The sequence below is a fragment of the Bradyrhizobium sp. 132 genome, assembly GCF_023074185.1.
Classification (GTDB): Bacteria; Pseudomonadota; Alphaproteobacteria; order Rhizobiales; family Xanthobacteraceae; genus Bradyrhizobium.
This window is the reverse complement of the sequence record NZ_JADPKY010000089.1, coordinates 1-57,671: the sequence shown is the minus strand read 5'-3', so window position 1 is coordinate 57,671 and position 57,671 is coordinate 1. Positions and strand designations below refer to the sequence as shown.

The following is a 57,671-nucleotide window of genomic DNA, read 5'->3' as shown; positions in this document are numbered from 1 at the left end:
TCCGACCGATCCTGACATACGTATTTCCGCGCATGCTAGGCCTTGACGGCGAGCCAGCACTGCGTGGGCCGCTTCATGGTATGCCATCATCATTCGTCTTCGCCTTCGCTCGCCCATGGTTGACCTTTTTCGTAAAGATGGCCCGGAGGACGGCGGCGGAAGCCGCCGCCCCATTCGACGATGTTATGCCGCAATTCCGGCGACGCGAAGGACCGCACTTGCTAACTCGCGGCCCAGAAGCAGACCTCGCCCCTGTTCGCCGCCGCAATAGTTGCTCTTCTGCACTTCCTCGTACAGCATCATGCCGCGCGCCAAGATCAACATTCCTGAGACGGTAAGCGGCGCGTGCTGGCGAATTCTATACAGCAAATAATGGATTTTCTTTGCTTCTATGTGTGCTGCGTCCTTCGCGGCTTCGACACCGGAGACTTCGATAGCTCTGGCGCACTGGGCTCCGTATCGTTCCGCTGCAACAATTCGCGCTGTCAGGTCCCCTTCCAGTTGTTGCCTAGCCCGCTTGCCTCCCCAACGTTCGGTATCTGCCCCGGTTGCTATGACCAATTCGCCTAGCTGGCGGACCTTGCGGGTTTTCAGTCCGCGCGCCTTGTCTTCGAGTGCCTTCAGGTCTGCATCAAAGTCCTTCGGTTTACGCATCGTGTCTCCATATGTGTAGCTGGAGAAATGATAATCGAGCACACCGCACAATGCTGTAAGGTCGTCAGGACGGCCTGAGACGCGGTAATCCCTCCCGAGAATTTTTCGAGGGAGGGCGCGCTTATACGTCGTTCCGACGTACGCTGTGCCGTGTAGATGATCTGGTCGCGATGGCGATCTATCATCTTCACGTCAAGGTCATTGGCCGCAAGGCCGGAAGCAGCGCGGTGGCGCCGGCAGCCTCCCGCTCGGGCTCGCGGTTGCGCGACGAACGGCTCGGCCGTGATCAGGATTTTTCTGGAAAGCGCGGCGTCGTCCATTCCGATTTGATGCTGCCGGACAACGCGCCGGAGGCATGGCGGGATCGCGAGCAGCTTTGGAACGATGTCGAAGCGTTCGAAATCCGGAAAGATGCCCAGCTCGCCCGAGAGGTGGAGTTTGCCCTTCCGCGGGAGATGAGCGAAGCACATGGCATCGAGTTGGCCCGGGCCTTCGTTCAAGGTGAGTTCGTCGGTGTCGGCATGATCGCCGACCTCAATGTGCATTGGGACAGGGCCGAGGACGGACTACCGAAACCTCATGCCCATGTCATGCTGACCATGCGCTCGGTCGACGAGAACGGCTTTGGCAAAAAGGTACGAGACTGGAACCGCACGGAGATGGTCGAGCGATGGCGCGAACGCTGGGCTGAGCTTGCCAATGAGCGGCTGGCCGAGCTCGACATCGACGCGTGGATTGATCATCGCAGCCTGGACGCCCAAGGCATCGCCCTGGAGCCGCAGAGCCAGATCGGTGCGCCGGCCAAACGGATCGAGGTTCGGGGCATCGTTGGCGAAGGCGGCGAAGCCGACCGGGCCGAGATGCACCGTGAGATCGCGCGCGGCAATGGCGCGCGGATCATCGCCGGCCCCTCCCTTGGACTGGAAGCCGTTACCCAGCAACAATCGACCTTCACACGCCGCGACATAGCGAAGTTCGCGCACCGGCACAGTGACGGGCTCGACCAGTTCAACGAGGTGGTGGCCGCAATGCGGGAAGCGCCCGATCTGGTCGAACTCGGCCAAGACGCTCGCGGCGAGGATCGGTTCACGACCCGCGCAATAATCGACGCGGAGCAGCGCCTTCACCGTGCAGCTGAACGGATGGCGGAAGGGGCACGCCATCAGGTACGCGACACGGAGCGCCAAGCCGCGTTGGCACGTGCGGAAGCGCGCGGCATGGTCTTGTCTAACGAACAGGCCGACGCGCTGGCGCATGTCATGGATGGACGCGATCTCGGCGTCGTGGTCGGCCATGCCGGAACGGGAAAGAGCGCGATGCTGCGCGTGGCGCGAGAGGCGTGGGAAGCGGCAGGCTTCGAGGTCCAGGGCGTGGCGCTGTCCGGCATTGCCGCGGAAAACCTCGAAAGCGGATCGAGCATTCTGTCGCGCACGATCGCCAGCCTGGAGCATGGCTGGGAACAGGGCCGCGATCTGCTCAAATCGAGCGATGTGCTTGTCATTGACGAGGCAGGTATGGTCGGCACGCGCCAGCTCGAGCGCGTGCTGTCCCATGCAGCCGACGCAGGGGCAAAGGTGGTGCTGGTCGGCGATCCGCAACAGCTGCAGGCGATCGAGGCGGGGGCGGCATTCCGCTCGATCCATGAGCGTCACGGCGGCGCAGAAATCGGTGAAGTGCGCCGTCAGCGTGAGGAGTGGCAGCGCGACGCCACGCGCGATCTGGCGACCGGCAAAGTGGGCCATGCGCTGGGAGCTTACCGCGCCCAAGGCATGGTGCATGAGGCCCAGACCCGCGAACAGGCACGCGGCGATCTGATCGAGCGCTGGGACCGTGATCGGCAGGCATCGCCGGATCAGAGCCGGATCATCCTCACCCACACCAACGACGAGGTCCGGGCGCTGAACGAGGCAGCGCGCGGGCGGATGAGGGCTGCGGGCAATCTGGGGGACGAGGTGCATGTGACGGTCGAGCGCGGCGCAAGAGCCTTCGCGAGCGGAGATCGCGTCATGTTCCTGCAGAACGAGCGCGGTCTTGGCGTGAAGAACGGCACGCTCGGGACCATTGAACAGGTCAGCGCGCAATCCATGACCGTGCAGACCGACGATGGCCGATCCTTGCGCTTCGACTTCAGGGATTTCAACCGGATCGACCATGGCTATGCCGCGACGATCCACAAGGCGCAGGGCATGACGGTGGATCGCGCCCATGTATTGGCGAGGTTCTTGTCGTGGGAGTAGAAAATGTCCTCAAACGAACTGAGTAATCGGCCGCTCGTGGGTGGCTCAAAATTCCAGGTGAGCCAAATCAGGCGAATGGACGCGCTCTCATAGAAATCTTCGCGTTGCACGATGATGGGGATTTGCGTGGTTGCAAGTTGAACCTCCACGACGAGTGGCATGCGATCATAGATCGGGCGTACGTCCGGGCCGCCGCCGTCCATTCTCTAGGATGAGATACTCATCGACAACGACGCTTCCTGCGGTCGTGCGCGGATCGTTGGTCAATAACTCACCGACGATAATGTTTGATTTTAGCATGCAGCGGGCTTTCCTGCGCTCCGTCAAATTGCTGCGCGCTAACGATATCGACGCTGGCCGGCGTCCCCGTCCACCAGGGACAAAGCTGTGGGGCACCCGGGTGGTGTTTCCAGTAAGGCTGGCCGGTCCGGCCTTCGCACGGAGCATAGACGGCATGTCCGCATTTCGCGCAGACGAAACGCGCTTTCCTGTCGAGCCGCGCGCGCGTCGCCGCGCGACGGAGAACCTGATAATCGTCCTTGCTCATCGCTATGAGCGCATCACTCGTGATGCTGTGCATCGATGCAAGGTCAACCACTCTTTTGAGTGTCCTTCGGAGAATCGCCTCGACCATCTACCGAATCTCCCTTCGTCCGGCGTGATCATTGAGCATTTGCGGGATCGCGTGCTATGGAAAATCGCCTGTGTCTCAAGGAAGTCCCGCCGACGGCATGACCGGCGGCGGGGCGAAGACGCAATTCGCGGCTTCACCGATTGTCAGCCCGGCATACCGGCCGTCAGGTGTCCGCACCGGGAAGAATGGGTTCTTCGCCGAAGGGGCGGTTAATGATCGACAGCGCGTCGGGCGCGGCGAAGACGCGGTTGCGCGCATAGCCGGTACGCTCGTTCAAGATTTTATTCTCGACCAGTTGCTCTACCGCTTGCGAGGCTGCAGGCACCGTAATGCTGAGAAGCGAGGCTAAACGCTTGACGGTCAGCACCGGATAGTGCGGCAGAACATCGAGTGCTCGCAGGCTCGCTGAGCCCTGGCGAAATTTGCGCCGCTTTCGCCATAGATCGCCAAGTGCAGACAAAGCGTCGCGCGTCTTCAGCAGCTCATCCGTGGTGCCGACAATTGCGTCCGCCATGAATCCGACCGCTTCATGCCAATCGAGGCGCTGCTGAGCCGCTTTGAGCGATTCATAATAAGCCGCCTTGTGGGCTTCAATGTACGGTGACAGGTAAATCGGCATCATGCCTTCCGCCGCCATCATCAACGGCAGGAGGAGACGGCCGACGCGGCCATTGCCATCACGAAACGGGTGGACTGCCTCAAAATGTGCATGCGCAACCGCCATTCGCACAATGAAGCTCTGGTACATCGCCTGCATGCCCTCGCAGCGCATGTACTTCATCGTGTCCTCAAGACACGCGGCAATGTCAGACGGCGGCGTCGGATTGTAGGTCGAGTAAGCAATATCGCCCCTGCCGCCGATCCAGACCACAACCTGGCGAAGATCGCCGGGCTTGTCCTTGTATTCTGCGTCGCCGCGCATGACGGCGTGATGCAGATCCTGCACCAAACCGCTTGTGAAGATTTCCAGTTTCTCTTGTCTGGCCCGCGGCAGGAAGTCATCGAGCGCGAGCGCGTAGTCACGCACCTGAACTACCGCCTCGCCCTGCTGGGAATCTTCGCTTTCTTCACCGGACAGCAATTCGTCAAGCGTGCTGTTGGTGCCTTCGATCGCCGAGCTGCTGACAGCTTCCCGCCGTGGCAAGATGCGGCTGATCAGATACGGGTCCTTTAGTTCGGCCGCGAGCGTCTCGATGCGCACCAAGGCTGCATCCGCCGCCCTGAGCCGGGCAAGGACCGACCCCACGGCAACGCCGTCCTCAGGCGGGGGCAGCGGAACCACGCCGTAATGCGCCGCATAGGGCGCCGGAAGCCGCTGCAATCGTTCCCGAACGGCGTGAGTGAGATTATCGCGGTTCAAGAGAAACCTTTCGCAGAAGAGCCAAGTCCGACACCATAATAAAGGTTGTTTATCTATACTTCAATAAGGCGACTGATGGTGGGCCCTATATAACGTTCTTAGGTTCCATCAAGGAACCTCTTGCCCGTACTGTCGTTACGGTATATATCGCGTAACGACAGTACGGAGACATTTCGTGGCCGATCCTACGGTAGTCAGGCGAGTAAGACGCCAGCGCGACGTTCGCCTGGCTGAAGGCTGGCAGGAAGTCCGTGTGTGGGTGCCCACCGAACAAGACGCAAACGACATCAGAAACCTCGCCGCCGATCGCAGGGCAAAAGCAAAAGCGCTCGCCGGCCTTGATGAAGGAATTAAGAGCATGCCCCCAGAAACACTGCACCGCATTGCCGAGGCGATCGCATCCCAGGGCTCGGCAGCCTACACGACCCCTTCCGGTCCTGTACTGGACCTCCTCACCAAAGTCGCGGAAGAGGACGATCTCGCGAGCTTCTCGCGGGCTTTCATTCTTCTGGCGCGCGCCGCACCGGCTAGAGCCGCGTTTGTCGCGGGCGCGGTGCCGGCAAAGATCTCCAACTTCCTGATCAAGCATCGCGGCGTCAAGGCGACCGCGCTGATCAAGTGGACCGAGTCGAATCCGGATTGGACTGAGGAGCTCAAGAACGCACTGCGTGATCCCGATCTATTTGTTCGTGTTGTCGAAGACTTCGCCTCTGCGATCAAGCAAGGTGCCGCCGCTCACTAGACCTTTGACAAAGAAACCGGCGCCGTTTCAGAAAAGCGGCGCCGGTTTCCTTGTGACTCGGATGAGCCTTTACATTGAATGCGCCTTAGGGCGATTAGCCTTGCCGTGTTAGACTGGACGATGCCCTTTCCAGTCACCCCCGCAGCCGGAGACGATCCCCGCCAGTTTCAGATTCAAGGCCCGACGGGGGTTCGCCATCCGATTATCTCCTTACTGGCAATCGACAACCACACAGACCGCGTCTCTGGTCTCGGCACGGCGTTCCGGATCGACCCCTTCGGAGGATATCTGACCGCGCAGCACGTGCTTGAAGCATGGCTCGGGCCTTCGCGCCCGCGGTCGACGGTTGTAGGTCTGCTCAACCCGGGGCTTATTTATGGGCGCGCCCCGATTGGGGTCGACGGGACGGTCGTGATTGCGTCAGCGACCGCCTTTCGCACCCCGCCAGAAGATATTGCCCTTGATTGGCTGCTCAACCGTGACTCGAGCCGCATGTCACTCGACTGCATGACGCTGTCGTTCAAAGCGGACAACACGCGCCTGCACGAAGTACGCGATTTTCTGCCCCTTCGGCTGACCGGAAAATGGCCCGAGATCGGCGATGAAGTCATGGCGGTGGGATTTCCCGAACTGCGTTCGATACAGGACCGCGAGATCGACACGGATGTTCTGACCGAGCGCATGTATGGGTCTATTGGCCGCGTAACGGCAGTGCTGCCGAGTGGCCGCGAACATCGGCCTTGGCCGACATTTGCGGTCGACAGCCATTGGCCAGGCGGTATGAGCGGAGGACCCGTGTTCAACCAGGACGGAGAGGTGATCGGCCTCGTCAGCTCAAGCGACGAGCCGGGAAGCGACGGTGCGCAATCCTACGCCTTCTGGTTTGCGCCGATCCCAGGTCTTCAACGCAACCTCCCTCACGTCGACCCATCGAACCCGGGATGGGTGCGCGGTTGGGCGGTGGTGCGCAACGCTCCTTGGCATGTTGCGGCAATGACCAACGACCGCGCACGGGCAGAGGAAATCTGCGCGACGCTGGCGTCGGACTATTCGGTTCGCTTGGGCTCCCTGCGGGCTGGCTCAGATGATTTTATGGGTTCGGCCGATTAGGCGTGTCAGCTAACTTGGAAGCCGACCAGGTTGCCGATTTCACCAAGTCGTAGGCCCGACCTTTCCCACGCGTAACCAAGGCAGCGACGCCAAAATGAGCAAACCATTTGATCTTCTCAATCTCTATGCCCGCTTCAGCCGCGAGCGAAAGATTTCCGTCACGGCGCCCCAGACAGCCCAGGAATTTTTGGCGGCGATCGGCGCGCAGCTTGACAAGGCATTGACCGATGACATTCTGATTCGCGGGCCAACGAACCGCGGCAATGTTCGAAGCCATGGTGGTGGCGCTTGGTCATTACAAGCTGATGAAGGTCGAAGATACCGGGCGCGTCTATCCTGTCGGCAGATATCGGGCGCCAGATTTCAGAATCGTACTGGAAGACGACAAGCAATGGCTGGTCGAAGTCAAGAACGTCTACGAGGCAGATCCGGTCCGGCAAGAACGTCAGATCATGACACCGTCTTATCTGTCCTCGCTCGACAGCTACGCGCGGGCAACACGGGCCGCGCTCAAGGTGGCCGTCTATTGGGCCAGATGGGGCATCTGGACGCTCGTATCCCCGCACGATCTGCTGGATGAAAATGGCTACCTCAAGCTCGACATGAAACATGCCGTCCGCTTCAATGAGCTGGGCAGGCTCGGCGATATGACAATCGGCACAACCCCGCCGCTCACACTTCGGCTAACCGCCGACACGCCCAACGCCATCGGCCCCGACGGAATGGCGCCTTTTACGGTTCGAGAGGTCACGATGCTCAGTGAGGATCGTGTCCTCACGCGTGCGGACGAGCAGGAGATCGCGTGGATATTCATGAATCTCGGGGAATGGGCCGAGCAGGAGACCAAGGCCATTGTCACTGACGGAAGATTGTCGGCGATCGAGTTTTCTTGGCTGCCCGAGGAACGGCTCAACGAGGACACTGAGAGATTTGAAATAATCGGCACGCTGAGCCGGATGTTTTCCCGCCACTATTCGCAACAGGCCAATGGAGAACCGGATTCAGTGCAAATTGAACTTGAACATCGGCCCAACTGGTTCGCGCCACTGGTATCATCCGACCACAAAAGTGATGCGTTGCCGCTATGGCGCTTCATCCAGCAGCCGCTCGCGGTGAAGACCGCGAACAAGAGTTGAGGTATAGAAACGCCGCGCGGAGTTTGACGGCTCGGTTTGCTGTCCTCCTGCCGATGAATCTCGGTTTCGTCGGATCACGCAGCGACTCTGCCTCGTGAGCCGGCAACAGCGCCGAGAACCAAGAATGCAGCATAAGGCAAGCACCAGCCGATGATCGCAAATACAATGCCCGTGAGGGTCGTCGGAAGCGCGGGTGCATAGGCGCTCCAGGCTTGCGCCATGATCGGCTTGTCGTAGTCAACCGCTACCGCCAGGATGGCCGCAGGCGTGACGCCATTCGCCAAAGCCGATTGCTGCTCGTTCAGCCGGTCCAGCCTTCGAACATATTCCGTCATTCGCTGCGCCTGGTCGCGCACCAGTTGTTCTGGGTTCTTCGCCATCACACCGAGTGCGCCCGATCGGTCATAACCCGAGCGGCGGGAGTCCTCGTCGAAGTTGCGCACAATGACTGTCAGCTCGTCGGCTGCGCCACCGAGCCGCTGCCTATACTGTTGCAGGAGCTCAGGAATCTGCGCAAACAGCAAAGCACCCAGAAGCGACAAGACCGCAAAGAGCCGTTGCATTGCACTACTCCTTCTCAAGTCGAGACCATCGCTTTGAGGTTTTTCAATAGCCTCGATTCGGTCATTCGGGTCCAATCACAAGAAGTGGTTGTCAGCCGGCGTCCCGCCCCGGTCGGCCGAGGGCGTTCAGCCCGTTTGGGGAAACCTGTAGCGGGCTCTATGCACCGATCAGCTGTCGCTCGGGAGCAATCGAAATGTTGGACGATATGCTACGATATGCGGCGGGAATGCCCTCACGTGCCCGCCTCTGAAGCGCTAAACACGGAAGCTATGCCACCAGTCGAGAAATCACGATGAATCCAAAGCGCAAGGTCGCGCAAATTGACCGTCTGGCTGGTGCAATTGGCTACATCGCCACCGATTTCGAGAGGTTCGCCGGACTATTTCTGGACGCCCTGCTCGAGGTGCCTCTGAACCATCAAGGGACCAATCTGGTCGGCTATGCCGTTGGCGGCGTGGTCGACACAGTCAGCGACGACGGCCGGATAGTCGCCGAGTATTCTGATGCGGGCGGTTATTTTGAGCGCCCGATGGCCAAGGCGGACGGCGATCTGAGAAAGGCGCTCAATCGCAAACCGTCCGCACGGGACATCTTCCTGCTGTCGGGCCAGCGAAAGCGGCCCCAAGTCGCCCAGGAGTTCGAAAGCGCCGTCAGAACCTGGCCGGAAATGGAGGGCAAGACTCTGTACCTGTGGGGCGCGGAGGAGATCGCGACCCAGCTGATCGAAAAGTTGATCTTCAGCGACACCGTTGTTCGAAGGCTCGCTCCATACCTGCCTGAGCTACAGAGGATTCGCGATGAAGAGGCCGTGAGCCGCTTGGTCCCCGCCCCGGATCGAAGCCGCATTATTCGCGTCGACGTCGACGCCGACATCTCGCGGCGCCTCTCGGAAAGTCCAGTGGTGACCATCAGCGGTATCGCCGGGCTCGGCAAGTCAGCGGCAGCTGCCGCTTACGCCACGGACCACGAAGACCAGTACGACCTCGCGATCTGGCTAGACGCGGGGGAAGTCCGTCGGCCAGAGGAACTCCAGGCGCTCCCTTTGGTGCGAGGCGGCGAAACCCGGAACGTCACGGCGCTGCTGCGCACCGGGGCCTGTCTGTTAGTAATCGATGACGCCGAACCCGGTCTTTCGACAGCGCGCCTTAGTGAACTTTGCGGGCCTCGCTCACGGATCATCCTCACGCAGCGGTCGGCACAACCAGGCTCATACGAACTACCAATGTTCGTTCGTGGAGAGGCACAGAGCCTGCTCGACCACGATGGCGCGATGTGCCCAGCTGATGTGTTTGACATCATCTGGTCCACGGTGGGCGGCCATCCGCTGACCCTGGGTCTGATCAGCGCTGCCGTGCGGCAGGGCGCCACGTGGGACGAGATCGTTCGTGACTGTCGGGCTGTCGGCGAACTGGAACATCATGGCCAGCGCCTCGCCGATCGGCTCCTGGGGCGCCTGCGACCTGCCCTCGAGCGCGAGCTGTCTGTCTTCGCCTGGGCCGAGCAAGCAACTTGCGGGCAGGACTTTCTCGAGCATGTCGTCCAGCCGCTCGGCATCCGCAAGCTCCGCAGCCACGGGCTTACAGCTGCTGACCGAAGCGGGATTATTCGGCTCCACGATGTCGTGTACGCGGCGCTGAGCGGCGGCGGCTGGTGTCCCCCGGAGCGGCGCGTCGAGCTGGATGCCGCGCTGGAGGGCTATCTGCGCGCCGCGGCAAGTGAGCCTGGTCTGCGTCTTTGGACGATCGGGCGCATCCTCCTCCCTAAGCTCAAGAAGCTGATTGCTGCAGGAGCTCGCTCTGCCGCGTTCCGTTACGCGCTGCTCACGGTATCGGATCATACCGAACTGCCTCCCGAACTCGTGGGCGACCCATTGGCCGACGCCAATGCGCTGGCAGGACGCCCACCGGCGCCTTTGGCGTTGATGGCAATTATCGAAGCGATCGAGCAGCTGTTCCTCTACGACAAGCTGGAAAGCGATGAGATCGCCAAGGCCCGGCTGCGGGAACGCCTGTCAGCCTTCGACACACTTACCGGACTTCCCGGGCTCACCGACAGGCAGACTGCCGAAGTGCAGCATCATAAGGGTAAGGCGCTCAAGAGACTTGGTGACTCGGCCGCCGCGGCCGAACTCTTTGAGCAGGTGCTGAGCGGACCCTCGCCCATGCACGAAACCCGCCTGCAGTTGATCGATATCTACCGGGTCAATCCCGCCAAAGTGGCTCGGGCGATCGAGCTGGTGGATGAAATCCTCGCTCGCGCTCCCGGCGAAGATAACGTGACTTGCTCGGTTCTCCTGGGTGTGATCGAGCGCTTGCCATGGGGCTCAGGCAACTGGCGAGCAGGGCTCATCCGACGCCATGCCGACGCAATCGAGCGAACGATCGCCGAGGCAGCGAATGTCGGCGTGCTGCAAGCGATTCGTGCGTTCGCTGCGCTCGGGCGCTACCTCTCAACCGAAGAGCCGGCCATGTTTGGCCGCATCTTCGAGCAGCTCTCCGAATGCACGCTAGATGGCTTGCAGACCGACAGCGATCGTTTTGCGTGGGCTGAGGTCTATTTCGAGGCAGCCCGCCTGCGGGGTGCCGACGCTTCCGGCTTCCATGCCAAGGCGCTCGCCCTCCATGAATCGCTGGTTCGACCACAGCTTTTCCACCTCCAACGGCGCGCCGAACTCCTGATCGAAATGGGCCGCCCGGCAGAAGGCGAGGCCCTTCTGCGGGAACGGAAGGAGCTTGAAACGAGCGAATGGCTCCAGCGGCTCATGGCGCGCGCGCGGCGCGCACAGGGAGACCCAGCCCAAGCGCTTGTCTGGATCAACAAAGCGCTAGACCGACTCCGGGCGGACCATTTTCGCACCGAGTTCCTAGAACTGCGTTATGATATACGCACCGATCTCGGGGACGCTCAGGCCAACGAAGACTTGGTCAAAGCCCGTGCAGCAAGTCAAAAGCACGTTGAAGCGGCGCGGCTTGATATTCGGCTCCATGAGGCACGCATTGGCCGACACGGGGACTCAGGACTACCTTCTTGACGGGCACGCTTCAATCGGCATTGCGCTTCGCGCCTGGCACGCCTCCGATCACACCGCGATAACATTCTTGCCGGCCGTACCCTCTTCAAGCTGCAACACTCTCTGAAAGGCGGCCGCGCCCTAGATTTCTGAGCGGCCTACACTGAGACCGAACTTTAGACCACCGATAGGCCGGAGTTCTGCGCCTCTCCCCGCCGACCAACGCTCTAAGCCGTCCGCGCTAGCGTCACATCAAGGGGGCCCAAGTCTAAGCTACATGTAGCCGCGGGCTTCCCGTACGGAGCAAGCGATCGCTTCAACGACATGCCGCCGCCCCCCTCACTAAGCTCAGGTGAAGCGGCTACGACTTGGCCCAACGAGACGCCTAGACTCTGATCGGCCCATGTCACAATGGCATTGCTGGTGAGCTAGCTGCCGTTGTCGCTCACCACCATCCTCGGCTTGCCGCGATCGGCGACCAGCCGGTCCGTGTGTAGGACCGACGCAAAGCCAGCCCGTGAAGCTTCGCCAGCCGCACCAACTTATCGCATGCCCGGTTCAGAAGCTTCGCATCGGTTGGAAACATTAAGTTCTTGGGCTGCACCGTATCGACGATCACCCGTGACAGTGCGGACGGCTTGATCGCCCCGGTCTTGGTGGCGACCGCCAAGCCTTCCTGGGCAGCGCTGTCAAGCGCTCGTTCCCATGCGGTTGCGCCAGCGTGTCATCGACGAGCGTCCGAACACCAGCCGGTCCTGGAAAAACTCCTCGCCGCAGAAGTATTGGTAATAGGAGTTCTCGAAGCAACGTTCGCGCGGCACCTCGTCGGATGGGTCGTAGAGGATATGCTTCGTCCGGCAATCGAATTTCTTTGGCAGCCGAGCGCGCAATTGCCAGACGAGCGGGTCTGCGCTCGGTGCAGCGACTCATAACGAAAAATTGAAGAACTCGGACCAACGCTCGAAAGCGGTGGGCTCAGAGTCGAACCAAAATAAACGGAAAATTCCGTTGGTGTTACTGCTGGTATCCTTCAAAACCGCTCATCGCAAACCATCGCCAAATCAGATTGTTAGATACTTTCTTTGATGCCGGCCAGGCTGGTTATTCTTGTCTGAAATTGCTGCTGAATTTTAGTTACCAACATGCATGATGGTGTCGTTGGAGTCGAATCGATGCGTACGGCAGATTCGAAGTTGCGGACGCGAGGCGGGTTCGCAACGGGCGCGCAGCACTACCTGCAGCCTTCGCAGGAAGTGGCGCTATCTAGCCAATACTGTTCACTAGTGTCGACGCCTTTCGCCGTGAATACGAGGGGCGCGCAGCCTAGTTCAGCCAGTGGTGAAGGCTACGGGAACCACTCATCGGGCAGCGTCTCGATCATAGCACGCGCATAAGCCGCAGCTACCATGGAGGCATAGGGCTGCCAGTCGTCGTTTTTGTAGGCATCGCAATAGTCGCAAATTCCACGCACGACCATCACATCCTTTCCAAGCATCCAGGCGCATTTTGAAATCCGCTGCCCTCCATCTCAATCGCCCGCACGTCCCACTTGTCGCGCAATAAATCGCGCTTAGCCGGATTCTTCTGAAGCGTATCGGCACTTGCGATAGAGCCTCGATGTACACGCGGCTGATCTTTGCGCCTTAGGGGATCGGCAGGATGCGAGATAACCATCGCGCCGTCGTGCAGCACGTCACTCGCATCTGACGGCCGCGCGGCCCTAGGATAGTTGCTAAGGCCGTGAGCGATCCAGGCTTCCCAAGGAAGCCTGCCGAGTTCCGCCTCGGTGTCGAGACTGCCTGCTGCCTGCAGCATGCGCGCAGCTGGTTTTTGTGGTTGGCTGCGATATTGCACGTCCGTCGCGGTCTCCTTGACGTTGTCGTATTGCACGATCCCCCGATGGTCGGCGACGACGATGTCGCCGAGGCGCACATGCTCGGCTGGCTTGCCGGGATTAGGACACCCACCTGCGATGCCGACAAGTAGGATATGCTCGAGGCCAGGGAAGCTGTTAAGCGCCTGTACGGTAACGGCGCCGGCCGCTTGATTCCCCATACCGCTGGTAACCATGAGGACGTTGCGCGGAGTCTTCTCGGGGCCCGTAAGGAAGGTGCCAAATCGGTAGATGCTAGGATCGTTTGCCGGCCCGACCGGTTCCCCATAGTAATCGCTCACGGCCCAAACCGCCGCCGCTTCGCAGAATTTGGTAGCGACGATCAGCACGATAGGCGCTCCGGCACCTTTGAATCGGAAATTGTAGCGACTGACGTCGGCACCCAACTCTATTCCCTGGGTCTTGAACCGTGGGACCTTGGCAACTATTCGCGTCTTGTGCCCCAGCGGAAATTTGATGGTACGGGGCCTAGCGTCCTTCTTTTCGATCGTCTGCTGTCGCTCGCCGTCAACATAGAGCTCCAGCTCAACCCCAGAGCCTCCGAAAGGTTTGTTCCGACCGTCAACGGTCTGGACGACAACGCTCTGCAAATTTGCGCCTTCGGTCGCACTCATTGAGACCTCCTAGCAGCACGTTTTGGTGACGATGTTATCGTTGCGGCAAACGACGCAGCATTCCTCAATGACCGGATCGCCGTGTTCGCAATGTACCGGGCAATCGTGTTCTCCGGTCCCCAAATCGCTATGGATTATGTTGCCGACGTAGAGCACGCCCGGCCGCGAGACGGCCGGGGCGTCAAGACGCGACGCAAAGATATTGATCGAGTCGTTCTCGCCTACGCCACCGACGATAACGCCGACCCGCTTCTCATCAAGGTAGTAGTAGATTTTCATAGTGAATGTGAACGGCAGAGGTGGAGACGGAGGTGGAGATGGTGGCGGAAACGGCTGAGAGGTAGTCGACAGCCCCGGCGGTGGCATTGGCAGCGACACGGGGATGCCCAACCCCTCAAGTTCTACCCGCAATATACCGGGCATCGGATTGCTTTCCTGGGCAGTCGCAAGTCTAACAACTAGCATCGCCGCATCCTCCCACTGTAACCTTGCCAAGGCTATACCATGGATTGCGACTAGTCTTTTCCAATGCGTGCCGCTGCTGCGTATAAGTGCGCTTAGTCGTCGGCCTCGATCCGGTCGAGTTTTGCGCTAACGCCGCCAACGTTTGTCGAACAAAATTGGATGACTGAAAGGCCGTTACTCTGAAGGCCAGCATGGCGCGCAAGCGCGCCTTGGATTCCATACATCCTACAAGATGGCGCAACGCTTTGGGACGTAGCGAAAACAAGGACCATAGTTTCCAGCGCCATCTGCCCGTGGGATGGCGACAAGTTGAGAAGCAATGGGAGCCATCTGTCTCATTTCGCCAACTGCTGCAGACAAAGACGCCGAGTTGCCGTTCAGCCAGGCAGCCTCAAGCAAACGAAGCATGCTTGAATAGCGTCGATCGAACGTCGAAATCAAATCCCATGTCGCCATATCTGGCACGTCGGCTTGCAGATAGCCCCCCTCGGGGATGACAGCCATGTTCCAAGTCTCCGGTAGTGGCAGGGGAGCGGCTGGATCGTAGTCCCATTTGCCAGTCGCTGGGTTTTGGACATAACGCTTCTCGTTGTAGATCTGCCCGAACCGGTAGTAGTGGGCCAAATCGCCGGGACCTTCCTCCGGAGTCACACTCGACCCTTCGCCCTGCAGGTTAATCAGGCGAATGGCCTCTTCGACTTTGGCCATCGTACCGATTTTGTACAGGCGAAATCCCTGAAGTTGTCGATCCAGGTTCAGCGCTGGATTTTCTCTTTGGAAGGTTGCGAGGATCGCCCCATAAAATTCCCCGATCGAGTCGTAGGTTGTGCCGGCGCCCGCAACCGCGGACGGAAGCGGTCCATCCTGCGGGTATTCGATTTCCATGAATATCTTGGCTTGGGCCTTGTCCAATTTTCGCAGCGGCACGATCAGTCCCGGGCGGACGCCACCGGGCAAAGGTCCTGGATAGGCGGGGACCACTGTGGCGTCGGTCAGCAGGGGAGCGCCGCCGATCGCCACCAGCAGATTGCACGCAAGCCCGAAATGCGCCATCTCCTCGCGCCAAATCTCGTGGATTGATGTCCTGGCTTCGTGATCCTCATCCTTGATGGTCCAATAGGCAGTCAGGTAGGGCGGAAGGGTTGCAAGCTCGAGCTGTATCGCGATCTGCAAGGCCTCCTGCAGCCATTGCAGATCGCGCTGAAGCGGTGCCACGTCAGCCATCAATGCGGCGATCGTGGTGCGACCGGCGCGAGGCGCCACCAATGACAGACGTCGCACCGCGTCGCGACGCCCTCCGGCACGCGCCGCTGGCTGCGCCTTCCCGAGCGTAACGATGCTGCTTGCTGTGACGTCGTCCGCTGTCAGGCGGATGATGTAATCGCCCGTCGGCACGGCGGCGTTTTGAGCGTCCATTCCATCCCAATTTAAGACTCGCTGGCCATCGCGCGGCCTGATCTCGTCGAGCAGCCGCCCAACTTCGACGCCGAACCGGTCCCAAACATCCAGTGTAAGACGCTTCGTGCCGACAGGAACACGCATGCCGATCGGAACCGGTGATAGCGAGGCGATGATGCGCCTGTCTGGCAATAGGGCGACCGCCGCATCCTGCGCTAAGGCCAGCATGGCCGCTGCCGCCGGAAGCGGGTCGGATGAATACTTGTAGATCGTATCGCCCGACGCATATCCGACCGTCACAGGATTTCCGAAGAAGCGAAACCGGTTGATGAACAGGCCAATCTGGTTCGCCGCGGCCCAGGTTGCTCCGCCATCGACCGTTGCGCTCGAATAGCCCTTTGATAAGTCACGCGACCCCCAGCCGCCCACCCAACCTCGCCGGTCATCGACAAAACCGACGCCCTCGAGGTTGGCGTTGCCTTGACCGTCCTTGACCGCCATGCGCATCCAAGTGCGTCCCCCGTCGGTGGTCTTGGCGACCGCCGCCGCGTCGAAATTCTCCAGCGACACGAAGCCGACCCGGCTGTTGACGAAGAATATCTTCCAGCCCCACTCTCCGAAGGGGAATTCGGCCTCCTGCCCGGCCAGCCGATTAGTCCAGGTGATGCCGCCGTCTGTCGTCTCAAGAATGACGGGCTTCACTTTGTCTCGTGTGGTCGGTGTGCCCTCATCGGCCTTGCCACCCACTACCCAACCATGCAGCGCGTCCGTGAAATAGGTGTCTATCAGAATCGATGCGTGCGCTGACATGTCCCACGCCGTCCATGTCGTGCCGCCATCCAGGGTCTTCATCATGGCGGGAACGTCGTTCGGGCGATTGGTGCCTGAGGCGTAGACGACCAATTCGCTGACGACCGACAGTCCACACACGGCCGCAGGCGCGTTTGGCGGCAGCGGCGTCACCACCGACCAGTTCGCGCCGCCATTGGTCGTTCGAAGCAACCGACGGCTCCGGGTCAGCGTCCCGACCCACCCGACATTGGCATTGGCGAAGGCAACCGAGCGCAGATACACGCCGGGGGCGGAATGTTGCGGCACCCAATTCTCGCCGCCGTCTTCCGTCTTGATGATGTTGCCGTCACTGTTGACGGCCCACCCCACACGCGGATCGATGAACCAAATATCATCAGTGCACGAGCTGGCTATCGGCGCGTTTGTCCTGCGCCATGTCGGGGCGACAGCTGACGGGACATCGTCTTCCAGGCAGCCTTCGTTGATCCATGTTTCGATGAAAGCGATCTCGGACGGTGGCACCGGCTCCAGGCCCGCCGGCATGCGGCTGAAAGTCGCATCAGGTGGCGGCTCGGCGAGGTCGGCGCCAAATGGCGATTCCCCCTTCAGCGCCTTGACGAGATTGGAACTTGCGCCGTCGCCGACTGCAACGAGCTGCAACCCAAAAATCTTTCGGGCGACGAAATCGTTGCGTGAGATGTTTCGCCAGACGGCGCCATGGAAGCCGACGGCGGCATTGGGACCTCCGACAGCTCGGTCGAGTATTTCAATGACGCGCTGAAATCTATTCATGGTGCAGCCCAGACCAGGTAACCGTACCGCTTGCGCATGCCCCGACTGTCAAATCATCCACATGCGCTCGCCCGCGCCATGGTGCATCAGCGCGGCCAAGTCACAAGCGACATGGCCGCGAGGGAAATGGCCTTCTCTTTCAAAGCAATCACGCCTGTTCTTTCAGAGCAATCACACTATGCGCGAGCAGATCTCGCCGAGAGAGCAATGTTCACGTCGAACTCGTCTCACCGTCCGCAGTGCCAATCATGCGTGCCGACCTCGAACTGTCCCTCCGGTCGGATTGCCGAACGATTGCCCACAGCCGGACGGCCAGCCCACGCTGACTACTTTTCTCAAGACAAGATTGTGACGGAATTTTTTGTCGTAGGCAGCTCCCCTTCAAATCCGAAAGCATCCTAAGATTGCAGATCATCACCGCTACCGCGCATCCAGTCAAGGGGTTGGATCGCCCAGGGGTTGGATCGCCCAACAGAATGCAAGCAGGCTCCATCGGGTGAAATTTTGAACATGGTGGCGCTCACACACGGGATTCCGGTCCGTCCGGCAGAAGCAGTGCCCATCGACTCGTGACCATTCCTATTGATCGCTCCGACAATTCTCCTATGGAGTGTATCGACTACAGGGTGTATTGTTGCCCGACCGCTATTCCTTGCCACGAGCATATTTGGCCGGCGTTTGTCGGCAACGTTTTTCAGGGGGCTGACGATTTCGACCGGAGCAGCGCCATGGCAATTGCAGACATCAAGGAAATCCGCCTTCTGCCGTCACTGGCGATCGCCCGCTTCGGCTCGTCACCCGAACCGATGGACAATTACGATGTCGTTCTGCCGCCGCACGACCCGGGCAATGGCCAAAACGGCGCCGGCTTCCGCAGCCTTGTGCCAGCGCCCACGCTCATCGTGGTGGACGGACGCATCACCCAGGAGTCCACGCCTGACCGCGTCCGCTTCCGCGATGCCCAGGGGCGGGTAAAGCCGATCACGCCGTTTCTGGAAATCTGGGCGCGGTTCGCGGATAACGGCAATCTCGAGCCGCTCACCCTGCAGCATCTGGCGGATCTCAATCTAACGCCTTCCGACATCAGCTGGCGTGTCGAGGTCGTGAACCAGAAAGCCTTTCGCCGCACCGGCGACGCAAACGATCGCGTCACGGCTACGGTCGGCGATATCCGCGACCACGAGAGGAAATCCCTTGCGGGAAGCGCCGGCAATTTCAAGCCCGGCAAATCGATCCCCTTCGGGCACGTGCAGTACATCCAACCGACGGCGGATTTTCCCGAGATCCGCCTGCGCTTTACGCCGGCAAGCGGCCGCGTTTTCGGGCCACGGCCGGACGATCCCAACCTTGCCGACGACGTCTACGACGCAAACACGGGAAACTGGGACAATTATCGTGACGATCTGCCGAACATACCGATCGGCACCAGTCCAGGCGGCATCTATGCGCGAGGCCAGGACGGCTTCAGTCTCGGCTATTTCGACGACTCCTGCGACGGCATCATCGATGTAACGCTGCGGGTCAATGGTGTCGATCGCACGGCTTACGCGCATGTTGCGTCCGGGCCGCCGGATTTTGCCCCCGACAGCTATCACGTACGCACCGTCAGCGACGAATTCGAGCAGATCGTGCACGGGCATCAAATACCCGGCAACGTCGCACGCGATGAAACGGCCGACATCATTCGCCGCGCCCTGGAAACGGTGCGGCTGATGAACACCGAAGCCATGAATGGCAGCCCACCCTTTGAAACGGCTTCTAATATGTCCAGGCATGACTTTGGTCGGCCCGAAAATCCGGACCGCGCGTTGGAGCCGATCTTCTCTCCCGCGCTGGTGGACGAGGCGCAGGTGCGTTCTTTTCACGAGGAAGCCCTGGCGGCGCTGCTTGACGGCGAGCAGCCGTGGTTCGCCAACATTCTCCGCCGCCCGGAGAATGCGGGCGACCTGACAAACGTCGGTCGCCGCCGGATGCCGGCGATGATGCGGGGCGGCGATGCGGAGCACCTGACGCTAACACGCCGGCAGATCGCAAAGATCGAGGCGGCCGCCGCCGGCCGGATATCCGACGGGCTCGTCGTCGCGGGCGCGATGCCGCCAGTCGCGGCCGGGGCCGCCGAGGCCGATATGCGCGCCCTGATCGCCCATTTCCGAAATCGTGCGCCCTTGCACCGTTCGATCGATGTCGACGGTGGCGGAACGCTCACCGATCTGTTCGCCGACGACATGCGACTGTTGAATTATCTGAAGACCGCCGCCGCCAAGGGAGACGAGGCAGGTCCAGTCGAAGGCCAGCCGCTGGTGGTGGCCGGCGACCCCGACGCTTCCGCCTTTGTGCGGCTGCTGGGGCGGCCGGACCATCCGATGTCCGGCCCGTACTCGCGCGTGGTTCCCAATACCGGGGGACGCACAGGACTTGAAATCGTCGAACGCTGGGTACGTTCACTGCCGGTGGCCTAGCCTGCCGACGCATCACACACCACGCGGGGTACCGACCTGCCCGCCATTGAACCAAAAAACGTCACCGCGCAAATCCTCCATCGAGCCCGCGGCAACCCGCCGTCGACGACCGGATACACGGCCATATCGAACTGCTTTCCCGGACTCGAGTTCGACATCCGCAGTCTGCTGCGGCACATCTTCGTGGGCGTCGTGCTTCACGAGTCGATCCCCTTCGTCATCGGGGTCGAACCAGGTGGCCCGCAGCAGCTCGCCGGCAGCCAGGACTGGCTTCTGGTCGAGGTTGAAGGCAACCGGCTTATCGGCACGATCATGGGCCCTCGCCAGGTGAACGGCCCAAGCGAGCAGCTTGGCGCTTTTGGCCTGGAGCGCTTCAATGCCCTGGCGCCAATCTTCCGAAATGCCGGTCAGCGTGCGCCGCGTGTTTGTCAATAACGCAAGCAACCAGCAGCTCGAGATTGACCTCGAAGTTCGCTCGATCTTCGAGCGGCGGACCAACAGTGCGGGTCAGCAGGAGACTGGGCCCGCTTTGTCACGTGACATCGCAGCGCCCGGCGATCTAACGCAGGGCTTGTGCTCGCCCTGGTCGGCTGACTTCCTTGAGTGCGGCTGTTACTACTGGGCCGCCAGCAGGCCGGACCTGGTCAACGCACAGGTCGGAGCCGACGGGAAGATGAACGGGCACAACTGGCAGCACCGCGGCCGAACGCCAGCAACCCCGCCTCAATACTCAATCCGGCGCAACGACCTCGTGACCTATGAGGAATTGTATCGAGATTGGGAAGGCTCGTTGAAGTTTATCGTCGGCGGGAAGGACGAGTCGTGAGCCCCCTGCCCCTAGCTTCGTATCCGGTGGATCGTCGGGCCCACCTCTTCGATGTTGATGGCGCGGCGCATCTGTTCCTCACAAACGGCTCGCGCGTATATGGCTTGCTCGACGACGACGCGTCACGTGTCCAGGCCGCCCTCGGGGTTTCCGACGCAACTCGCCTTGACCGCCTCCTGGTCGAATTCGGTCTCGATGCGCCTCCGTACATCGAAGCCACACCGCCTGCGTCATTTCCGACGCGTGCGCTGTCGCTCGCGGTGGCGCAAAAATGCAATCTTGGCTGCACCTACTGCTACGCCCAAGGCGGCGAATTCGGTAGTCCGGCGCGCAGCATGGATCTGGATACCGCACTTGCCTCGGTCGAGAGGCTATTCGAGAGCGTCCGGGCCGGCGAGCGCGTCAACCTCGCTTTCCTCGGCGGCGAGCCGCTGGCCAATCGCGAGGTCATTGTCGCAGCCACGCAACACGCGCTACGGCGGTCGCAGGCCACAGGAGCCGATGTTGGCTTCTCCATCACGACCAATGGAACACTGCTGACTCCCGAGGACGGTGCCTTCTTCGAGCAGCACGGCTTCGCCGTAACAATCAGCCTGGATGGCCTCGGCAAGGTACATGATCAGCAACGCCCGACCAAAGCTGGCAGAGGTACCTTCGAGCGCATCGTCGCTCGCGTCGCGCCGCTGCTCGCAATGCAGCGGCGCATGCAGGTCACGGCGCGCGTCACGGTCACGCCCGCTAACCTGCGCCTGAGGGAGACGCTCGACGGTCTGATCGGCATGGGTTTCCACAGCGTCGGCTTCTCACCGATGCTTGCTTCGCCGTCCGGCCGTGGCGAGATGGTCCGGGACGACATGATGGAGATGCTCCGACAGATGATCGATTGCGGTCGGGCATTTGAGGAAGCCATCGCCAGCGGCCGGCTCTATCCCTTCGCCAACATGGCAACGGCGCTGGCCGAAATCCATCGGGGCACCCATCGTCCCTATCCCTGCGGCGCCGGCGGGCCCTATCTTGGCGTCTCCGCGGAGGGTGGATTGTTCGCCTGCCATCGTTTCGTTAACGACGAAATCGGCCGGCTGGGCGCGATCGAGAGCGGAATCGAGAGTGACCGTCAGCGCGGCTGGCTGGCCGAACGCCATGTCGATGCACAAAGCCCGTGCCGCAATTGCTGGGCGCGCTACCTCTGCGGCGGCGGCTGCCACCACGAGGTCATCGCCCGCGGCCGTCCGGCTTGTGACTATATCCGTGGTTGGCTGCACTACTGCCTGCAGGCCTATGTTCGGCTATGGAGCAAACATTCGGACTTGTTCGTCACGGGACCACGACCGTCGGAGGTCGCTGTGGGATAGCCGACGATACGATCCGCTGCGATGTTTGCGTCGTCGGGGCCGGGCCCGCAGGCCTCGCCGCGGCACTGCGGCTCGTCGATCTTGGCCGCGACGTGTGCCTCGTGGCGCCCTCGCCACTACACGGGAATCGCCGCTGGGAATCGCTTACTCCAGGCGCGTGGAAAATACTCGACGCACTGGGGCTCGGTACCGCGCTGGCGCATGCCCACTGCTTGCCCTCGCATGCCGCCACCGTCAGCTGGGGCGGCCGCGAAGTGAATCGCGCTGGCCACGCAGAGATCACTTTCCTGATCGACCGCGCGCGCTTCGATGCCTGCCTGATGGATGCTGCGCGCCGACGGGGCGTGCGGCTACTGACGCCTGCTGTCGCAAGTCAGCCGCAGAAAATCGGTGGTACGTGGCTGCTCCCCGTCACCACGAGCCAGACGACGGTTTCGCTTTGTGCCGCGCATGTTATCGATGCAAGTGGGCGCAAGGCCCTGACCGGCAGTCGACGGCGCAGGCTCTCGCCCGCGACCCTGGCGCTGTGCGCGCGTTGGCGAGGCCAGCCTGCCCCGCCCGGCATGACAACAATCGAAGCAACCGCCGAAAGCTGGCTCTGGTCGGCCAGCTTCGCCGACGGCGCCCACTACGCCGCCGTGTTCGTCGATCCGCGGAGCCTGCGGGCTGCGGGCGTCGAGCCGACCGCCGCATTTCTCGAGGCAGTCGGTGGCAGTTCGTCGCGTTGGGAAGGTGCGCTGGCGTCGTCCGTTACGGCCTGCGACGCCTCCGCGATCCGTATCGCGCGGGCGCCCGGCTTTGAGGATATTATTGCCGCCGGCGAAGCCGCGCTCTCGCTGGACCCCCTGTCATCGCAAGGCATTCAGCGCGCACTTGTGGACGGTCAGCAATCGGCGATCGTCGTCAACACACTCATAGTCCATCCTGAGCGCCGTGACATCGCAGTGGCGTTTCATGCGGAGCGCCAGGGCGAATCCTCTCGTCGAGACGGCGCGATGTGTCACGGTCTGTATCGCGAACAAGCAATCACCTATCGATCGCCGTTCTGGTCGCGCTATTGCGAACAGGGCGCACCTCCAGAGCACAAGCTGCCATCGCCAATCCCCATCGACAGCTTGCTGCCTGAGACCGGGCTGCGATTGAGCCCTCGAGCGCGGCTTGAAGACGTCGCTGTCATCGACAGCGATGTAATCGCACTCGCGCCGGCCCTTGTACATCCTGACCTAGATCGGCCGGTAGCGTTCCTTGCCGGACGGAGTATTGGCAGCCTCCTGGCGCGCGCCATCTCCGGCGTTACAGCTGCGTCGCTCTTCGACGGCTGGCAAGCGGATTCACTGCCTGAGGGGACGGCTCTGGAGCTGCTACAGTGGTTCTGGCAACGCGGGCTGCTCGTCGACAATAGTGCGACGGACGCGTCATGATAGAGAACGTCGCGAGAGCGAGGTTCTCTATTGTCCGAACTGCCGGATGGCAAGCGGTTCTCTGCGACATCCGGTGCGGCAGCAATCAGCAAAAACTTGTTGCGCAACCCGAGGGGTTAGGAGATAGTCACTACTATATTAGATTGAGCAATAATGCTGCATATTAAGATCGATTGATTGGTTGTCCACGTATTTGAGGCGTCGGAAGGGAGGCTCTCCATGGGTCTCGGCCAAGATCCTTTTAATCCGACACGCACCCACCCTCTGTCGCCGACGGCGGCCGGGCTGGATTTTCCTTCCAGCGGGGCGGAGGCAAATTTATCAAGCCTTCGTGCGAGAGTGGTCGGGATAGATCCCGATGGTGGCCGCCCAATGACAGATCAGGATCGCGCGTCCCTAGGCGATCCTTTCTTCGACCTCGTACTGGCTCGGGAGCGATTCCCAAGGACCGCTACCGAACTTATCGCCGTCCTGAACGAGTCGAATGGCGCGCCCGAAGGCGTTCCTGAGCAGATGGTCTTCGTCGTCGCGGAAGCCGGCCAAATTCCATTCAACAATTCCAGCGCGATGCTCCCGAGGGGTGTCCGCTACGTCGTCACGCGAGGCCGTCCCGCCAATGGACCAACGGTGCTGATTAGCACGCGACCGCCTGCGGACGATCCAACCGCTTTTCTGCAGGTTGCTGGCTGGGATGGCCGCAACAAGGTGTTTCATTTCTACGAGCGTGCCGGATCTGCATGGTTGTGGGAAGGCTCATCATTGCACGCGTTCGATCCAGCGGCGCGGGGCAAAGGACCATTCGATAGCCACGTAAATGGCACGCTGGTCATGAAGGAGCTGCGCCTGCCCTGGCTGCACTGGAACAGCACGGCGCAGGAAATCCCGATCGAGTCCTTTCCGCCCAATCACCCGCTGAGAACCGATCCGCTTTTCGCCGCACGCGAGAGCGCGGATATCCTAGAGCGGCGGGTGGTACGCCCGGCCATTCAACGCTGGACCCGCGCGCGCCTCGATCGCCAGCTCGGCGATCCGGACGGCGTCGCGGCGCCCCGGGAGCTGTTGCGTCATCTGCTTGCGACCACATCCATCAACATTGTCACCAGCGAAGAACGAAGCCGTGGGAGCAAGCCCACGTTCGGATTGCCAGCAACTTTCTTTTTCGACGTCGAGAGCATCGTCAACCAACTCGGGCTCGAGATATCCGGCCTAGGTCAATCGTTTCAGGTGGGCCGACCGGACTACGAAAGCGCTGTCGCAGCGCTTGGGCTCGCTCTGAAGCACTTGGCGAGCGGCTTCAAGCAGGACGGCGACGCCTCCTTCGCGTGGCTAGTTCCGGAACGCGCGCTAGAGGACTGCGTGGTGGTGGGCGAACTCACGCGGCGCGGCATCCTTTCCTTCGGCTTTGCTCTCGCGCTGCTCATGGTGGATGCATGGAATCCGATCGACTCGGCCGCCCGTGCCAGTCTTCTGAACTACGTCCCCGCTGGAAGAACGCAAGCTGCTCGGATCGAAGCCGAAACGCGCAAGAACATCAACAACGCCGCGGCCCATCTGCCCCCGGAGGCACCGGAAAGTATTGCCGCCACCTACTTGGCGCTCGACGAGAGCGCTTTGCGCGCGCGAGCTGGCGCGGAACTGGACGCTTTCGTCGCCAAAGTGCGCGCACGTCTCATGACATCGCAGGGCGTTCTCGACTTCATGCGTCTCGCCGATTGGCGCAGACGCGCTTTCCGCAAACGCCGGATCGCCGAGTTCGACCTGTCGTTGCCCTTCAGCAACATCAACGAAAACGCGCCGCCCTTGGCACTAACCAAGGATGGTGAAGTGGTGGAGCGATGAGGCTGCGAGCCTTATCGCGTAGCGAGTCAGGGAGGTGAACATGGCACTGCAACGTTTTGACCCACCTGGTTTTGTCGACGATTTCGGTGCGGCACAGCGCGATGCCTGGCATCAGTTCATATCCGACGCGATGGACTTCGCCCATGACGGCACTGTGGGCGATCCATTCGACTCGCCTCGGGCACAATTCTTCAATGCCGCCAAGGTCGAGTCGGCATCTGACACGGGATTCGAGGACGTGAAATGGACGGCATTTCCCCGTATCGTACAGATCAGCAGCGGCTCCGACGTGGAACGCTGGCGCAACTCCGATGCCTCGCGCGACGTTCAGGACGAGTACTGCGAATGGAGCGTGACCCGGCAATCCGGCACGAACAAGATCACCCGGGTCACATTCACCTGCGAGGGTCCGGAGTACTGGCGCTTTCTCGCCGCGACCGATCCGGAGAAGACGCTCGCGCTCTACAAGCAGCATGTCGAAGCTTCAGTAACTCACGGTGACCTTTTCAGCCCGTCGGGCACCTATATCCCGCGCAACCGGTTCAACAATTCGACCGCCAACGGGGCGATGCACCTCGTGCAGAGAAACAACACGCTGAGTGCCGAAATCGAAATCGCGGGCGCCGCTACGATCACGCGGCTGCGGCCGGATGGCACGCCGATGGTCGACTCCCTCGAACTGATTCAGTGCGGCCGATACGGCGCTGCGCAACGGCACAGCGACCCGTTCATCGGCGCCCGTGTGAACTTTCACGCCCGCAACAAGGCAGACGTCACCGTCGCCAATCCGGTCGGCATCTACTTCGGTGGTCTGGATACGCAGGAGTGGGAAACTCCCGATGGCAGCGACCCTGCCGGGTTCTGGAAATACACGCGCGGCACGCCCCAGCGTCCCGTCAGGGCCGTCCTCGAAGTACCTAGCGACCGCGGTTACGTGCTCGGCGACGTGCTGATTGACGGGCACAATATCCAGTTCGGCGGCCAAATCGCCGACCGGATTCAAATGACGATCCGGGCGCTGGCGACGCGTATTGGCCAGAGCACCGCAACGCCGGTGCACGGCTGCGCCGGGGATTCAGCGGGCCCCGCCGGCGGTGCCGGTGCCGGCGGTCCTCTTTCAGTAAGCGCCGTGCTTTCGGCTGGCGGCCGACGCGGACGGCTCTGAGGCAAGGCCGTGTCCATGCGCCTCGATGATGTGAACTGGATCCACGGATCCGCCGATTGCGCGGCGAGTACCGCCCCCCCGCTGCAAGTCGTGTCGGTCGATGACGACACTTATGTACTGCGGCAGAGCAAATGTTTCAGTTTCGAAGCACCATTCATGTACCTCCTGATGGGCAGCGAGAAGGCCGTGCTGTTCGATACTGGGGCCCGTCCCGATGACGGCGATCCGCAGAAGATCCTGCCGATCCGCGAGGCCGTCGATAAGCTGCTGTCGCGACGTGCAGAAGCAAACCGCGCCATCAGCGAGCTTGTCATCGCGCATACACATGGCCACGGCGATCATGTGTTCTGGGACGGGCAGTTTGCCGGGCGGCCGCAGACAAGGATCATCGGCCGCGGCGTTGATGCGGTTCAGCAGGCGTTCAATCTACCCGCTTGGCCGGAAGGACAATCCACCTTCGACCTCGGCGGCCGCGCGCTGGTCGTGTTGCCCCTTCCCGGTCACGTTTCCGATCACATCGCCGTCTATGATCCCCGCATCCAGGCCTTGCTGACCGGGGATACGCTTTACCCCGGCCTGCTGACTGTTGCCGACTGGGCGGCCTATCGGCGCAGCGCGGCACGCCTCGCAACGTTCGCATCCGGACATCCGGTTTCGCTCGTGCTCGGCAACCACATCGAAATGAAAAAAACGCCCGGCGGGCTTTATCCACTCGGGACGACGTTTCAGCCCGACGAGCATCCGCTGCCGCTCAGTGCCGAAATATTCGCCGAATGGCATCAGGCCTGTGAAACGATCGGCAATTCAGCACAGCGTGTAACGCGTGATCATTTCATTATCGAGCCGCGCTGACCAAAGCGAAGGAACATCGCGGAGCTCCACGCGCAATACAAGGTGTGGCTGGTGCAGAAGAGAAGGAGGGCGCCTTGACAACAAGACCACGCGCGCGACGGCCGGGAAAGTCGGGGGCGGATGCGCCGCGCCGCACCAGCAGCAGGGCGACGGCGGAATATGAGCCTGAGGTACCCTCGCCCTACGAACAGCCAACCATCAGGAGGCCGCGCCGAGCGCGATTGGCGACGGCAGATTTGGCTGCAGCGGGAATTGGTGCAGCGGCAAACGTCGGCGTGCGCGGCATCGAGATCGTGCAAGCCGTTCAGGCGCTCGACAACCGTGTTCGCCTCATTGCCGGCAAGCCCACGGTCGTACGTGTCTATCTCGATCCCGCTGCGGTTGCTGCGTCGACGCTTGTGACCGGCGAGATCACGTGGCGACGCGCTAGTAGCGGCGCCTTCTATCTCGCGGCGATGAACAGAGTAAGGCTCGATCAGGCGCGCACGCCCGATCTTAATGGACAACGCTTCGATTTTGCCGAGAGCCTTAACTTTCTGCTTCCCGCTGACGCGCTCAGCGTCGGCACGATCGAACTAAGCCTCAATCGCATCAATGTGCCGGGAGGGGAGAAGCTGCCGCTCGCAGCGCAGCAGGCGAGGACTGTTTCTTTCGTCGCGGCGCCGCCATTGCGCATCCGGGCGATCGGGCTTCGCTATCGCAGCGTGCGCGACCCGACTGCGACCATCACACCTGACGCCTTCCATTTCGACTACCTTCGGTCCTATCTGCTGAGGGCCTACCCGGTCCCCGCTCTGGAGTGGTCGCAGATCGTAATCGACGGCGACCGCTTGAGACCACTACCACCTCCGGACAGGCAGTTCCCGAGCAATCAGTCAATTCTGGTCAACGCTCAATTGTCGGCTCTGCGCGCGAGAGAGATTTCTTCGGGTACGGATCCGCGGACCCATTATTATGGCTTGGTCGACAATGAGGCAGGCAACAGCTTCATGCGTGGCAGCGCCCTTTACGATGAGGCGACCAGCATCTTCGGGGCGGTGGCATGCGGCCCGTGCGGCGTGCCTAACGGCTGGACGGGCGATAGCGACCCGAGTTTCGCTGATTGGTACGGCGCGCACGAACTTGGCCACACATTCCAGCGTCGGCACCCTGGCTTCCCGCCCTATGACCCGGTTCGGATGACGGGCCAGCCTCGAGACGGCCTCGAAACGAGCTTCCCCTATGACGGCGGCTTCATCAGCTCACCGGCGCAAGAATTCGTGGGCTTCGATTTCGGCGACCCTGCACTAGGCGTGCAAATGCGGGCACTGCCGGGCCACATCCATCACGATGTGATGACCTATGCCGACAGTCAGTGGCTCTCGGCCTATACTTATGAGGCTGTTCACGATCGCCTGGTCCACGAGGATACGGCGTTAGCCCCGCCGACTGCGTGATGCCGGCGGATGCTCAGGAGGCGAATGATGTCACACGAGAGCAAACTCATTCACGTCGTCGGATCAGTCGACATCGGGACAGGCACGGGCGAATTCCTCTATGTCAATCCGACCACCACGGCGGCAGCAGCAAGCCAACCAGCAGCGGCAGGTGCAGCTCCGCCCGCCGACCAGCCGCCCCCGGGCACCGGGTTCGAACTCGTCGTGCAAGCGGGGGATGGGCGGGAGCTGAACCGGTTGCGGCCGGCCATTCTTCTTCCCAGCGACGACCATGCGTCGAAGACGGGGCTGATCGACCAGAGCATATTGCATACGGAGGGCATGGCCCGTCTCGTATTGCTGCACGATGGCCAGGTGGTGGATACGTTCGAGGCCGGTTCGCCGCCGGGAGCCAGCGCGGCCGCTTCAGCCGGGACTCAAGGATTGGAAATGGGCGCGGGACCGCCTGGACATCCCGAGAAGCGATCGATGTCCATGGCCGCCCCCGATGAGCCCGGCGTCAGTTACACGATCCAGGTACGGCCTAACGGCGAGAAAACATGGCAAACGATCGCCGTTGGCCAGAAGAGCCCGAAGGTCGTGCTTGACCGCAACCAGTTTCCTGCCGCGGAGCGTGCCACCGTTCGTGTGCTGCGCTCGACCGGCTTTGACGACAGCATCATCGCTGAAGACGAGATGGAACTTCGCTTCAAGGAATAGGCGGCAGCGTACGGGGGGCGACATGGCGACCGTGAATGCATCCGAGATTGCCTGGATAGGCATCTATCCGCCGATCGGCATTGCTCGCCTGGGCAACGCGCAGGGGCAGGACGACTACACGCTAGCGCCCGAGGTGATCGGCGGAACGCCCGACGCGCGCGGCGGCTTTCAAACCGCGGCAGGCGAGATCAAGCGCCAAGGGGTGCGCTTCCACGTATATGCGCGGCTGAAATCCGGCAAGACCATCGAACTCGTCCACGGCCCGGACCTGAAGATCTCTTGGCGCGTTGAAGTCGCCAATCTCAAAGCCGGCTGGTACCAGTTCAACCAGGCCATGGACCTGCCGGCGCAGTTCGTGGTTCCTGCGGCGCGGCGCAACGAGGACTACGGCCGGCGACGGCGTGAGCTCGACATTAGTCCGGCGATGCGGAAGATCAGCGGTCCGAACCTGTCCGGGCCCGAATTCCGTTTCGACGATGGGCAGATTCTCAATGTCTTCGTCACGCTTGGCGAGCTACGAACCGACGACGCCGGGCGGCTCATTTTCCTGGGCGGTTTTGGCAAGTCGGCGCCGTTCTACACCGGTATGCGCCCCGTCACCTTCGCCAACAACGACCGTTGGTATGACGACACGTGCGACGGGCCGGTGCGCGCGCGCATAACCGTCGGCACCACCGAATTCGAAGCTGATCCCGGTTATGTGGTCGTCACGCCGCCCAATTTTGCGCCCGGCCTCAACGGTCTCGTTACGATGGACGACACTGTCCGGGAGGCGTTCATGGCAGCCGGCTGGCTCGCCCGGCCGGAGACGACAAGCTTCTCGCACGACATTTGGCCGATCTTCGACCGTCTAACCGCGCTGCAGTGGATCAATTACGGATTCCTTGTCGCGCACGGCGTGGGGTCGCCGCTCGATGCGCGGACCGACTCGGTAATCTTACGCCTGGCCGACGCCAGTCCCGGGAACAAGTCATGGCGCCAACAGGTCTTTGCTTTGTTCCGCCCGGTATCTCCCGGTCCCGGCTCGCAACGGCAGATACCCTACATATACGGAGACCTTTTCGGTGAGGCCCGCGACGTCGATCTGACTTTTCTGTCGGTCACGCCTACGATGTTCGCACACCTCGATCGTTGGGCAGCGGGCACGTTTGTGTCCGATTGGCAGGGACCGCCGGCGCTACCTGACTTCGCGGCTCTCTCCGCCGATGCGCAGGTATCTCAGCTGATGCGCGCGGGCCTGACCGAGTGCCTCGGCGGCCCGTTCCACCCAGGCATCGAGCTTACGTGGCCGATGCGGCGGCCTGAGCTGTGGGCACTGCATCACGCGGCCCAACGCGACGATCGCCTGCTGTACAGATTGAACCTGGTGCTGGAGGGCGAAGCCGTGCGCCAGGATTTCGGTTCGCAACTGACGCAAGAGACGTGCCTCGGACCCGCAGGACCGATCACGGCCGCAGGCCCCGGCGCGCTCACGCGCTGGCTCGGCCTGCCCTGGCAGACCGATGAAGCATCGTGTAACTCCAGCGCCGACTATTCCCCGAGCACATATTTGTCGTTTCCGAGTTTCTGGGGCGCGCGCGTGCCCGACCAGGTGCTGAGCTTCGCCGCTTTCGAGCGAGCGCGGGCTGACGTCACCGATCCAGTTGATGATCCGAAGCTGCAGCGCCTCAAGCATGCGTTGCTGCGTGAGGACTGGCTGCGCGATGTGCGCGGCCGCACCTATTACGAACGCATCGACAACATGGTGCGGCTGTGGGCGACGCTCGGGATGGTCGAGCCGCGCTCAACGCCGCAGGCGCTGCGTGACATTGGCTTCCCGGAAACAGTGCATGTGGAGACTGGCCGCGACCGCGCGAACGCCGGCTCCGACGAAAAAATTGCCTTGATCACCCGGATCGAGTCCCTACGGGAGCGGACAGCAGAGCCGGCACCGTCCGCAGCGGGCCTCGAGACACCGCCGGAGCCACCTACGCCGCCGCGCCATCAGTTCCGTCAGGGTGAGGTGTGAACGTCGTGGCCGCCGCCGGCGTCTGGGACGTCCTTATCATCGGCGCGGGCCCGGCGGGAGCAGTCGCCGCCGCAAATCTCGCGGAGCGGTGTCTGCGCGTAGCGATTCTGGAGAAGGACCTGCGGCCTGAGGCCAAGCCTGGCGAGGTACTGACGCCGAATGCGATTCCTATTCTCTCTCACCTCGGTCTCCTAGAGCTCATCGAAGCGAATGGCAATCTGGCATGTCCTCTCACGTGCATCGATCGCGCGTGGTCAACGGCTTGGCCAAACCGCGAACATTTTCTCAGCCACGCTGGCGGACGGGCTTGGGTGATTGATCGCGTGGCCCTCGAGAGATTGCTCGTGAGCCGGGCCGTGCTTGCAGGCGCCGATGTTTTCCTCGGCCAGCACGTTCGCGGTCTGATCCGGCGCTATGGATATTGGTCTGTGCAGACCCGTTCGAGCGATGGTCCGGCTACTCTGCGCGCTGCGTTTGTGGTGGATGCGAGCGGGCGTGCGGCGCCGGTAGCTCGTCGGCTCGGTGCGAAGCGCGAAAATCTCTTTCGTGTTCTCGCCCTTCACGTCCAGTCGGCGGCGCCGGACACGGAGAGCCAGAGCGAACCGGCGTCTCTGACCATCGAAGCCGCTGCAGTGGGATGGTGGTATGCGGTATGCGGCCCGCGGCAGACGCTCACCTGCGCTCTGTTCACCTACGATCCCGTCCTCGCTCGCAGCAACGCCGCGCGGTCAACCCTTCTCGCCGCGCTCGACGACACAACCACGCTTCCTCGCTGGGCTAGGGAACTGGTTCGTAGCGGCCGCGTGAGGAGCGTAGATGCCTCCCCGTCAATGCTCCGTCAGCCTGTCGGCGAGGGCTGGCTAGCGATCGGCGACGCCGCCGCAAGTTTTGATCCAATTGCGTCTCAGGGCCTTGCGAACGCGCTCGCATCTGCGGCGGGCGGTGCAGAGGCGATCGGGGGCATTTCAAGGGCGTCCGTGTCGCCGTGGAGGCCTTCGTTGCACGGTTGATCGAAACATGGCGCCATTCGGCGCGACAACTCTTGCCAATTTACCAAGCCGCCGCACACCGGTGGCCAACACCTTTTTGGCAAGCGCACTTGTCCGCTGAGGCTGTGACAGCGCTCTATCTCGGCAGGTCCGTCACTGGTTTGCCCCCGTCTACGTCTACGGGTTAGCCGCCACAACCGTCGGGGTCCCTCTCTTGCGTGCGACAAAAATGTTGCTGGACTCAATTTGCCTTCACGCTTAGGTTGCGGATGCGTTTGCTTCATTGATTGTCAGCTTCGCAGCTCGGTCCCGACTTAGGCCGGTCATTCTCATCGTGCCGCTTACACCCACGTATATAGCAGTTTCAAAGAAACGGGCGGTCGGAAAGAAACCCGAGACGGGTCAAAACAAGGATATCGCAATGAGCACCGACGCAAGCGCGTCTTTCACAGAAAACTCTTGCCTTGGGATGCTGATCGCAGTTGGCGAAGCTACCCTTTTGCCCTTGGTTGCAATGCGCACGAAGCGCTGGTGATAGCCTGACGTTTGGCGACGTCATTCTTGTCTTAGCTGATTGGTATGTTGATTCGATTCGGAGCCATCGACTAGGTCGTTTGCCCAAATCAAAATTGAGATGGACGCAAGCTAGCAAACTCTTACATCGCCGACAAAAAGGGGGAGGTTGAGATGCGTTTGACGTCGTTTGTATTTACGTGCGCCGCTACGGTAGCAATTTCTGGGCAGGTAGCCGCCCAGCCGTCCCCGTTGTCACCGGAAGGGTATGCCGAGTTCAACCGCATTTATGGCGCGACTGCAGGACGGAAGGACCCGACGGCCGCCAAGCAGGACGAGGCACTTCGGACTTCTATAAAACTGCCCGGGCGGGCGACCTCTTTAACCCTCCAGAAATTCACTCCGAGAGAGTTCGTAAGTACGCTAAGCACGCGAGCGCAGATCGCTCAAGCGCTGACGGCGACTTCCACACCCGCCTCGGTTAATTCTCTAGCGCAACTAGCAATTTTGGCTCCGAACGGAAATATGGAGGAGCTGACCGCTAATGACTACCTGAGATTTTGGCACAAAGTGGCCCTCGATGCTACCTCGGTCGATCATATTCCTTCGGTGACGAGGCCGATCGTCTATTACCAGCAGATCGGGCCACATCGCTCCAGTCGGGCAATGGCGCTTGTGCATCTTGCCATGTTCGAGGCCGCCAATATCTATTCTGGCGCTTATCAGAGCATCATTTACGGTGTCGGGCCCGACAGTTTCATCGAATCGCCGGTCGCTGGCTCGCCTTCAAACAAGAAAGTTGCTGCCGCGATCCATCAAGCGGCCTACGATGTGTTGGCTTGGCTGTATCCTGGCCTAATCGCGTCTCGGATTGCCCCCGGACCCCTCAATTGCCGCGATCTAGCGAATGCTCCGCTAGGTGAATTCGATTTCAACCTCCAGGAGTATCGCCGATGCGCTGCAGAACTGCTCGACACCGGCAGCGCCGATTATCAGGAAGGCGCGCGCGCCGGCCATGCGGTGGCGCAGCGCCTAATTAGCCTGCGCGAGAACGACGGCTCCCAACTTTCCGAACCTGCTTTTGGCGCCGGAGAGACGCCTCGGCTCAATCGTGTTGAGGGCAAATTCCCGGCCGGACAATGGTCTCCCGATCCAGTGTCAAAGATCCAGACGGCGCTTGGCGCCTATTGGCACTATGTACGGCCCTTCGCGCTTACAAATGCGGCGGCGGTCCGACCGGCCGAGCTTGAGAAAGCCGTACTCGATACACTGGGTAGAACTGACCTACCTCTCGCCGACGCGCTGGCTACTATTCCCTCCCTCAAGGCGGTTTACGAATGGGCGGCTGAACCGCTGTACGACACCAAAGGTAAGCGGGAAATTCCAACTCAAAATAAGGATGGGCGTAGCATCGCGCAGTTCTGGGCCTATGACGGCACAGCCGGCCTCTGCGCGCCGCCGCGATTGTACAACCAAATTGTCGACGCGGTGATCGAGTCCTCGCAAATGCAACCGGCGAATAATTTTACGCCGATGCGATTGCGGCAGAACATCCAACTCAAAGAAGCGGTCGAAGTCGCTCGCTTCTATGCTCTAGTCAATATCGCTATGGCCGACGCCGCGATCGCAGCCTGGGAGGCAAAATATCACTATCAGATCGCCCGGCCCGTGACGGTGATTCGACAGGCGCAACTTAATTCGCCCGCGGCCGGTTTTCCCACGCAGTGGTTTCCGCTTGGCGCCCAGGTGAGCAATTCGGACGGCGGCCTCAACATTACCCCACCGTTCCCTGCATATCCCTCTGGCCACGCCAGCTTCGGCGGAGCTTTGTTTGGGGTGCTGCGCCAATTCTACGAGCCGGTGGGGCAGTTCAAGTTTCTCTCCGATGAGTTCAACGGATTGAACAAGGACGCGCTAAACTATGTGCGTTGCGCTCGTGACGCCAACAACATGCTAATTGACCCGTTCACTAGCCCGCAATTTTGCGATCCTCGCCCGCTGACCATGGCTTGCGCCGAGCGTGAGAACGCCGACAGTCGCCTGACCATGGGGGTGCATTATATCTTCGACGCCGACGCAGGCATCCTGCTCGGCAATAAGGTGGCGCGCGAGGTGGTCTCGAAAGTACTCAAGCCCAAAGCGGGCGCCATGCCCACAGGAACCGTCTTTTCCGCGTTCGCCGCGGACGGCCGGCAAGATCGTGACCAGACCTCACTGGTTTGCGGCGATGTGAAATGGCCGGGCAAGCTTAACGATCCGGCCGACCCCAAAGTGGGGTTTGGCTCCTTCGACGCGGTGGCGGTGAACCCCTAATCTATTGTCCAAAGCCCCCTTTGACGATCGGTATAGCGAGGCGCGCCGGCTTGCTGCCGGCGGCTCGCGAGCTTAAAGGAAGGTGTTTCACCATTTTGTGTGCTTAAGTTGCTCGCTCAGCATAGCGCGGCTGTAACGCACTCGTCCGGGCGGCACGTGCTATCTCGGAACCAATCGCTTGCTGACCTCCTTTGCTCCCTTTTCTGGTGGGCAGTTTGAAGTTGCCGCGTCGCCTCTCGCGTGTCGTCGCGCAGTTGCTAATGCGGTTTTGGGACACGTTGTCCAATTCGCCGAGGCCTCACGAGGGTTAATTGAGCGGCGGCTCCGGCAAGCCTAGCAGTTACCAGGCTGGGATAGCCGAACTGGCAATTGAGACCGGAAAAATGCATGAAAACGTAGCTCGCTAGCTTATCTGCAATTATAGCATCCGTCTCACTTGCCGGTGCACGGCACCACGCTCGGATCATAGCGCTGATGCGCCACCTCGCTGTGAACCTAACCCCACACTTTCCTCCACGGGGCCAGCAGACAAATCACGTCCTTTGGTCTTGCCGACTTAAGCGCCTCGGCGGCTTGGCGGCCGCAAGCGCGCAAACGAGCTCCTCCACTTCGTTGCGGTCCAAGGCGATGCGGCCCGCCGCCTGCGGCGCTCCTCCCGTCGCAAGAAGGCCGAGATGTCCGTGGCCGGAACTGGAGGAGGAAATAGTGAGAGTTATTTCACAAAGCGAAGTGCTACGCGCAACGAAATTCGAGTTGCAAGTTATGCTGCGCGAGATCGCGGCAAGCCTTCCGTCCCTACCGGAAGGCTCGCACGAACTGCGGACTGCTCATTACAATTTGCACAATGTCCGGCTCGCCCTAGCGCGGCCGGACTTCCGGCCGCGCTAACGGCATCACGTCGCGGCCCTCACTTTGGCCCCGAGCCGCTTCAGGTAGGAAGCGCCTTCGGACGCCTTGGCGGCGGCAGCGAAAACCGCGCGGGAATCCGACCTTCATCAGCTTTAGCCACTGCGCGAGATACGAGCGTGATCGGCACGCACATCCTGCGTGATCTGAAGCTCCGCGCCACAGGAACGCCGCGCCGATTTCAGCGACCAATTCCTCGGCGGCGTGGGCCTGACCGCCGAAGCGTTTGCCGAACGTGCGATCGAGCCTGTGTTTCGCGCCGGGTCAGCTCGTGGACAAGCGTGGCGTAATAGCCTTCGCTGCGGGACAGGGTTTCGGTGCCGCAGACATTTCCTCCGGAGGCATCTGGATACGATCGGTGGAGAGCCGGTAAAAGGCCCGGTCGCCGCCGTGCTCGATGGGCGCGCCCGTCGCTCTCACGAACGCATCGGCGCCTGCGATGCGGGCGACCGGACCGAGAGGCTCCGGCACTGGGTTCAGGGCGTAACCCTCGACCTGCGCCGCGTTGAACACCCGCGATGCGCGGGCGACACGCGGTTTGCCGTCGTCATCCGCAACGTCGGGATCGGGCTCGGCGTCGAATTCCTTGTAGAAGATCACAGGGCTCGATTTCACGCCTGCGCGAACCTGAGCGCCAAGCTCCGACCATTGTTTGTAAGTGGCCCACACGGGCGAGCTGAACCCCTTTAATTGGGCGGCGACCCAGAGACTCACGATATTGATGCCGGTATAGCCGTTCTTGGTCAGCACATTGACCGGCATGAAGAAAGCGCCGGATGATTTGCGCCAGGGTAATTATGGTCTGTCGGGATTCGCTTCGATTGCGGCCACAAGCTGGGACGTGATCTCGGATTAGCATCCTTCCGGGTGGAGACGCTGGTTGATTGAGGGGACATTGCATCGTCTTTCGCTCTTGCGAGCCTGCCGTGATTGCCGGTCTCGATGCCGAGCGAAGGCTGCGGTGCCTGACGAAGTGCCGTACGCTTCGAATCCACGGCTGGTCACAGCACTTATTGCTGTAAGCCCACAAGACTCACAGGGAATTGACGAGCATAGCTCCTGATCTCGTACGTTCAGCCTGAAGCGGATTCGAACCAAAATTGTGAAACATCGGCTTGGTATAGCTAATGGTATTCTCGGTTTGGTAAATTATAAAATTGTGAATTTTCAGTTAGTTGGTGGTATTCTTAGATTCCGGCCAGGGGCTTGCGGGTCAGGCCATGGAAACGAAGCTTGGCCGCCACCGCCTTCCTCGACCATGCCGAGGATATTCTACCACCTCTCCGACGAGAGGGATCGCCGCAGCCCGCACCCTCCGGCCAGCTGTGACATAAAGGCGCCAGGCGCTCGGCACCCTTGAAGCCACGGATCGATGGGATCATTCCAGAGCAACTCGATCGTCCCCTGAAGCACTACGACATCGCCAATAACAGAGTCGACGATCCCGTCCTGGGATTTGGAAGAGACCGCACAGAACATCGTCGCGCTGGGAATGCTTGATCACTTTCTTTCCTATACAAGTCCACGTGACCCAAGCTTTTCCCATAACGAATCAACGGTGCACTGAGTCAGTCGGAGCCCGAAGACATTGGCCAAGACCTGCTGCAGTTCGATCTTCGTTTCCAGTGTTTGTGTTTCCTTAAATTGGCTGCGAGTCAATCTGAGCTTCTTGTTAAGCAAGGTTGCACGTCCCTCCGATGTCAGCACACTCATCATGAGGACGGATGGAAAGGGCATACGGTCCCAGCGTGCGCAGATGAAGTTGGCGCCCTCGAAATCGGGTGGCAGGGCGACGGCTCGGTCAATGCCGAAAAGAGCGAACCATTCATCTTCGTTCTTGCGTTCAAGCACGAGCTCTCCACTGGCCGGGTCGGCCCGCAGACGAAACACGTCCCCGCCAACTATTTGCTGCTCATTCGCATCGATTCGTAGCGGTACAATCGGTGCCGGACCGGGAAAGCCGGCATCGGCAAGCCAGTCGCACCCCTCTATGGTCACGATCAATGCATGATGTGTGCGTGGGCCACCTGCCGAAGCCCCCATGCGCACCCTGCAAAGAATTGGCCGGACCTTGAAATCGAGTTCTTCGAGCGCCAAGCCAAACAACTTGTTCAATTCGAAGCAATAGCCGCCTCGCCGGGCATCGATAAGTTTGGCCCAGATCGAATTCTCAGTCAGATCGGGGATATCGCCCAGCAGAACATCAATGTTCTCATAGGGGATCGCTCGCATTTGAGCCTGCTGGAGCGCAAGAAGGCCATCAACCGTTGTCGGGACTTGAGCAAGGCCGATCCGATCGAGATAGGTCGCAATCTTAAATGCCATGGCACGTCCTCTGATGTCTGGATTCGTTTGATTAAGCCGCCGGAAGCGCGATGACTTCGCAGGCGACGCGTAGAAGGTGGCCATCTCTCCTATAGAAATGAAACAGCCCCAGCACTTCCGGCGACAGCCTCAGTGCCAGTATCGAGCCAACGGGCCATTTGTGCACGGCCGGAGCAGCCCGTAGGACTCCCGGTCCGCGGCGATTTGCAACGGCGATCTTCCAGCCTTGCGAATCATTTCGTCTCGCCTCGCCGCGAATGCTCCGCGTTTCGAGATCCACTGCCGCCCGCGATCCGCCATCACTAAGTAGAGAACGGCGACAGCTACCAGCTGAGGAATCGCTCTCAGCTACACCAGCAGTTTCTGCCGCGTTCAACATGACATCACCCTTGATGAATCGTAGTTACGAACCTGCAGCTCTTGCGCTACTCACGAGCGGCTGTCGCTCTTTTGGTTGCTCAGCCGACGGCAGCGATAAGGCGCCACGCCTGTATCGCGCAACCAGGCGCCCTCCGGTGGCGCGCCGGTCTGCCAGAACACGTCGATGGGGATGCCGCCACGCGGATGCCGGTAGCCGCCGACGCGCAGCCACAGTGGTTTGATCGCCCCGGCAATGCGTCGGCCGACTAGCGCTGCGCATTCATCATGCAAAGCGCCGTGTTTGCGGAACGAAGTCCTGAACTGCTTCAGTGATTTGGAGCCCACCAGTGCCTCGTCGGGCGCGTAGTCGATTACGATGAAACTCGGCTGACCGGTGACGGGCAGACCGAGGTGAATTCCGGGCAGGTGCAGCGCACGATGGCGGGCGGTCCGTCGCCGCGCCTGAGCGGCGCGTTTTCGAGGACCGCCTTATCTGGGCTTCCTGGCGTCTCGACGTGGGCGCCGACCTGTGTAAAGTTCCGGGTGGTAGGCACGGGCAACTCCTTGATGCATGCCGCCGGAAGTGCGGCCGTCGAGCCGGGCATCGCCGATGAAGTCCTCCTGATCCACTGCCGCTGCTCTCGAGTGGACGACGACATCGGAGAAGCCACCGCGATCGACGCAAGGGTGAAGCCGCAGAACCTTCCAACCCCGTTACCGCACGCCGAGAAACTTCGTGTTTGAATGATGACGCGCTCAGTCGCGTGCAGTCACCTCCTGAGTGCTCAGCTCCGCTGCCTTCTTGGCTCAACGATTGCATCCATATTGCTGGCTTGGTCGCCCCACCGATGTTGAGGGTTAGTAGTTTGTCGACGTCGGCAGGCTTGTCGACGGCCGACATCTTGGCCCAACAGGCGACGGTGCGACGGCGGGCGCCGCTGGCAAAACGCAGCAGATAGGCCGATTTCACGGCCGTATGTCTTGAGTGATACATAGGTCACGGTTTAGTCCTTGATGAGCGCCAGAAATTCGCTACGCAGTATCTTGATGTCGCGGAAACACGGCGCATGATGCTGGTCACCATAGTGGTTTCCGTCTCGCGAACGCCTCGCCACACGCACTGGTGCCGCGCCATAACCATGACGGCCAACCCCTTCGGATTAATGTGGCGCTCGAGCTCGTCTGCCAACATAATACGCTTCCTCTTGGATTGCGGGAGCGCCATGATCAAGTTGGCCACACGCACAACTTTGCTGATACCGATCACCGACACCAGGCAGCACGCCGACCCACATGCGGTGGAGCTTGTCGGGGCCGAACCATCCCGAGCCGCCGGGCCGCAATGAGCCGAACGAGGCCGAGAGAAGCGCGCGGCGGGCGCCGGCGGTGAGGCCGGCGAGATCGGGGCAACCCGGCTCGCCGATCACGAGCGTCGGTTGCGGTGTGGAAAGGTCCGGGAGGCGCATCGAAAACCCTCAATGAAAATGCCAATGACCGGAACAAAGTGGTGCGAGCACGCCGATCTCACGGTGATGGAGCCAAGCGCGTAGGTCTCTTGCAGGCAGCCCGCGTTTGGCAAGTTCCGTAGCCGCAGGGCTAGCTTCAAAGCGCTCGACGAACACCTGGCGCACGTACATCTTGGCTATCCGTTTTGCGGTCGCAGTCGTGTTGTGGTCGCGGCTAGTGTCGATAACCAAGCCTCAAGCAAGACTGCAAGTGCTGCTCGACTTCTGCTTGTATTATCTCACCCTCACCGGGCCGCAAGTATTCTGCGACATTGGCGTTTATTCCAAAGGACACGCCTGCGTCGAGCAGGCGTTTACGAGTTGCTTGCGTTGAGCTCATCAAACATCCTAGCCGGGCGCTTTGCCTCGCTCTCGCGCGAACAAGTTGATGTGCGGGCGCTTCTGCATTTCGGCAGTCCACATGATGCCCCTGGCGTCGGAACGGCCGCTTGTCGCCTCCCGATCTGCGGTTACCTGCCGCATGGCCTTGATATCCTGGATGATTTCGAGACTTCCACCGTGTCGGCAATATGGCCGGTCCAGCGATGCCATCCATTGTGCTGCCTAGCGCCTCCAACGTTCGACGAATGACGGAGTTGTTTGATGGAATAGATAGCTTTCATCTGAGCTCTTGAGTGGTGACGGCGAGAGACCGCTGTTTTTGAAATGCGTCCTTCACCGTCGCTGCAATCAACGTGCCGAAAACCGCTATCCTCGTCTTGCTGCAAGAGAACAACACCATGCGCTTTGCGCGCGCGCGCGGAAACATTTTACGCCCTGATGTCGGGGGCCGGACATTAACGTCTTCAACACGACACGGCTGAAAACAGACATAGCGGCGGCGTGAAAACATGAGCCGGTCCCTTTGCCGACCTCGCTTGCGTCTGCGCCATGTTCCTGAAAGTACATTCCGTGAAGCCTAGCCGAATCGCACGAGCTTCGTTCACAAACGCCCTCATTTATGTGACGCTTCAATAGCCTTCACTTTGCGTATCGATGCCGTCACGGAGCGTCTACCCCTTGAAAGCCGCAACAACGGCGGACAGCGCTGTTCGCTCCGTGACATCAAGGAGATCGGAGGCGCGCACGAATTCAATCAGCAAACAAGGCCCGATGGTCCCTCGGTGGGGGTCCAGTTCACTGAACGTCTTCGTTCTTCAGCGTAGGGTTGGGACTGGCCGCTTGAGGATTGGACCAAGACATTCCCGCCGCGGCAACAGTCGCGTAACGCTCTTTGCTGCGGCTGTTAGGCGGAGCACCGCGGGATGGCCCCCATTAGGCGCACCGTGCCCACCAAAGTTGACTTTTGGCGGCCGCGCTCTCGGAAGTCCGGCAGCCGGATCAGGGCGTCTGTTTCGAATCACACAGTTCGTTTGCCAATCTCGGCTAAGCCTCCTGCCCGCGAAAGAGGACTTGGTACGAGCCTTGCTTGCTGAGGCGCAAAACCATGTGCTTCGCGCGAGCCGGCGGATTACCTCCGCTCGGTGTCGGTTCCAGACATCGGATGTCTGTAACCGGACAGGGAGGAAAACAACAACATGCAACGGGCGACATCCATAATCGTCGGTCAAGGAGACATAGCATGTCCGGTGCTGCAGGCGCATTTCTGTTGCCTTCAAGCCGCTCACAAAGGCCGGTTTCCGATCAGCTCAAGCACATGGTGCCGAAGCTTGAAAACCGTGCACAGGGGGGGTTCGGCGTTGCCGCATCTATGCATGAAGAACGGTTTCAACATACAAAGTCATGCCGGCCAGCAGGCAAACTAGCAGATGTTGATTTCACTGAGCAGGACGCGCATTCCAGGCCGCATGTAGCTATAGCACACGTTCGCACTCCCTCTCACAGGGAGAAGAGTGACGCCGACTTCCAGCCCTTTGACAATCATAAAACCTCCTGCCGTCGTTTGACGGTTTGTTTGAACGGGGCTCTGGTCAACGCTGATGTGCCCATTGAAGTCTGCTTTCCTTGCTGCCGCGGGGACATGAGGGGATCGGTCTTTCTGCGTTTACGTTCGAGATGCCGCCCCCTTGGCGGGCAAAAACGCGCAGACGAGACTTCGAATAGATTGATCGCCGATCTCACCTCAACGAAAACGTCTGCAGCATGAGGCCATGATGAAACCTGCTCTTGTATTCGATTGGAACGGCACTCTCCTCGACGACGCCGACGCCTTGCTACAAACGACGAACACCATTCTGGGCCGCTTCGGCCGAGCTGCCATCGACATGCAAACTTTTCGGGATCATTTCGATGTTCCACTTTCGGTTTTTTACCGCAATCTAGGAATGTCGGAGAGTGAAATCGAAAAGGTCGATAGCCATGACAGCGCTATTTTTCACGACACTTACGAACCGCTGGCGAGCAAAGCCGAACTGCGCGAAGGCGCGCGTTGCATTTTGGAAACGGCACGTCAACAAGAGGTTCCCAGCATTATTGTCAGTAACCATATAGTCGATCCCCTTATTACCCAATTACGAAGACATGGAATCGACGATTGTGTCGCGGAGGTTCTGGCTTTTGAAAGCCGCGCTACTCAATATAAAGGCACAAGCAAAGGAGAGCGGCTTCGTCTGTATATGCGAGCATACAATCTGAACCCCAGCTCAACGTTCATCATCGGGGACATGCCGGTCGAAACGGATATTGCACGCGAACTTGGCCTGATCAGCGTAGCCATTACGGGCGGATTTGTTTCCGAGACGCGTCTGCGAGCGGCGCAGCCGGATTATCTCATCGAGGACCATCATAAGCTGCTGCCCATTCTGCAGGAGCGTGGCGTTTTTCAGAACTCATAACGACGCAGAGCATGACTGAAAACCTCTACCGTCCATGTCTTCCTGTTCTCCAGCGACGCCTTCACACTGATGGCCGAAGCATCGGCTCTGGACGGACGAGGCCCAAACGAAGGTGCGCGCCTAATTAGTATTGGCCGATAGGGGACTTCGCCGTTCGAGTTTGTCAAACTGCAACCTGACGCAGTCCGACTCAATACCCATTCCTTGCGTCGAGGTCCTTCCAGACGGGCCGCGGTCTTGAAGACGTAAGACCCGCGCCGAGAAATTTCCTCTTGTCGGGAGCGCGCTTGCCGCGGCCCTGCCGTCGAGTTCTTATCCAGGAGCGGTTAGAGCCTCGGAATTGTGCAGCGACGCGCATGCCTGAAAGCGCCCACAAAGCTGCCCAGATTACTCGCGGACCGGTGCGGCAACTTCCGCTTCAAGCTTTGGCTGGTGCTTGAAGATCGCGTAGATCAAAGCTTGCGGCGGCTGCTCGGAAGCCTCCACCAGCATCGCTTTGTCAGCGCGCGCCGAGGGAGCGAAGACTCACTTGATCACGGTCGGCGAGACCACATTTGGAAAGGTCCTCGAGACCCGCGTCCTGTGCGTTCCATTTCACGATTGGCGCGCGGGCGGCTCGTAGCGCATCCGGCCATGGCGCCGCGGCGAATCTGGTGGTGGCCTCGAGAATCGTAATGAGATACGGGCTGGTAAGCAGAACCTGGACACCGCCTTCGGCACGTCGTTCCGTTTGGATTGTGCGCACGGTTAGGTCTAGTGCTCTGATCTTGCCGACGTAGGTCAGCCGTAGCATCCCAAGCCGCTTCGCAATCCCGGGTCCCACCTGGGCGGTGTCACCGTCGATGGTTTGCTTGCCGGTAAAGATGAAGTCGGCGGTCCATGCTCCTTACGAACTTTTCGGATGGCGGCTGCCAATGCGTAAGTTATCACCAGAGTATCAGAACCAGCGAAGCGCCGGTCAGTGAGCAGAACGGCTCGATCGGCGCCGAATGTCAGCGCCTTGGGTACAATCGTCGTCCATCAAGATGCTCACGCAGCATGGACATCAAAAATAAGATTGAGGCGGATCGCCACAATGACGGCTTGGATCCGGCTGGTCGCGCCCAGCTTTCGCATCGCGTTCTTAAGATGAAAGTTCACCGTATTCTCGCTGATTTGTAATATCCTCCCGATTTCCCATGACGATTTGCCCTCTGCCACCCACCCTAGACAATCTAATTCCCGCTGTGATAGCGCAACTCTCATATTGCAGTTATCTTCCGCCGGACGTGTGATCTCCACACAAGCGGTGTGAAAGTGCCAGGCTAGTGCGTTCAGATGGCCTTTGGAATGTTGAGGATCGGCATCGTCGAACCGAGATGCAAACGATACGACCGATAATCGACCCAATGGCCCAAACAATGGTACACTCATGCCGTGCTTGAGACCGGCCTCTCTGGCCTCATCAAGTACGCGCCTTTCGTCGGGCTGTAGTTGATATTGCTCGGCGAGTTGATCCCACAGAAACGGCCGCGAAAGCGTCGGTGTCCGCCGGACCACCGGATCGATTTTGTGGTACTTTCGCTTAAAATATCGTTCACACCACTCGGGCGGCCACTTAACGGCCACGGCGGGCGGCGGATACTCCGGTAGGCGAAGTGGCTCCGCGAAATTGAGCGCTCCGTAAGAGACTTCGCTGAAGCCTTCGTCGCTGGCACAGATCACAAGAAGCTCGAAAAGCGATCGGAGGGATTGCGTTCGCGTCGCGCATTCGGTGAAGCTGAAAAGATCCATTTTGGGCGCCTCAGCGGGCTGACCCAAGAGGTCGATATTGCGCCGCTCGATTGAGCTTGTTTTAAGCGGAGGCAAGTTCCAATCCGTCGCCGAGCCGCTCCGTGGTCCCGAGCTCAACGAGCCCTGTGTCACCGCGGATGTTCGGCTTGCCGGCGAGCATGAAAAGAAGTGGGCCAAGGTCGTGCACGATCTACGGATCTGCATCGTCAGCCCCCAACTGATCTTCACCGCGCCGGCACCGACGAGAGCCGGGTCGATGAGCAGCCCAACAGACTCGCCGCGCAAGTTTGGCTTCTTGCATGAACAATGCGCGGCGTCTGGGTGGCTTAGTCGCACGCCTCCGACGCGAACAATTCTTAAGGGTTGAGCGCGACCGGCCCTCGTGGTGCAAGACGATGTTCGTCGGGGGGATACCCCGATATGCCGGCAGTCGGAAATTCTGCTTGGTGCAGAGGGCACTTTGCATACGCATCTCCGGAAGGGAGAGAACCTAGGGATGAGAACAGCAAGGGTCGTACCAGTTGCACCGCTCCAAAAAATCGGGTTTAACGACAATGACTTGAGAGAATTGGGATAGCTGCCTCGAGCGCGTGCGTTGAAGAATTCGCGACAACAGGAGGAAAGCCGACAGCGTCATTTGGCTTAATTGTTCGTGACGATTGCCTGATTGGCTTTTCTCTTGACGTGTGACCGGTGCCCTTTGTGCAAGGCACCGCTGAATCGCTCATTATTGCGTGTCGCTTGCCAATAAACTGAAAACGAGCGAAAACGTTCAAGGACAGCGCATGCAGGCTGTCTGAATCCTCTGTGAGCCGAATCCGCTCTGGCCGACCAACACATGCACTTCTGAGGCACTGACGGGAGATGAGCGCTCGTCTGTCTAGTTGCGCGCCGACGCTTCAATCTGCCACTGCGGCTGTTAGCGGCTTACCGACGTTTCTCAGGACAGCGGCGCGGCAGTTGACAAACATCTGCTTCGTGTAATTCTCGCCGAAGTAATCCAGTACGAAGGTGCCTGTATAGTCCGGATCATCGCCCACGCTGCGGATTAGGCTGTCGAGAATCTCGCCGATTTCGGGAATGCGCTCGCAGTAACGGGCACGGAGAACATTAACAGCGTTCATCGAGTGAACTGCCTCGTCGGCAACCACCTCTCTCAGGCAACGAAGGAAGCTGCTGCCAAGTCCGGCATAGAACTCTCTATCCGCAGCATAGGCGCGGCAAGTACACATCTCATCAAATGCGATCATAACGATCAGAGAGAATTCGTCCTTCAAGTATTCATTGATTGCAGAAAAACTATGCGATCGAGCCTCCAATCTGTCTCGAAGATCTTTTTCGGATTCACCAGCGACAAGCTCCATGATCCGGATGAAACTATCGGTGTGACGCTCTTCATCCGTGGCCCAGGCACTAATAAACGCCTCAGCTTCGTTGGTGGCGATCAGATTCCGGTTGTACACTTCTTGTTTTAAGTGCCTCGCATCGTATTCAGTATACAACTCTGGCCACAACTTGTCCCGACGTGCGCGCACAGTCGAAGGTCCGGCCGTGAACATCGCCGGCGTCAACTCATCGAAAATGTCTTTTGGATTCCAGTTCCGTCGAATCGGCGCAATCATCCGACTGTCCTTCTCTGCGAGCAGCCTGGCAGACGGCGCTCGCAAAGCACACTTGCTCCACACCAAGTATGCTGTCGCCCCCTCGTTTTGGTGGGCAATTTCGAGACGCAACTCATCAAACGGTTTGACACTCGCGATCATCAACAGAAGCTCATGGGGGACGGTCAACGTTTTATAATTCGCGTGTAGTGTAGGCTGCGGCATCCCATCGCTTTCTTTGCAAACCGCTCCCTTTGCTTGCGCGGCAGGCGAACTGGGGGTCGCGGCGGCTTCCCGGCGTGCGTCAAAGCAGATAGCCGACTGAAGGAATTCTGGCCGATTTGGTGGCCGGCCGCAGGAGCTTCGCTCGGATGTGAAGGAGCATGAGCCAAGCTGGGCCCATCAGCTATGACGGGTAAACCGGGCTTGACCTCCCAACGCCTTTGACCGCCCCTTTTGACCCTGGCTGTGTGAAAACGCCTTGTCTGCTATGATTCCCGCACTGAATCGGCGGGGGCTGGGCATGAGTCGCTTCGTTCAAGGGGCTGATCGCGGGCAATCGACTTTGTTGCCGGAATGCCTGGATGACTGGGTTTTAGATGACCATCCGGTTCGCGTGATCGACGCCTTCGTTGCGGCCCTCGATCTGGCTGAACTTGGGTTCGGTGGCGTTGAGCCTGCCGGCACAGGTAGGCCGTCGTATCATCCGGCCGCGCTCTTGAAGCTCTACATTTATGGTTATCTCAACCGTGTGCATTCGAGCCGCCGGCTCGAGCGTGAAGCTGGCCGCAACGTCGAAGTGATGTGGCTGCTCGCCCGGCTTGCGCCCGATCACAAAACGATTGCCGATTTCCGCAAGGACAATGGTCTCGGCATCAGAAAAGTCTGCGCGCGCTTCGTCGAGGCGTGCCGCAAGATGGGGTTGCTCGCGGCAGCCAGCGTCGCCATCGACGGCAGCAAATTCAAAGCAGTCAATAATCGCGATAAGAACTTCACGCGCGGCAAAGTCGAGCGGCGGCGCACGCAATTGGAAGAGAGTGTTGCGCGCTATCTCGCTCAGCTCGATATCGCCGACCGGCAGGATTCGTCGGAAACGCTGGAATTAGAAAAGACGCGGATCAAAGAACGGCTCGAAAATCTGGCCGTTGAAATGGCGAAACTCGCAGCCATTGAAAAACAGGTTCTGGCGTCGCCCGATCAGCAGATATCGTTCACGGATCCTGACAGCCGTTCGATGGCCACGAGCGGCCGTGGTTCCGGCATCGTCGGCTACAACGTGCAGACGGCGGTCGATACAGAAAACCATCTGATCGTCGCGCACGAGGTGACAACAAGTGGCTCAGACCGGTCACAACTTGCAAACATAGCACAGCAGGCCAAAGCCATTCTTGAGGCCGACACGCTCGATGTTGTCGCCGATCGCGGCTACTTCAAGGGCGAAGAAATCCTGGCGTGCGAGCAATCTGGCATCACGGTGACGTTGCCTAAGCCGATGACATCAGGTGCGAAGGCTTCTGGGCCCTTCGGCAAACAGGACTTTGCTTATCTGCCAGATGAGGATGTTTATCGCTGGCCGGCCGGTAAGCAACTCAAATATTATTATACCAGCGAGGAAGACGGCCAGAAGCTGCGCAACTATTGGACGAACGCCTGCAAAACCTGTCCACTCAAATCGAAGTGCACGCCGAGCCCGCAACGTCGTATCAAGCGGTGGGTGCACGAGGACGTTCTCGAACGCGCTCAGGCGCGGCTCGACAAGAATCCAAACGCCATGCGCACACGCCGCGAGACCGTCGAGCATCCGTTCGGCACACTGAAGATGCGCATGGGCGCGACGCACTTCTTGTGCGTGACGCTGCCGAAAGTAGCGACCGAGATGGCGCTGTGCGTGCTCGGCTACAATCTGACACGCGTGCTGAACATCGTCGGGATGAAACCGCTGCTGGCGGCGGTAAAGGCGTGATACGGGCGCTGGCGCGCGCCTTGCGAGTCATCGGGCGGGTGAAAGAGCCCGACATTGCGTCAGGATGAGTTCTGGTCGAGTGGCCGTAAACTTTACCCAAATTGATCGGATTGCGGTAGCCTGAGCTCAACCGCGCTGGTCCGCGTCATGCAACAGTGTTTTTACACGACCAAGACCCGATCCAGGCGTTCAGCCCTGACGACATCGTTCGCGGCATGGCGCCCCGCGGCTGCCAAGGAGATTCTCGAACTCCATTTGAAGCGGCCTACGCCATTCTACGCGCAGGTGGCGGTGGCGCGCGATGCTCCACATTGAATGATTTCACTTCGCAGGGAGTTGCGAGGGGTCGGCCTGCTTCTGGAGTAGCAATCCGAGCTCGCGTGCCTTCTTCCTTACTGAGGTGACATGGCGATCGAGCCCCGGCTATGTCGAAGGCCACGCGAATGGCCAAAGCAGGAGGCGCAGCGATTGATAGCTCTCGCGCGTCAGAAAACCTGCGCCGTCGGACCCGGTATCTGGGTTGGACTCCGCCCGGCGCCGACAGTGCGGTCGCGATGTGTGTCTCTGTCCTAATTCCCACATTTGCGAACAAAAGCGCAGCCGTTTGTCGCCCCTCGGACAGACGGGCCAAATCCGCTCGGCTCCAACTTCACTATTGGAAGCAGTCATCGGTTGGGAGACGAAATGGAACATTTCCTATTAATTGAGATGACGCGCGACAAATATGTCGAGCGGTGCAAGCAGCGGGCTTTCGATCATCTCGACCGAGCTGATGTTAGGAACTCGGTCGCCTCGTTTGTGCGCAATATGAACGCGCTTCCCGATTCCGAGTTGCCAAACTACTTGGCAATGCTTGGCGGTTCGCTTCTGACGGCGAACGATGCGCTCGGCCGGAGAACGCTCATTGAAGGATTGAGGTGATGGTCCGATGATCAAGCCAGCGAGGGTCTGGGCCCGGTCAATTTCTTGGGGAGGGGATGGCGCACTACCGAGCTTACCTTTTGGATCACGACCGCCACGTTATAAGCGTGGCCAATTTGCAGTGTGCCGACGAGCAAAAAGCACGGGAACGTGCTCAGCAGCTAGTTGATGCCAACGACATCGAGCTATGGCAACTCGACGGACGTATTGCGGTGTGTTTGAAGCCGCCACAAGCCGAGCCTCGCACGTGGCAGGACAGGCAAGACCGCGGCGCCCTACAGACAAACGAAACGTGCGTGAAAGTTAAGCGCGCGTCTCAGTCCTAGGCTTCGGTTGATTACGGATCACAGGCGCGGGATAGCTGGGGAAGACGCTCGGCATGGGCTGCGAGTTGCCGACATAGCGATTGACCACGCGGAAGATGACTCTTGAGCACTCCGACACGGAGCAGGTTTGCGGGCGCGGTCAACTACCAACCCTCGCAATTGATCTAGATGACGGAAGCATGTCACCTATCGATTGATGAAACGGCCGGTCTACACGTTAGGCCCGTCATCACAAGGAATTGGCATGAAAGACCGATTAGCATCTGTTCGCGCCAACGGCCCTGATCAATCCGCTGGTTCCTCACCTGCTGAAATGCTGCGGGCCGAAATCTGCTGCCGCAGAGAGCTATCGTTCCTCATGGAAGCGCATGATGGTCTCTCCGCCGCAATCGCTGAGCGCGCGGGGTTCAAAGGCCTCTGGGCGTCCGGCCTGTCAATTGCCTGCTCCCTGGGCTACCGCGATGCCAACGAAGCGTCGTGGAGCCAACTCGTAGATGTAGTCGAGCGGATCGTGGACTCGAGCGGACTGCCTGTGCTCGTTGACGGAGATGGCGGCTTCGGGAATTTCAACAATGCGCGCCTCGTGACACGCAGGCTCCGTCAGCGTGGAGCAGCCGGCGTGGCGCTCGAGGACAGTTGCTTTCCTAAGATGAACTCGTTTGTTGGGCATCGGCACCCCCTCGCCGATATCGACGAATTCTCTGGCCGCCTCCGGGCAGTGAAGGATACAGTCGCGGACGACTTGATCTTGGTGGCAAGGATCGAGGCGTTGATCGCTGGGCATGAGATGGACGAAGCACTTTCGCGCGCTCACGCCTACGCCGACGCGGGAGCCGACGCGATCCTCATTCATTCGCGAAGGAGCACCGCGGACGAAGTCCTTTCGTTCGCGCGCGCTTGGCAGAACAGACTGCCGGTCGTGATCGTTCCGACGAAATACTATCGAACACCGATTTCTGTATACCGAAACGCCAGCATCTCTACGGTGATCTGGGCCAACCAGTCTATGCGAGCGGCAATAGCGGCAATGCGTCAAGTCTGCGGTCGCATCATCGCTGAGGAAAGCACCGCGAGCATTGAGCCGCACATCGCTACTCTCGAGGAAGTCTTCGAACTGTTCAAGTACGACGAACTCGCCCGTGCGGAAACGCGATATTTGCGTCCCGACGCTGAACTGCGCAAATAGGGTTTCGTCGACACAGGGGCGCATTTTCGTTGTCCACCTACTGTCCTGGACTTCCTCCTAGCTGGCCAAGTTCAACTGCAATCTCAAATGCCTAATCATTGCACTGAGATGTCCTGAGATAGCGTAGCCCGCCTCACTCAACCGAAATGCGCAGTTTGCCATCTCGGCAGCTCGAGGCACCGGATCCAGCGCCTCCCTTCTCTCTGGTGAAAGGACCGACGAGAACCATTTGTCTGTCTTAACGCTTGGGCTCCATTTTCAGATGGCTCCGGCAGACCTGATCTCGCTTCAGCACGCCTAAGCTGGCGCCGAAGAAGTCCGTCGGTGTTTCACCTTAGAGGCGCGACGAAAAAGGAACTAAACTGTGACCGATGCTCCCAAGAACGCCATCATTCTGGCCGCTGGCTGCGGCTCTCGCCTGCGTCCTCTGACAGATCTGCGGCCGAAGTCGCTGGTCGAGGTCAACGGCACTTCGATTCTTCACAACGCTCTGCACAATCTGGAAGCTGTCGGCGTGGAAGAGGTGACGATCGTGGTGGGCTACCGCAAAGACGCCATTCAATATGCCTGCGGTAGCAACTTTGGCGAGCTCAAAATCAAATATGTCGAGTCGACCGTCTTCGACCGCACCGGAAGCGCCTATTCTTTGTGGCTGGCGCGCGACGCTCTTATCTCCGGAGACTGCTTTCTTCTCGAGGGCGACGTCTTTTTCGAAGAGGATGCGCTGCGACACTTGATGGTCTGTCGGGGGACCGACGTAGCTGCAGTCGTTCCCTTCGATGATTCAATGGAAGGGTCGGCCGTCCTGTTGTCGCAGAACGGCTTCATCTCAGGTTTTCGACTGAAGCAAACCGCGGCAGATCTTGTTGCGGATGGCCCAAAGCTTTTCAAGACGATGAATCTCCTACGGCTTTCGGCGCCGACACTCAAGGCAACGATCGTTCCGACACTGGACGATATCATCGCCGCTGGAGCTAGGCAGACCTACACTGAAGAACTTTTGGGTTATCTGATAGAGAGGCGAGGCCTACAGCTCGCCGCGGCGCGATGCGACGGCCTCAGCTGGTACGAAATTGATAATGCTGACGATTTGGAGATTGCCGAGCGCATTTTCAAGGACCGAACGAATGCCTACGCGGCGAGACGTGATTTGCAAACGAGGTGAGAGTTCAATGTTGAAATACCTTTGGGATCCAGCGAACGCGATAACGATCACAGGTCTTCTCTTTTCCTCCGCCAGCCTGTTTTTAGCTCTCTCTGACCGCCTGGAGCTATCTGTGGCAGCGGCGCTTTGGGCTGTTCTATCGGACCACCTGGACGGGTTTGTGGCAGGTCGCACGAAAGGTCGGGATCCAGATGTCGCAAAAATGGGAGCGAGCCTCGACGGGTTTGCAGATATCGTCTATGGAGCCGTTGTGCCTGCGGCAGTTGTGGTGCAAGTCAGCCAAGCTTCACAACTCGCGTTTGCGACCGCAACCGCTCTACTGGTGACGGGAGCAATAAGGCTTAGCTACTTTGCGAACTTTGGCAGGTCGCGTGATGGACGGTTCTTGGGCATCCCCTTATCATACGACGTGCCGCTCCTGGCGCTTCTATTTCTTTTTAAGCCTCTTATTCCTGCTGAAGCATTTCCGCACGTCGTGAACATTGCCTTCTTGCTGCTCGCTATAGCGCATGTCGCGCCTCTTCGCGTGCCACCACTCAGCGCAACAATGTATACGGCAATAAGCATCTTCGCCGTCGCGTCATCGGTGGTTTTAGCCAGTCGCTCCTTTTGATTGCGGATGGAAGTATGATCCAGCGACTGGCCTTCTTGGGCTTGCAGGCTTCACTCCATGCAGCTCACATGATGACGTGTAGTCTCGTCAACCGCGGCGTGCACCAGACTTGTTGCCGAGAACATCTCCGCACGGATCGGCACTGCTCGATGCTTGTTCGCCGGGAGCTTGTCGGGAGATCGCGACCAGCCTACGATTTTCGTTTGCCCTGAAATGTTGAGCTAGTCGCACTCATGAACACCGCAGCACAAATCGCCGTAACCCTTAGGCCGGACGGGGTTTCTGACCTGGTCAACCGATTCCCCGGCGGCTATTGGAAATATGACATCAAGGACTTCGTCCTTCTGGTAAATCCATATTTTCCGCCGCAGGCGTTCCTTGACGAACTTAAGAACGCTCTACCGCGGCTTATTACTTGCTATCCCTCTCCTAATGCGCAGCTGGTCCAGCTTCTTGCGGATGCGGTGAAGACGCCGGCTAATAATCTTGTCATTTGCAATGGTGTGGCTGAACTGATTCCCATCCTCCTTGGCCGACTGGGTATGCGGATTGCTGTCCCGGTCCCAACCTTCAATCCCTATGAAACCACAGCCTTGCCCGGGCGGTTGTCACGCTTTTTCCTGTCACCGCCAGATTTTGAACTCGATGTGCACCGCTATGCAGCATTTGCGCGTGCAAATGGTGTCGACGGCGCAGTCGTGATATCGCCGAATAATCCCACCTCGCGGATGGTTTCCTATGCGGATCTACTATATCTGGCTTCCGCGCTTCGAGCTCAACAGCAACTCCTACTGATCGATGAGTCATTTATCGAGTTTAGTGCGCTCGGGCGAAGTGCAAGCCTGGAAAATCACTTGCTGGAATTTCCCAATGTGATCGTTCTCAAAAGTCTTGGAAAGATTTACGGGACATGCGGGTTACGGATCGGGTATGCGGCATCAGCAAATGTACAGACGATGGACGAAATCAGAGCCGCCCTCCCCACGTGGAATGTTAATACGTTTGCTGAGTTTTTTCTAAGCAAGCTTCCTCACCTGGCGCACGCTGCAAAGCAGAGTTGGATGAGGGTGGGCAGCGACAGGGACAAACTATACGCAGACCTGCGCAGCATCGACGGAATGAGAGTTCTGAAGCCCGACGCAAATTTCGTGTTCTGCGAGCTCCCGCCCCATTGGCCGGATGGAGACGTAATCGCCTCAATACTTTTAAGAGATAGACGGATATTGGTCAGGCACAATGGCGGCAAGACGCTTCAGAATGGCAAACGATTCTTGCGCATCGCAAGCCGCACTGAAGACGACAATAGGCTTTTGGTGGAAGCACTGAAAGACATCTCTGATTAGCACAACCGGCGCCGGTACTAAGCCTTCTCATGGCTGATCCAGAAGGAAAGAAACTTTAGTTGGGGGCCAGAGCTGCAATCACAGAACACTCCATTACTCGGTCGAGCGGAATCAAAGCAGATCAAGGCCCCGCGGCAGCCACATCGCGGTTCTCTTCGCGCGGTCGGCGACCACAATCTTCCAGCGCGGATCGGCTATGTACAGCACTCTTCATCCTGACCTAATCTGGTATGTGACACAAGAGCGCGTCCGCGCTGGCGGACGGAAGTCCGCCACGCTCGACTAATAAGGCGCGAAACTTGCCCCATCGGGTCACATGCCCATCCTCAAGCCACGCACACTGACTCTGCTGTCCAAGTGCGAGCGTCGTTCTCCCGGACAAGCCTCATCATTTCCACCTTCGCGATGTTCTACCTCGCCCACCGGGCGTTGACCGTCTGAAAGCGGATTCTCCCGATTCTCGGAACGAGGTATCTGCATTAAGTCGTCATGCGCTCGTCTATTGGTGTTGCCATCTCGTAGTCCGCCTGCCTCATGCCACGAGCGACAGCTTCCGTTCCTTGTAGTCTCGCCCTCAACAATCGATAATCCTTAGTAACTCCGCTGTCCCGTTGCGCCCCTTGGCCGACGCGATGCCGAGTTCGGCCAGGTGCCCGCGCAGTGCATTGCTCAACATTGGTAGGCTGGCGCACCAGCGATTGTCGGGTCCGGTGCGGCATCAAAACGGCTGCTGCTCCGTCGTCTCTTGACCGGGACAAAACGCATCGACGGCCGCGTCACAGCCTCACAGATTGCAGCCGCATCATTCGCATCGTTCTTACTGCGGTTGAGGTAGGCCTTCACATAGCTCGGAGGTGTCAGTCTGACCGTATGTCCAAGCGCCTGAAGTTCGCGGCCCCAATGATGCTCTGACGGTCATGCTTCGATCCCAACCAAACAACGTGGCTGCTGGCAACAATACTCCAGCACCTTTGCCCGACTTACCCGCTTCATCAGGACCGCGCGCGTGACATCGATCCGATGCACCTGGAACAGCGACTTCGCCAAATCCAGACCAATCGTGCTAACCTAGCCCATGGACGGCTCCCTCAACGGGCAGATCACGCTTCCCAGCACGCCCGGCATGTTCCGGCGGTACCAAGTTGGTCGGCTTGGCGATGTCAGGCGTGCTGAGCAACATCGCCGATGTCCCGACTGGTCACAAGTATGAACTGCAGATGAGGCAGTGACGACCATCTTCGAGACCGACCGGTCCAGTGGCCCGCCGCAGCCTTGAGCAGCGGCATGCCATCGAGCGCCGGTTCGTCGGGCTCGACCAGATACGTCAGCAAGGCGCCAGGTGTATTGCGTTTGATTTTAGCCAGATCAGCGCGGCGGTGGTGACGATTACTCACAGTGATACCTCGTCGTCTCCCGCATTCGTTTCTGTCACCCAGTTTGTCGTCGTAGCAAGCCATCTGGTGGTGCCTTGCGTGGTGGGCGTGGCGCGCGGCGGTGCATCATGCTGTAACGCTAGCTGTAACGCCAAACGCTCGCGGCATGCGCGCGTTCTGCACGCCCCCGAACAGAACCGCGAGCTGGAGCGCTGCAGCGTTTAAGCCCTGCCGCACTGCTCGCACGTCCTGCACCGTTCCGGAGGACTCTCGCCCTCGTCACGAACGTGGAAGACACGGCGGCTCGTGTGTCGGGCATCGAACCTGAACTCACGACGACGCTCCGGCAAAACACCCACACGCTGGGATAACCGTTGCCGAGCGCAAACAGCTCACCCGTGTTCGGATCGAGCCGATAGGCCGAGGCGTCGATCGTAACCCCGTCGACGACCACGCTCGCAATTGCCGCCACCCGCGTCCGGTCAAGAACAAGCTTCTCCGGCGCGACGTCATACTGCTCGTGCCAAAAGGTCTCGACCGCGGTCTCCCGCACCAGGCGGAAGCCCAGCGCGGCCTCGATGTCGTCTGAGGCCTCCTCAATCTTCTCCTGAAGGATAGGGTCGCTGGTCGTGGTCCCGCTCGGAATGCCGAGTTCCAATTTCACCCGTTCCAGCGTGGTCAGCGCGGTATCTGACGGGGGCGATGCGACTGTGACGATCGATCTCATGCGGCCTCTGGGTGGTTAATCGACGAGCAGCGGTGGGCTGACGTGTGACTGCTGACTCGCCTCGATTCAGAACGGCACAGCCGGGGTCAAAATCTCAAACGAGGTAAATGCCGCCAAGCCCAACCGCTCGGCGCCCAGAGGGAGCGGCTTGCGTCAACATCCGGGAATTCTGCGGCCGACAAGCGGCTTGGAACGACTTCCCGATTGCAAAGTTTTCCCGTTGCCCTTTGCCAGCGGGTGGCTGCCTTTCCCAAGGGGCAGCCTCAAGACAGCCCCAGCTTCACCGCCCTGAAGCTGGGGTCCTTTTGCTCTCTCAATGGTCTCGGACCGCGCTGACCGAAGCAGCCACCCTGCGGCAATTAGCCTGACGTATTGAAATCCGATATTTACCCATGATAGTTTTGACTTTTACGCTCGCGCTATTTGCTCTGAAGCCGTCCTGATAGTGCTTTTTGTGCTGGGGAGGACATTATGCGAAGCTCTCGCCCAATCTTTTGTGCCCAACGACTTAGTGAACTCATTTCTCAGCTCTCAGAGTTGGAAGATCTTCGAGATCTGGTCGAAGAAGCTGAGCGAAGCGCCCGAGGTGTGCCTCCACTACGCTTGACACATCCTCCGTCGCGCCGCGTTCGACGTGGTGAACGGGTCGCTTTGTCTGTTCGCCTCCGTCGCCACGCGCCATTAAGGGGGAATGCAGGAGCTATCAGCTCCCCCTGACAACGACAACCAAGTCGATTGGGCTTTGCCGGAGCCATTCCCCGACGGATGGTGGGCTTCCTCCTAAGGCTCTCCAAACGTTGGCTTGACCAAGAGATCGTTCGAATGCTGGTGGACTACCCACCGTGAGAAGACACCTGACAGCCCTGTCGGACTATTCTTATCGTGGCCGTAGCCCATGCAACAGAAGGGCCGTTCGCCAATGGACGAATTCGCGATGCTTCTCGCCGAGCTGGACCGGTGCAAGGCGGAATTTCAGCACCTGCAGAACGAACTCAATCTCACGACCGGCGCCGGGCCGACCGACATAGTAGCGCTTCAACACGCGGCCCGCCGGATGAGCGGCATCGCAGCCCGCCTCGAGGCTTTGACGCGCGCGATCTCGAAAGGTACGGCCAGCGGAGTACATTGAGCACTCCCCTCCCTTCCCTTGAAGAGAGCGAGCCGACATCCCTGAGGGAATGGACGTGACAAACCCTCTATCGGTGGTAGTGTTCATCCATCATGGTAGCCGCGCGGGCAAGTTAAATGCCCGCACCAATCGAAGGCCTTTTTTCATTTTTCGTTTTAGTGGCCCTCATCGCTGGGGGGTATTCCTATTTGCCGTTGTTGCTTATGTCCTTAATCACACCAATATTGTCGGCCTGGCGATCAATGCTGGGTTGGTCGGGCTAGGAATATGGGCAATTGTGACTTGGCTGACCTGCCCCTGCCGATTTCCTCCGGTTGAAGTTAGAGTCCGGCCTTCTGAAGGACGGACAGATGAAGCGAGCCAGGTTTACGGAAGAACAGATTATC

At 59.8% G+C, this 57,671-nt stretch carries 40 protein-coding genes and 7 pseudogenes; 26 read left to right on the top strand and 21 right to left on the bottom strand.

Going from position 1 to position 57,671, the window contains the following annotated elements:
• Positions 1-462: 462 nt before the first annotated feature.
• Positions 463-654 (bottom strand): annotated as a pseudogene (traD, locus tag IVA74_RS15030) (conjugal transfer protein TraD); the annotation flags it as partial.
• 170 nt (positions 655-824) lie between these two features.
• Here traD and traA point away from each other — a divergent pair.
• A pseudogene (gene traA, locus IVA74_RS15025) lies at positions 825-2,870 on the top strand (Ti-type conjugative transfer relaxase TraA); the annotation flags it as partial.
• Here the strand turns inward: traA and IVA74_RS15020 are convergent.
• The 3 genes from IVA74_RS15020 to IVA74_RS15010 form a co-directional block, all read right to left on the bottom strand.
• Positions 2,810-3,052 carry a competence protein CoiA gene (locus IVA74_RS15020; protein ID WP_247344937.1) on the bottom strand — a complete coding sequence of 81 codons (243 nt, stop codon included), beginning with the start codon at positions 3,050-3,052 and terminating at the stop codon, positions 2,810-2,812. The pseudogene traA and the gene IVA74_RS15020 overlap by 61 nt on opposite strands.
• Before the next feature lie 110 nt (positions 3,053-3,162).
• Entirely contained in the window at positions 3,163-3,525 is a 363-nt protein-coding gene (locus tag IVA74_RS15015; RefSeq protein ID WP_247344927.1) for a hypothetical protein, read from the bottom strand.
• 163 nt (positions 3,526-3,688) lie between these two features.
• Complete coding sequence (locus IVA74_RS15010) at positions 3,689-4,885, bottom strand: Fic/DOC family N-terminal domain-containing protein (protein WP_247344923.1); 1,197 nt, start codon at positions 4,883-4,885, stop codon at positions 3,689-3,691.
• A gap of 175 nt (positions 4,886-5,060) precedes the next feature.
• Here IVA74_RS15010 and IVA74_RS15005 point away from each other — a divergent pair, with 175 nt between their 5' ends.
• Both IVA74_RS15005 and IVA74_RS15000 read left to right on the top strand, forming a co-directional pair.
• Positions 5,061-5,627, top strand: a complete 567-nt coding sequence (locus tag IVA74_RS15005) for a hypothetical protein (RefSeq protein ID WP_247344920.1) — start codon at positions 5,061-5,063, stop codon at positions 5,625-5,627.
• Between the two features lie 120 nt (positions 5,628-5,747).
• Positions 5,748-6,737, top strand: coding sequence for a serine protease (locus IVA74_RS15000; protein ID WP_247344918.1), 990 nt, complete (start codon positions 5,748-5,750; stop codon positions 6,735-6,737).
• Here IVA74_RS15000 and IVA74_RS14995 read toward each other — a convergent pair.
• A complete protein-coding gene (locus IVA74_RS14995) occupies positions 6,718-7,014 on the bottom strand; it encodes a hypothetical protein (protein ID WP_247344913.1) in 297 nt (98 codons plus the stop codon). The two genes, IVA74_RS15000 and IVA74_RS14995, sit on opposite strands and share 20 nt — an antisense overlap.
• Between IVA74_RS14995 and IVA74_RS14990 the strand changes: the two genes are divergently transcribed.
• On the top strand, positions 7,001-7,873 hold the full coding sequence (locus tag IVA74_RS14990) for a hypothetical protein (protein WP_247344911.1): 873 nt from the start codon (positions 7,001-7,003) through the stop codon (positions 7,871-7,873). The genes IVA74_RS14995 and IVA74_RS14990 overlap by 14 nt on opposite strands.
• A 74-nt stretch (positions 7,874-7,947) precedes the next feature.
• Here IVA74_RS14990 and IVA74_RS14985 read toward each other — a convergent pair whose 3' ends face one another.
• Entirely contained in the window at positions 7,948-8,436 is a 489-nt protein-coding gene (locus tag IVA74_RS14985) for a DUF2937 family protein (protein ID WP_247344906.1), read from the bottom strand.
• A gap of 293 nt (positions 8,437-8,729) precedes the next feature.
• On the opposite strand from IVA74_RS14985, the gene IVA74_RS14980 reads away from it, so the two are divergent.
• On the top strand, positions 8,730-11,468 hold the full coding sequence (locus IVA74_RS14980; RefSeq protein ID WP_247344903.1) for a hypothetical protein: 2,739 nt from the start codon (positions 8,730-8,732) through the stop codon (positions 11,466-11,468).
• 460 nt (positions 11,469-11,928) lie between these two features.
• On the opposite strand, the pseudogene IVA74_RS14975 reads toward IVA74_RS14980, so the two are convergent.
• From IVA74_RS14975 to IVA74_RS14960, 5 genes and pseudogenes are all read right to left on the bottom strand, one after another.
• Positions 11,929-12,247: pseudogene (locus IVA74_RS14975) on the bottom strand (transposase); the annotation flags it as partial.
• A 545-nt stretch (positions 12,248-12,792) separates the two neighbouring features.
• Positions 12,793-12,924 (bottom strand): hypothetical protein, encoded by a 132-nt coding sequence (locus tag IVA74_RS40950; RefSeq protein WP_256467633.1) that lies wholly within the window; start codon positions 12,922-12,924, stop codon positions 12,793-12,795.
• Positions 12,924-13,955 carry a hypothetical protein gene (locus IVA74_RS14970; protein WP_247344900.1) on the bottom strand — a complete coding sequence of 344 codons (1,032 nt, stop codon included), beginning with the start codon at positions 13,953-13,955 and terminating at the stop codon, positions 12,924-12,926. The genes IVA74_RS40950 and IVA74_RS14970 overlap by 1 nt, the downstream gene beginning before the upstream one ends.
• A 9-nt stretch (positions 13,956-13,964) precedes the next feature.
• Positions 13,965-14,234, bottom strand: a complete 270-nt coding sequence (locus IVA74_RS14965; RefSeq protein ID WP_247344897.1) for a hypothetical protein — start codon at positions 14,232-14,234, stop codon at positions 13,965-13,967.
• A gap of 411 nt (positions 14,235-14,645) precedes the next feature.
• Positions 14,646-17,402, bottom strand: coding sequence for a ferritin-like domain-containing protein (locus IVA74_RS14960; protein WP_247344894.1), 2,757 nt, complete (start codon positions 17,400-17,402; stop codon positions 14,646-14,648).
• Positions 17,403-18,130: 728 nt separating this feature from the next.
• Between IVA74_RS14960 and IVA74_RS14955 the strand changes: the two genes are divergently transcribed.
• A complete protein-coding gene (locus IVA74_RS14955; RefSeq protein WP_247344892.1) occupies positions 18,131-19,861 on the top strand; it encodes a hypothetical protein in 1,731 nt (576 codons plus the stop codon).
• Between the two features lie 12 nt (positions 19,862-19,873).
• Here the strand turns inward: IVA74_RS14955 and IVA74_RS14950 are convergent, their stop codons facing one another.
• Complete coding sequence (locus IVA74_RS14950) at positions 19,874-20,305, bottom strand: hypothetical protein (RefSeq protein WP_247344887.1); 432 nt, start codon at positions 20,303-20,305, stop codon at positions 19,874-19,876.
• Between IVA74_RS14950 and IVA74_RS14945 the strand changes: the two genes are divergently transcribed.
• The 11 genes from IVA74_RS14945 to IVA74_RS14895 all read left to right on the top strand — a co-directional run bounded on the left by IVA74_RS14945 (position 20,283) and on the right by IVA74_RS14895 (position 35,274).
• Positions 20,283-20,687 (top strand): hypothetical protein, encoded by a 405-nt coding sequence (locus IVA74_RS14945; protein ID WP_247344884.1) that lies wholly within the window; start codon positions 20,283-20,285, stop codon positions 20,685-20,687. The two genes, IVA74_RS14950 and IVA74_RS14945, sit on opposite strands and share 23 nt — an antisense overlap.
• Entirely contained in the window at positions 20,684-22,039 is a 1,356-nt protein-coding gene (locus IVA74_RS14940) for a radical SAM protein (protein ID WP_247344881.1), read from the top strand. The genes IVA74_RS14945 and IVA74_RS14940 overlap by 4 nt, the downstream gene beginning before the upstream one ends.
• Positions 21,976-23,460: an FAD-dependent oxidoreductase gene (locus IVA74_RS14935; RefSeq protein WP_247344878.1), complete on the top strand. Its 1,485-nt coding sequence runs from the start codon at positions 21,976-21,978 to the stop codon at positions 23,458-23,460. The genes IVA74_RS14940 and IVA74_RS14935 overlap by 64 nt, the downstream gene beginning before the upstream one ends.
• A gap of 372 nt (positions 23,461-23,832) precedes the next feature.
• Positions 23,833-25,299 (top strand): hypothetical protein, encoded by a 1,467-nt coding sequence (locus tag IVA74_RS14930; RefSeq protein ID WP_247344876.1) that lies wholly within the window; start codon positions 23,833-23,835, stop codon positions 25,297-25,299.
• A gap of 40 nt (positions 25,300-25,339) precedes the next feature.
• Complete coding sequence (locus tag IVA74_RS14925) at positions 25,340-26,464, top strand: hypothetical protein (protein WP_247344874.1); 1,125 nt, start codon at positions 25,340-25,342, stop codon at positions 26,462-26,464.
• Between the two features lie 15 nt (positions 26,465-26,479).
• Entirely contained in the window at positions 26,480-27,316 is an 837-nt protein-coding gene (locus tag IVA74_RS14920) for an MBL fold metallo-hydrolase (protein WP_247344934.1), read from the top strand.
• A gap of 221 nt (positions 27,317-27,537) precedes the next feature.
• A complete protein-coding gene (locus IVA74_RS14915) occupies positions 27,538-28,752 on the top strand; it encodes a hypothetical protein (RefSeq protein WP_247344872.1) in 1,215 nt (404 codons plus the stop codon).
• A gap of 24 nt (positions 28,753-28,776) precedes the next feature.
• Entirely contained in the window at positions 28,777-29,451 is a 675-nt protein-coding gene (locus IVA74_RS14910) for a hypothetical protein (protein WP_247344868.1), read from the top strand.
• 22 nt (positions 29,452-29,473) lie between these two features.
• A complete protein-coding gene (locus IVA74_RS14905; protein ID WP_247344865.1) occupies positions 29,474-31,459 on the top strand; it encodes a LodA/GoxA family CTQ-dependent oxidase in 1,986 nt (661 codons plus the stop codon).
• Positions 31,456-32,469 carry an FAD-dependent monooxygenase gene (locus tag IVA74_RS14900; RefSeq protein WP_247344862.1) on the top strand — a complete coding sequence of 338 codons (1,014 nt, stop codon included), beginning with the start codon at positions 31,456-31,458 and terminating at the stop codon, positions 32,467-32,469. Before IVA74_RS14905 ends, IVA74_RS14900 begins: the two co-directional genes overlap by 4 nt.
• Before the next feature lie 666 nt (positions 32,470-33,135).
• On the top strand, positions 33,136-35,274 hold the full coding sequence (locus IVA74_RS14895; protein ID WP_247344859.1) for a vanadium-dependent haloperoxidase: 2,139 nt from the start codon (positions 33,136-33,138) through the stop codon (positions 35,272-35,274).
• Positions 35,275-36,132: 858 nt separating this feature from the next.
• On the opposite strand, the pseudogene IVA74_RS14890 reads toward IVA74_RS14895, so the two are convergent.
• The 3 genes and pseudogenes from IVA74_RS14890 to queF all read right to left on the bottom strand — a co-directional run bounded on the left by IVA74_RS14890 (position 36,133) and on the right by queF (position 39,419).
• Positions 36,133-36,942, bottom strand: a pseudogene (locus tag IVA74_RS14890) (ArdC-like ssDNA-binding domain-containing protein).
• Positions 36,943-37,692: 750 nt separating this feature from the next.
• On the bottom strand, positions 37,693-38,505 hold the full coding sequence (locus IVA74_RS14885; protein ID WP_247344856.1) for an arylamine N-acetyltransferase: 813 nt from the start codon (positions 38,503-38,505) through the stop codon (positions 37,693-37,695).
• Positions 38,506-38,934: 429 nt separating this feature from the next.
• A pseudogene (queF, locus tag IVA74_RS14880) lies at positions 38,935-39,419 on the bottom strand (preQ(1) synthase).
• 3,062 nt (positions 39,420-42,481) lie between these two features.
• On the opposite strand from queF, the gene IVA74_RS14875 reads away from it, so the two are divergent.
• Positions 42,482-43,165, top strand: coding sequence for an HAD family hydrolase (locus tag IVA74_RS14875; RefSeq protein ID WP_247344853.1), 684 nt, complete (start codon positions 42,482-42,484; stop codon positions 43,163-43,165).
• A gap of 387 nt (positions 43,166-43,552) precedes the next feature.
• Here the strand turns inward: IVA74_RS14875 and IVA74_RS14870 are convergent.
• From IVA74_RS14870 to IVA74_RS14860, 3 genes and pseudogenes are all read right to left on the bottom strand, one after another.
• Positions 43,553-44,173 (bottom strand): annotated as a pseudogene (locus IVA74_RS14870) (nitrogen fixation protein FixA); the annotation flags it as partial.
• A 21-nt stretch (positions 44,174-44,194) separates the two neighbouring features.
• On the bottom strand, positions 44,195-44,938 hold the full coding sequence (locus IVA74_RS14865; protein ID WP_247344850.1) for a LuxR family transcriptional regulator: 744 nt from the start codon (positions 44,936-44,938) through the stop codon (positions 44,195-44,197).
• 899 nt (positions 44,939-45,837) lie between these two features.
• Entirely contained in the window at positions 45,838-46,701 is an 864-nt protein-coding gene (locus IVA74_RS14860) for a hypothetical protein (protein ID WP_247344848.1), read from the bottom strand.
• Positions 46,702-47,062: 361 nt separating this feature from the next.
• On the opposite strand from IVA74_RS14860, the gene IVA74_RS14855 reads away from it, so the two are divergent.
• From IVA74_RS14855 to IVA74_RS14830, 6 genes are all read left to right on the top strand, one after another.
• Positions 47,063-48,502 carry an IS1182 family transposase gene (locus IVA74_RS14855; protein ID WP_247344844.1) on the top strand — a complete coding sequence of 480 codons (1,440 nt, stop codon included), beginning with the start codon at positions 47,063-47,065 and terminating at the stop codon, positions 48,500-48,502.
• A 684-nt stretch (positions 48,503-49,186) separates the two neighbouring features.
• Positions 49,187-49,423: a hypothetical protein gene (locus tag IVA74_RS14850; RefSeq protein WP_247344841.1), complete on the top strand. Its 237-nt coding sequence runs from the start codon at positions 49,187-49,189 to the stop codon at positions 49,421-49,423.
• Positions 49,424-50,062: 639 nt separating this feature from the next.
• Complete coding sequence (gene aepX / locus IVA74_RS14845) at positions 50,063-50,935, top strand: phosphoenolpyruvate mutase (protein WP_247344930.1); 873 nt, start codon at positions 50,063-50,065, stop codon at positions 50,933-50,935.
• 364 nt (positions 50,936-51,299) lie between these two features.
• On the top strand, positions 51,300-52,100 hold the full coding sequence (locus tag IVA74_RS14840; RefSeq protein WP_247344838.1) for a phosphocholine cytidylyltransferase family protein: 801 nt from the start codon (positions 51,300-51,302) through the stop codon (positions 52,098-52,100).
• A 7-nt stretch (positions 52,101-52,107) separates the two neighbouring features.
• The gene (locus tag IVA74_RS14835) at positions 52,108-52,713 is read left to right on the top strand and encodes a CDP-alcohol phosphatidyltransferase family protein (protein WP_247344834.1); all 606 of its coding nucleotides are present in this window, start codon (positions 52,108-52,110) and stop codon (positions 52,711-52,713) included.
• A 233-nt stretch (positions 52,714-52,946) separates the two neighbouring features.
• The gene (locus IVA74_RS14830; RefSeq protein WP_247344831.1) at positions 52,947-54,056 is read left to right on the top strand and encodes a histidinol-phosphate transaminase; all 1,110 of its coding nucleotides are present in this window, start codon (positions 52,947-52,949) and stop codon (positions 54,054-54,056) included.
• A gap of 604 nt (positions 54,057-54,660) precedes the next feature.
• Here the strand turns inward: IVA74_RS14830 and IVA74_RS14825 are convergent.
• From IVA74_RS14825 to IVA74_RS14815, 3 genes and pseudogenes are all read right to left on the bottom strand, one after another.
• Positions 54,661-55,049 (bottom strand): annotated as a pseudogene (locus IVA74_RS14825) (transposase); the annotation flags it as partial.
• Positions 55,050-55,216: 167 nt separating this feature from the next.
• Positions 55,217-55,450, bottom strand: a complete 234-nt coding sequence (locus IVA74_RS14820) for a hypothetical protein (RefSeq protein ID WP_247344827.1) — start codon at positions 55,448-55,450, stop codon at positions 55,217-55,219.
• 118 nt (positions 55,451-55,568) lie between these two features.
• On the bottom strand, positions 55,569-56,156 hold the full coding sequence (locus tag IVA74_RS14815) for a hypothetical protein (RefSeq protein ID WP_247344824.1): 588 nt from the start codon (positions 56,154-56,156) through the stop codon (positions 55,569-55,571).
• Positions 56,157-57,075: 919 nt separating this feature from the next.
• Between IVA74_RS14815 and IVA74_RS14810 the strand changes: the two genes are divergently transcribed.
• Positions 57,076-57,285, top strand: a complete 210-nt coding sequence (locus tag IVA74_RS14810) for a hypothetical protein (RefSeq protein WP_247344821.1) — start codon at positions 57,076-57,078, stop codon at positions 57,283-57,285.
• Between the two features lie 49 nt (positions 57,286-57,334).
• On the top strand, positions 57,335-57,671 hold a 337-nt coding region (locus IVA74_RS14805; protein WP_247344818.1), incomplete at its 3' end, for a hypothetical protein.

Excerpts from the sequence above, each read along its gene's own strand:
- IVA74_RS15020 (WP_247344937.1), bottom strand. The coding sequence starts at position 3,052 with ATGCCACTCGTCGTGGAGGTTCAACTTGCAACCACGCAAATCCCCATC.
- IVA74_RS15015 (WP_247344927.1), bottom strand. The coding sequence starts at position 3,525 with ATGGTCGAGGCGATTCTCCGAAGGACACTCAAAAGAGTGGTTGACCTT.
- IVA74_RS15000 (WP_247344918.1), top strand. The coding sequence starts at position 5,748 with ATGCCCTTTCCAGTCACCCCCGCAGCCGGAGACGATCCCCGCCAGTTT.
- IVA74_RS14990 (WP_247344911.1), top strand. The coding sequence starts at position 7,001 with ATGTTCGAAGCCATGGTGGTGGCGCTTGGTCATTACAAGCTGATGAAG.
- IVA74_RS14995 (WP_247344913.1), bottom strand. The coding sequence starts at position 7,014 with ATGGCTTCGAACATTGCCGCGGTTCGTTGGCCCGCGAATCAGAATGTC.
- IVA74_RS14985 (WP_247344906.1), bottom strand. The coding sequence starts at position 8,436 with ATGCAACGGCTCTTTGCGGTCTTGTCGCTTCTGGGTGCTTTGCTGTTT.
- IVA74_RS14980 (WP_247344903.1), top strand. The coding sequence starts at position 8,730 with ATGAATCCAAAGCGCAAGGTCGCGCAAATTGACCGTCTGGCTGGTGCA.
- IVA74_RS40950 (WP_256467633.1), bottom strand. The coding sequence starts at position 12,924 with ATGGTCGTGCGTGGAATTTGCGACTATTGCGATGCCTACAAAAACGAC.
- IVA74_RS14970 (WP_247344900.1), bottom strand. The coding sequence starts at position 13,955 with ATGAGTGCGACCGAAGGCGCAAATTTGCAGAGCGTTGTCGTCCAGACC.
- IVA74_RS14965 (WP_247344897.1), bottom strand. The coding sequence starts at position 14,234 with ATGAAAATCTACTACTACCTTGATGAGAAGCGGGTCGGCGTTATCGTC.
- IVA74_RS14960 (WP_247344894.1), bottom strand. The coding sequence starts at position 17,402 with ATGAATAGATTTCAGCGCGTCATTGAAATACTCGACCGAGCTGTCGGA.
- IVA74_RS14955 (WP_247344892.1), top strand. The coding sequence starts at position 18,131 with ATGGCAATTGCAGACATCAAGGAAATCCGCCTTCTGCCGTCACTGGCG.
- IVA74_RS14935 (WP_247344878.1), top strand. The coding sequence starts at position 21,976 with ATGGAGCAAACATTCGGACTTGTTCGTCACGGGACCACGACCGTCGGA.
- IVA74_RS14930 (WP_247344876.1), top strand. The coding sequence starts at position 23,833 with ATGACAGATCAGGATCGCGCGTCCCTAGGCGATCCTTTCTTCGACCTC.
- IVA74_RS14925 (WP_247344874.1), top strand. The coding sequence starts at position 25,340 with ATGGCACTGCAACGTTTTGACCCACCTGGTTTTGTCGACGATTTCGGT.
- IVA74_RS14920 (WP_247344934.1), top strand. The coding sequence starts at position 26,480 with ATGCGCCTCGATGATGTGAACTGGATCCACGGATCCGCCGATTGCGCG.
- IVA74_RS14910 (WP_247344868.1), top strand. The coding sequence starts at position 28,777 with ATGATGTCACACGAGAGCAAACTCATTCACGTCGTCGGATCAGTCGAC.
- IVA74_RS14905 (WP_247344865.1), top strand. The coding sequence starts at position 29,474 with ATGGCGACCGTGAATGCATCCGAGATTGCCTGGATAGGCATCTATCCG.
- IVA74_RS14895 (WP_247344859.1), top strand. The coding sequence starts at position 33,136 with ATGCGTTTGACGTCGTTTGTATTTACGTGCGCCGCTACGGTAGCAATT.
- IVA74_RS14885 (WP_247344856.1), bottom strand. The coding sequence starts at position 38,505 with ATGGCATTTAAGATTGCGACCTATCTCGATCGGATCGGCCTTGCTCAA.
- IVA74_RS14875 (WP_247344853.1), top strand. The coding sequence starts at position 42,482 with ATGATGAAACCTGCTCTTGTATTCGATTGGAACGGCACTCTCCTCGAC.
- IVA74_RS14865 (WP_247344850.1), bottom strand. The coding sequence starts at position 44,938 with ATGGATCTTTTCAGCTTCACCGAATGCGCGACGCGAACGCAATCCCTC.
- IVA74_RS14860 (WP_247344848.1), bottom strand. The coding sequence starts at position 46,701 with ATGATCGCGAGTGTCAAACCGTTTGATGAGTTGCGTCTCGAAATTGCC.
- IVA74_RS14855 (WP_247344844.1), top strand. The coding sequence starts at position 47,063 with ATGAGTCGCTTCGTTCAAGGGGCTGATCGCGGGCAATCGACTTTGTTG.
- IVA74_RS14850 (WP_247344841.1), top strand. The coding sequence starts at position 49,187 with ATGGAACATTTCCTATTAATTGAGATGACGCGCGACAAATATGTCGAG.
- aepX (WP_247344930.1), top strand. The coding sequence starts at position 50,063 with ATGCTGCGGGCCGAAATCTGCTGCCGCAGAGAGCTATCGTTCCTCATG.
- IVA74_RS14835 (WP_247344834.1), top strand. The coding sequence starts at position 52,108 with ATGTTGAAATACCTTTGGGATCCAGCGAACGCGATAACGATCACAGGT.
- IVA74_RS14830 (WP_247344831.1), top strand. The coding sequence starts at position 52,947 with ATGAACACCGCAGCACAAATCGCCGTAACCCTTAGGCCGGACGGGGTT.
- IVA74_RS14815 (WP_247344824.1), bottom strand. The coding sequence starts at position 56,156 with ATGAGATCGATCGTCACAGTCGCATCGCCCCCGTCAGATACCGCGCTG.
- IVA74_RS14810 (WP_247344821.1), top strand. The coding sequence starts at position 57,076 with ATGGACGAATTCGCGATGCTTCTCGCCGAGCTGGACCGGTGCAAGGCG.